The sequence below is a fragment of the Methylobacterium sp. E-045 genome (assembly GCF_022829685.1).
Taxonomy (GTDB): Bacteria; Pseudomonadota; Alphaproteobacteria; order Rhizobiales; family Beijerinckiaceae; genus Methylobacterium.
The window spans coordinates 55,210-103,358 of the sequence record NZ_JAKSYE010000027.1; the positions used below are offsets into that span (position 1 = coordinate 55,210).

Here is a 48,149-nt window from a genome sequence, read left to right on the forward strand (position 1 = left end):
CCAGTTCAACGAAGCGGCCTGCCGCGCCACCGCCGACCTCTACATGCTGGCGAGCCGCACGCCCGAGGGGATCTATCCCTTCGCCGGAATCCCCTGGTACTCCACCGTGTTCGGCCGCGACGGCATCATCACCGCGATGATGGCGCTGTGGATCGACCCCAACTTCGCCAAGGGCGTCCTGCGTTACCTCGCCTCGACTCAGGCCAAGGCGGTGGACCCCGCCGCCGACGCCCAGCCCGGCAAGGTTCTGCACGAGACCCGGCGCGGCGAGATGGCGATGCTCGGCGAAGTGCCGTTCCGCCACTATTACGGAACGATCGACGGCACGCCGCTCTTCGTCATGCTGGCCTACGAGTATTACGCCGTCACCGGCGACATCGAGACGATCAAGCGCATCTGGCCGGCCCTCGAACTCGCCCTTGCATGGATGAACGAGTACGGCGACCGGGACGGCGACGGCTTCGTCGAATATGCCCGCGACACCGACAAGGGCCTGGAGAACCAGGGCTGGAAGGACAGCCACGATTCGATCTTCCATACCGATGGACAGCTCGCCAAGGGGCCGATCGCCCTGTGCGAAGTCCAGGGCTACGTCTATGCCGCCAAGAACGGCATGGCCAAGCTCGCCACCCTGCTCGGCCACGGCGACCTCGCCGCCCGCCTCGGCGAGGAAGCGCTCGCCCTTCGCGAAAACTTCGACAAGGCGTTCTGGTGCGAGGCAATCGGCACCTACGCGCTGGCCCTCGACGGGGCGAAGAAGCAATGCGCCGTGCGCTCGTCCAATGCCGGCCATGCCCTCTTCACCGGCATCGCCCTGCCGGAGCGCGCGGCCAGCGTCGCCGCCAACCTGCTGTCCAAGGACGGGTTCAACGGCTGGGGCGTGCGCACGATCGCGCGTGGCGAGGCGCGCTACAACCCGATGTCGTACCATAACGGCTCGATCTGGCCGCACGACAACGCCTTGGTCGCCATGGGCCTCGCGCGCTACGACCTGAAGCCGGAAGCCTCGCGCATCTTCCAGGGCATGTTCGACACGGCCCTCTACCAGGACCAGAAGCGCCTGCCGGAGCTGTTCTGCGGCTTCATGCGCCGCAACCAGCGCGGGCCGGTCTCCTATCCGGTGGCCTGCTCGCCCCAGGCCTGGGCGGCGGCGGCCCCGTTCGCCTTCCTCTCGGCCTGTATCGGCATCGAGCTCCAGCACGACCGCAACCGCATCCGCCTGCGCAACCCGACCCTTCCGGACTTCCTCGAAGGCGTCTCGATCTTCAACCTGAAGCTCGGCGAGTCGCGGGTCGACCTGCGGGTGCAGCGCTACGGCAGCGACGTCACGGTGAACGTGCTGAGGCGGGTGGGCGACGCACAGGTATCCGTGGTGAAATAGACCTCGGGACTGGGGGGCGGCGCACACGCTGCCCCCTCCCCACGGCGGCAGGCATGAAACTGCCCCGAACCACGCGATATCCGGCCACGCGATATCCGAGACAGGCCGTAAGCCGACAAAAAAAGCCGCCTCCCCGTGGAAGCGGCTCTTTGATCGTCCGTGTCCCGTGACGGGACGACGAGTGCCTCAGCGCGGCGCCAGGATCATGATCATCTGGCGGCCTTCGAGCATCGGCTCGCTCTCCACCTTGGCGATTTCCTGGGTCTCGTTCTTCACCCGCTCGAGCAGGCGCAGGCCGATATCCTGGTGCGCCATCTCGCGGCCGCGGAAGCGCAGGGTGACCTTCACCTTGTCACCCTCTTCGAAGAACCGGATGACGGCCTTCATCTTGGTATCGTAGTCGTGCTTGTCGATACCGGGGCGGAGCTTGATCTCCTTGACCTCGACCGTCTTCTGCTTCTTGCGCGCCTCGTTCTGCTTCTTCTGCTCGTTGAAGCGGAAGCGGCCGTAATCGAGAAGCTTACAGACGGGAGGGACGGAGTTCGGCGCGATCTCCACGAGATCGAGGCCCGCCTCTTCGGCGAGGGCGAGCGCGTCGAAGAAGGCGACGACACCGCGGTTCTGCCCGGTATCATCGATGAGCTGCACTTCGCGGACGCCACGGATGTCCCGATTGGCGCGCGGCCCGTCCTTCTGCGGGGCCGGCATGGCTCTCATTGGTCTACGAATGGCTTCAATCTCCTAGTGAACGACGAAACGGCAGCCTGCGGACATCGCCCGGAGGGCTAGACCTGCCACCAATCGCTCCGGCAATCCGGTTGCGGACACCATGTCCGAACTGCGTCCCGTGTCAACAGGCAGGAACGGGTTTGGTTCACGAACCGGCTCATACCATCTCAGCGCGTGTGCCGGGCGAGGAGCTCGGCATAGACGGCGAGGGTGGCGCCCACCATGCCGTCGAGGGAGAAATGCGCCTCCACATGGGCGCGTCCCCTGCGGGTCATGGCGTCCCGCGCACTGGCTCCGAGAGTAAGGGCCTCGAGCAGGGCCTCGGCCAGGGCCGGCGCGTCGCCGGGCGGCACCCGCCAGCCGGTGCGCTGGGCCGCCGGCACTTCAGGCGGGGCGAGCACCGTCTCCGGCACCGCGCCGAGGTCCGAGACCACGACCGGGGTCCCGAGGGCCTGGGCTTCCACAGCCGAACGCCCGAACGCCTCGGGTTCGACGGAGGGGACCGCGACCACCGAGGCCGCCCGGAAGGCGGCCGGCATGTCGGTGCAATGGCCGACCCTCAGGACGACGCCGCGGAGCCCGCGGGCCTCGATCAGCGCGTCGAGCTCCCGCTCATAGGCGGAGCGGCCCTGCGGGTCTCCGGCCAGGACGAAGACGACATCGGTGACGCCGCGGTCACGCAGGACCGACGCCGCCTCGATCAGCACGCGCTGTCCCTTCCAGGCGGTGAGCCGGGCCGCGAGCAGGACGACGCGCTGGTGCGGCGCCACGTCCCAGGACCGGCGCAGGGCCTCGACCCGTGCCGGCGCCACGGCGCCGGGCGAGAACTGGGCGAGGTCGGTGCCGCGATGGACGACCCGGACACGGTCGCCGGCCTGATCGGGATGGAGCATCCGGATGAGGTCGGCGGTGTAGTGGGAATTGGCGATGACCACGTCGCCGCGCGCCATCACCGAATTGTAGAGCACCTTCACCCCGGTCCGACCGGAATAGCTGCCGTGATAGGTGGTCACATAGGGGATCTTCAGCCGCCGGGCGGCGCCCAGGGCCACCCAGGCGGGGGCTCGCGAGCGGGCGTGGATGATCTGGACCCCCTCGCGCCGGCACAGGCCGGAGAGGCGTCCCACATTCAGCGCCATGGCGAGGGGATTCTTGGAGGCCGCCGGGAACGGAAGCCAGGTTCCGCCCTTGGCCTGCATCTCGCCGACGAGGCGCCCGCCTTCCGTCGCCACGAGTGCCCGCGCGCCAACGGAGGCGAGGGCTGCGGCCACATCCACCGTGGTGCGCTCCGCCCCGCCCGCATCGAGGGCGGGGATGATCTGCAGGACCGTGGCGCCCGCCAGCGGTTGCGCCTCGCTGGGGAAGCCAGCGCCGAATCGCTCGTCGCCGCTCATCGAGCCCGGCCTTTCGGCGACGGCCGGTTCGATGAAAGGTAGCCTTTGAGGGGGCGACGGGACTCGTCTGGTGTCTCGATCATGGTCGCCAGCATCGGGGGCACGCTTTACGGCTCGGTAAACGAAATGCGACTGCAGCACGGTCAGATGTCGGTTTTACCGGATTAAAAGGACTTCGCATGGACTCAGCGCTCAGCCAGGCCCCGACGTTCATCACCGTCGGCGAGGGAGACGCCGCACGCCGCATCGCTGTGCGCACCCGCGCGGGAGACGGGCCCGCCCTGGTCTGGCTCGGGGGCTTCCGCTCCGATATGGGCGCCACCAAGGCCATGGTTCTCGACGCCTTCGCGCGGGACCATGGCCGCGCCCTCGTCCGGTTCGACTATACCGGGCACGGCGAATCGGAGGGAGAGTTCGCCGGATCGACGATCTCGACCTGGCTCGACGACGCCATGGCGGTCCTCGACGCCACGGTGACCGGGAGCGCCATCCTGGTCGGTTCGTCGATGGGAGGCTGGATCGCCTGCCTCGCGGCACGCGCACGGGCGCTCCGGGGCGATACCCCCCTCGCCGGCATGGTGCTGATCGCCCCCGCCCTCGATTTCACCGAGAGCCTGATGTGGGAGCGTTTCCCGCCGGAGATCCGCGCGACGATGGAGCGGGACGGGGTGTGGATGCGGCCCACGGAGTACGGACCGGACCCGGTCCCCACCACCATGGCGTTGATCGAGGACGGGCGCCGGCACCTCCTCCTCGGTGGCCCGATCGATCCGGGCTGTCCGGTGCATATCCTGCAGGGGATGCGGGATCCCGACGTGCCCTACACCCATGCCCTCGCGACGGTGGAACGGCTGCCGCCTCCCGGCACCGTCCTCACCCTCATCGCCGATGGCGACCACCGCCTGTCACGTCCGCAGGATCTGGCGCGGCTGCTGGCGGCGGTGGCGGACATCGCCTGAGCCGACCGGCGCCTCAATGAAGACTGACGGCGTGCAGATCGTTCGCCATGGCATTGGCGACGATCACGTCGCGGGAATCGGCCAGCAGGATCGGGCTGCCGCTCGCCGAGAGCAGCGCGAACAGGTCCATGCCGGGGGTCAGGTCCGGAGCCTGCGGAAACAGACGCTTCACCTCGTCGGAGCGGATCGGCCGGACATAGGCGATATGGCCCTCGCCGAGAGCCGCGAGGTCGGCGGCGTTGAACTCGGCGGGATCGAGATCGGCCGGGGTGATCGGGTTTGCGTTGAAATCGGTCATGGTAGGCCCTCCTTTCGAGGCAGAGCTTGTTCGAGGCAGAGCTTGGGTCCGGGACGGCGCCACCGGCGGCACGCTTCCGGATGACGGGATCGGATGCGTTCAGATGTCGTCGCGGGAGCCGATGGCGATCTTGCGGACGATGCGTTCCGGCTCGGGCCGGGTCAGGTCGATGGAGAGAAGCCCGTTCGAGAGGTCCGCTCCCATCACCTCCATGCCGTCCGCGAGCAGGAAGGCGCGCTGGAACTGGCGGGCGGCGATGCCGCGATGCAGGAACTGGCGCGCCTTGTCGTCGACCTGGCGGCCCCGCACCACGAGTTGGTTCTCTTCCAGCATCACGTCGAGCTGATCCCGCGTGAAGCCGGCCACCGCGAGGGTGATCCGCAGCCGCTCGGGCTCGTCGTCGGAGCGCTGCACGCGCTCGATGTTGTAGGGCGGGTACCCGTCGTTGGCCGCCTTCGACACCCGGTCGAGGGCCTGCTCGATCTCGTCAAAGCCGAGAAGAAACGGATGTCCGAACGGAGAAGGCCGTGTCGTCACGTGATCTTGTCCTTCGCGAAGCCCAGGGGTCGATAGAATAAGGCACTTCGATCTGTCGGAGCCCGCCTGCCGCAGCACTCCTCCCGGCGGTCGCCTGCCGGTCACCGCGATATGGAGATGTGGAAAAGCGGCATCAAGGGTTCGGCTCCAAGGGTCCCACTCACCGCCGGTCCTTCCCCCTGTCCGGAGGCCTGCAACGGCGGATGCCTCCTCGAACGCGTTCGCATCGGGCAGGGAGACGATCCCGTACCGGAGGGAGATGCAGGATGATCCGGCAAGTTTTTCGGGAGTTTTCGGAAATCGAAGGCGTGCAAGTCGAGCGTCGCAGTAACAGTTTGGAACTGCTCTGATTTTCAGCACAAAGCTTGATCTTGCAGGATCAATTCGGATACTCCGCGCCACGTCGAACGATGCGGCGGTGCGCAAGCCGGGCGCCACGGGTCAGGCTGGAGCGACACCGGAACGCGAGCGTCGCGCTCAATGCCCGAGGAACCGCCGAAGACGAGCCCCGCCGGGGGTCTCGGCGATTCCCGTTTGCCATGGCGTTTCGACGCAGGTGACCAGGGACTGCCGCAACCGAGGAGAACCGGACCGTTATGAAAGAGGCGCACCGCGTGATCGATTTCCCATCTCTTTCTCCCGTCCGGGCCGTCGGCGCCGCGCTGATGGCCGCCGCCCTCACGGTGGGATGGACCGTCTCCGCCCCCGCCCAGGATGCGAAGGCTCCCGTCCTGAAGCTCGAACTCAATCGTCTCGAGCCGGCGGGCGAGGCCTGCCGTACCTATCTCCTCGTGGACAACAGCCGCGGCACCGCCCTGAAATCCCTGAAGCTCGACCTGTTCGCCTTCGATACGGAAGGCGTCGCGCAGAAGCGCCTCGCCGTCGAACTCGGCCCCGTCCAGGACCGCAAGACCATGGTACGGCTGTTCGACTTCCCGGCGCTCGCCTGCCCGAAGATCGGCCGGGTCCTCCTCAACGACGTTCTCGCCTGCGAAGGCGGCGAGGCCAGCCGTGAGAGCTGCCTCGACCGGATCGAGACCGAGAGCAAGACGAGCGCGAGCTTCACGCGCTGACCCGACGGGCGGGCCGACGTCCCGTCCGAACGCCGATCCGGTCGCCCCTCGGCGATCGCCACCCAACGAACCCCGAGGAGCCCGCCATGGATCCGACTTCCGCGCCGGCCGCTGCCGCAGCCCACGACTTTTCCTTCATCGGCCTGTTTCTCCAGGCTGACCCGATCGTCAAAAGCGTGATGATCCTGCTGGTGGTCGCCTCGATCGCCTGTTGGACGGTGGTGTTCGAGAAACTCGTCCGCTTCGCCGCCGCCAAGCGTCAGGCCAAGGCCTTCGATACGCTGGTCCGCTCGGGCGGGTCCCTCGAAGCCACGGGCTCGGGGATCGATGCGGGCATCGTTCAGGCCGGTCTCGAAGCCTGGCGCGACCAGGATGCCACCGAGACCCGCGCGGAGCGCCGGGACCGCATCGAACGCGCCATGCGCGCCGCCCTCACCCTGCGGGTCAAGCGTCTTCAGAGCGGCCTGCCCCTCCTGGCGACCTCCGGTTCCACCGCCCCCTTCATCGGCCTCTTCGGCACGGTCTGGGGCATCATGAACTCGTTCTCGTCCATCGCCCAGAGCCAGGACACCTCGCTCGCCGTGGTGGCCCCCGGCATCGCCGAGGCCCTCTTCGCCACGGCCATCGGCCTCATCGTCGCGATCCCGGCGGTGATGGCCTACAACAAGCTGACCAACGATCTCGGCCGGGTGCAATCCGCCTTCGTGGCCAGCATCGGCACCCTCGGCAACCGCCTCGCGCGGGACCGCAAGAGCGTACCGCACGCCGCCGCCGCCGAGTAGCGCGGCTCTCTCGACGCTCTGAAGATTCCATGGCCGGCGCGGATGCGGCGGCCCGATGACGACATGCGGCGGGCCATCGAGCCGGCCGCCGATGCCCCGGAGGGCGAACGATGGGTATGGGTTCGGTCCGCGCCAGCGGCGGCGGCGACGACGACGATGACCTCGATTCCGCGCCGATGTCCGAGATCAACGTCACGCCGATGGTGGACGTGATGCTGGTGCTGCTGATCATCTTCATGGTCGCGGCGCCGCTGATGACGACGGGCGTGCCGGTGCAACTGCCCAAGACCACGGCCGCCAAGGTCGCCCAGGCGAAGAAACCCCTGGAAATCTCCATCGACAAGGAAGGCAAGCCGTTCCTGGCCAAGGACGAACTCACGGCGGAGACGATCATGCCGCGCCTGAAGGCGCTGGCGGCGGAAGACCCGACCCAGGTCATGCTGGTGCGCGGCGACAAGGACGTGCCCTACGGCAAGATCATGGAAGTGATGGGCCTCGTCGGCCAGGCCGGCTTCACCAAGGTGTCCCTGATCGCGCAATCCCCGGGCGGAGCGCCTTCGGCGCCCCCCGCGGCGAGCGGAGCACCGCGGTAGACTCGATGAGTGCCCTCGTTTCGACACGTGAACCCGGCCGGCAAGGTCCCACGGGCCTCGCTGCTGCCTTCCTTGTGGCCTTCGTCCTGCACCTGACGGTGCTGGCGGGCATGATGCTGTTCGGCCAGGCGCCCAAGGCGCCCCCCGGCGAGAACACGATCACCATCGATCTGGCGCCGCAATCGACGGAGGCCGAGGCCCCGTCGGCTCCCGCCATGACGGAGGCGGTGCCTCCACCGGCGGAAGAGGCCCCCGTCGAGACGCCGGACGTGGTGGAAGAGGTGCAGCCTCCGGAGATGGTGGCGGTGACGCCGCCCGAGACAACTGAGATCCCCCCCGACGAGACCCAGCCGGTGGTCACCCCCGACACGGTCACGGAGGTGCCGCCGGAGGAGCAGGTGGTCACCTCCACCGCCGAGGTGGCCGAGCCCTTGGTTCCGCCGCCGCCGGTCGTGGCCAAGCCGCCCGAGCCGGTGAAGCCGCCTAAGCCCGTCGAGATCGTCAAACCGAAGCCGAAGCCCGATCCGAGGATCGAGGCGAAGCGCCAGGAGGAACTGGAGGCCAAGCGCGAGGCCATTCGCGAGGCGAAGCTGAAGGCGGCCAAGGAAGCCAAGCTCAGGGCCGCGCGCGAGACCAGCCGACGCGCCGCTCAGGAGGGCGGGCCCGCCAGTTCGGCCTCCTCCGCGAGGCAGGCCAGCACCGGCTCGTCCGCCGCCGGCAATGACCCGAGCGCTCTGCGCCAATGGCAGGGAGCCCTGGCCTCGGCCATCAACGGCCGCATGAACCGCAACGCGGCGGCGGGGACGGCGGGCGGCACCGCCGTGGTGCGCTTCACCGTCTCGCGCTCGGGTCAGGTGCTCAGCGCCGGGCTCGCCAGCAGCAGCGGCATCAGCGTCATCGACGGTGCGGCGCTGGCCGCCGTGCGCGGTTCGCTGCCGGCGGCTCCTCCCGGCGTCTCCGTGAGCAGCCTCGCCGTTACGGTTCCCATGCGCTTCCGGCCGGGCGGCTGAGTCGGCCGGGTCGTGGCGGTCTGGTTCACCAGCGATACGCATTTCGGCGACCGGCGTGCGCTGAACATCGACCGGCGTCCCTATCCGGACCTCGCGGCCCACGATGCCGGCCTCATCGCCAACTGGAACGAGAGGGTCGCGCCCGACGACACCGTCTGGCATCTCGGCGACGTCGCCCTCGGCCCCTCCGACGCACGCATCGCCGGGATCGTCGGTGCCCTCAACGGCGTGAAGCACCTGATCGTCGGCAACAATGACGGTCCCGGCACCCTCGCCCTGCGGGACTGGGCCTCGGTGAACCACTATGCCGAGATCGACGTGGACGGACGCCGGCTCGTCCTCTGCCATTACGCGTTCCGGACCTGGAACGGCATCGGGCGCGGCGCCCTCAATCTCCACGGCCATTCCCACGGCAGGCTCGCGCCGGCCCCGCGGCAATACGATGTCGGGGTCGACGTCCATGCCTGTGCCCCGGTGCGCCTCGACCAGATCCTGGCCTCTCGCAGGCGCAAGAAACCTGCGGAACCTTCGCCGTGAGTTCGCCGTTTCAACCGCAGACCCGACGATGACGACCGTTTATTGGCACTGACCTTGATCCGGCATAGACCGGTCCAAGGTGACGATGTCGAGTGACGGACAGCCCTCTTTCAACGAGACGCACAATCGGATCCGCCCATGCGCTTCGCTCCTGCAACGCCCATCGCCGCTTTCGGCTTCGTGCTGTGCATGATCGCCCCGACCCTCGCGGCTCCCTCCTGCCTCAAGGGTGAACGCAAGATCCAGGAGGCCGCGGCCCTTCGCTACCAGGCCCGAGAGGAAGCAAGGCTCGGCAATCGCGACCGGGTCTGCGACACCCTCGATGAAGTCGGCGATCGTTACGAAGACGCTAAGGAAGCGTTCGAAGATTGCGGCGCGGAAATCGTCGCCATCGATCTTCGCAGCGAGACGCGAGCCCTGCGGGCTGCGAAATCGGTGAATCGCTGCGACTGAGCTGCCTGATCTGAACGCGGATACTTCGCTCAGATCGCCTTTGACTGAGATACTGAAACGAGAAGAAGCATTCGCTTTGTCGCGGATTTCCTCTGCATGCGCCGGTCGGGTGCGGCGACGCACAGCCGCACCATCATTCCCACGTCACATCTTCACGAACGACGGAAAGCTTGTCCGTCGGGAGACTTCCGTCATGAACGCGTCCGCCCAGCACAGCGATCTCACCCTGCTTTCGTCCCACGCCGCGCACGCGACGGCCACCGGTCCATCTTTCGCGGCGGCTCTGTGCGGGTTCCTCTCGACCACCGTGGCGACGACGATGGTCATGTTCTTGCTCAGCAGCCTCTGATCGGCGCCCTACTTAAGGGGCCACGAACCAGAATCGGCGCTTGGAAAACAACATGTCCGGGTGGCCGACGGTCTGGTCGCCCTCAGGTCGGGCGGGAACGAGACTGCAGGGCGGCTCGATGCGCGGCGGAGCCGCCGGGAGCAGCAGAGCCGACGAGACGGGATGAAGGCCGAGCCTGGCCTGGACCTCGGGCTGGCGGACGGCGACGATGGTGACCACACCGGCGATGAGCCCTCCGGCGAGCGTACCGAGCAGGAAGTTCATCATATCAGTGAAGAGTCATGCCCACCCGCCGCGCGGCTCTGCCCAGGCCCCGGCCCAGCATAGCCGCCAAACCTGACCGATGCGTTGCGCAAAGTCCGTGGGACCTCTTCCTTTGCTGCAGCGCAGGCCATCGTATCAGTCGATCCCGTCGGACGAGCGAGGTCATCCATCTCCCGCCCTGTCCTCCGCCAGCTTATCGGCATGATTGGGGCGAAAGCCGTCCGCTACCGGATTTTAACCTTACGCCGTCAAGGTCGGCTTCCAGCGGCCCGAATCAGCTCGGCCGCCTCGGGGGGAAGGATCGGCCATGTCCTACGGAGCCAGTGCCTATGCACGGGTCGCGCAGACCGCATTGACGCCGCGAGAGGCGGAAGCGGCCGTCCTGATCAAGGCGGCAGGACGGCTCCAAACGATTCAGGCCGATTGGCAGAATCAGTCAAGCGCTCTCAATGAAGCCCTGAACTTCAACCAGAAGGTCTGGACGATCATCGCCGGTGCCGCGACGGCACCCGAGAGCCAGCTGCCGATCGAGGTCAAGACCAGCATCGCCGAACTCTCGACCTTCGTCTTCAAACGGATGATCGACACGTTGATCGAACCGAAGGCGGAGAAGCTGTCGGCCCTCATCAACATCAACCACCAGATCGCCGCGGGTCTGCGCACCTGACGGGCGAGGGGCCGGTTCTCGAAGGGGCGCGCGGATCGAAACGCATCCCGGCACCGCGATACCGCCGCGTGGCCGGCGCCTGCGGGCGACGACGAACCGCCGACGGGTTCCCCGTCGCAACCCCGGACAGCGCGTATCCTCCGGGAAAACGGCGGGAACGCCGTAGCCTGCGCCGCGGCCTTCCTCTTCCACCCGCTCCCGGCCGTGGTGCCGGCCGCAGCTCGCGTCAGGCGGTCCGATCCACGGGCTGCTGATGTTCCTTCGCTCGCATCGCCGTCGCCTCCGCATAGGCGCGGGCTCGAAGGATCGTGGCCTCGGGCAGTTGCACGACGACGTCGCCGGAACTCGGGTCCACCACCTGATACACTAGGCTCTTGGTGTCCTGATCCACCGTGATGCGGCGCTCGTCCGCCGTCGGCACCGCCGCGTCGTCCCTTGTCGCCTTTTCGTCGGTCACGGGCGCATCGTCCAGCCGGACATCGAAGCGCACGGCCGGGTCCAGCGGCGTGCCGACCGTCGGCGCCGGGCCGACTTTCCGCACCGGAGCCGGGGCATCCACGGCCGGAGCGACCGGCGCGACGGGGGGCATCGCCATCGGAGAGATACTAAGGATCGTCATTGCACGCCCTTTCGAATGTGGTCGTGGCATGAAACCAAAAACGACAACGAGGGTGAACCAGTTCTTAAAACCCGCCCGTTACCCACCATTGGCCGTGAAGATGACAAAAGAATCGTCATAGAAATAGGTGGTTTTTTAAGAATTGAGCTGGTCCGCGCTCAGATCTCCACTGCCTCCGGCCTTGCCGTGCCTACGCCCTGGGGATCGAAGGCGACGCTTTTCACCACCGCGTAGACGATGCGGCCGGGCGCAAGAGCGAGATCGCGCACCGAGGCGCGGGTCAGTCGAGCGGCGAGCAGTGCGCCGTTGCAGTCGATCTCCACCATGGACGCCGCCTCGCCGAGCGCGTGGATCGAGACGACACGCCCTTCCAGAAGGTTGCGCGCGCTCAAGCCCACCGGCGGCTGCGTGGCGAGGAGGACGTCCCGCGCCGGCACGCGGATGCGCACGAGGGTGCCGACGCTTCTTGGCAATCGCGGAACGGACAGGATACCGGCGCGTCCGCTCAGCCGGGTCAGGCCGGTTTCGGAATCCGTCTCCCCCACGACCATGTCGAGGATCGCCCCGGCCTCGGTTTCCTGAACGGCGAGGAGGTCGGCCCGGCGAAGCACCGTATCGGCATCCCCAATGGCGGCGACACGACCACCGTCGAGCACGACGACGGTGCGCGCCAGGCGCGCAACCTCCGAGACCGCGTGGCTGACATAGACGATGGGCAATCCGGCCTCGTCGCGCAGGCGCTCGATATAGGGCAGGATCTCGGCCTTGCGGGCCTCGTCGAGGGCGGCGAGGGGCTCGTCCATGAGCAGGAGGCGGGGCCGGCTCAGCAGCGCCCGGCCGATCGCCACCCTCTGCGCCTCGCCGCCGGAGAGACCCGCCGGCCGGCGATCGAGGAGATGGCCGATCCCCAGCATGTCGACGACCCCGTCGAAGGCGATGCCGTCGCTGCGGGCGCGGGCGAAGGCCCGGCCGTAGGCGAGGTTCCGCCTCACCGAGAGATGGGGCATCAGCCGCGCCTGCTGGAACACCACGCCGATGCGCCGGCGATGGGCCGGGATGGCGATGCCCCGCTCCGTGTCGAGCAGCACCTCGCCGGAGACCGCGATGCGGCCCCGATCGGGCCGCGCCAGCCCGGCGACGAGATCGATCACCGTGGTCTTGCCCGAGCCCGAGCGGCCGAACAGGGCGGTCAGACCGGGGCCGGCGGTGAAGGCGACGTCGAGGTGGAAGCCCCCCCGCGTCAGCGAGACGTCGATGTCGATCGTGGGGCACACGGGACGCCTCACCCCGTTCCGAGGCGGCGCGCAAGGCGCCGGGCCAAAAGTTCAGAGATGAGGAGGGCCGCCATCGACAGGGCCACCGAAATCAGGGTGAGGCGTAAGGCGCCCGCCTCACCGCCGGGCACCTGGGTCAGGCTGTAGATGGCGGAGGGCAATGTCTGGGTCTCGCCGGGAATGTTGGAGACGAAGGTGATGGTGGCACCGAACTCGCCCATCGCCTTGGCGAAGGCCAGCACCCCGCCGGCGAGGATGCCGGGCATGGCGAGCGGCAGGGTGACGGTGAGGAAGACCGCGCTCGGCCCTGCTCCCAGGGTGGCGGCAGCCTGTTCGAGGCGCCGGTCCACCGCCTCGATGGACAGACGCATGGCCCGCACCATCAGCGGAAAGCCCATGATCGCGCAGGCCAGGGCCGCCCCGGTCCAGCGGAAGGAGAACACGATCCCGATCTCGGCCAGCGCCGCACCGAAGACGCCCCGCCGGCCGAACGACAGGAGCAACAGATATCCCGTCACCACGGGTGGCAGGATCAAGGGCAGGTGGACAAGGCCATCGATGAGCGCACGGCCGGGGAAACGTCCGCGCGCCAGGAGCATGGCGATGCCGAGGCCGGGAACGAGGCTCGCCAGCGTCGCCACGGCAGCGACCTTCAGGCTCAGACCGATGGCGGTCCATTCGTCGGGGGTGAGATCGAGCACAGGCAGCGGATCAGACGTCGTTCCCGGCGAACCGCATGCCGGACCCTCGGATACCGCCGCCCTGGATCATGGAGACGCGCATCCCTCTCGCCACCAGCCGATCGCCGCCAACCGCACCGGCCCATCGCGGATATCCTAGCACGGATCGCAGCCAGGGATGAGGGTGTTCGCTCAACCCTTCGGCGGATCGTCCTCCGGCTTGATCTGGCGTTCGGCACGATGGAGCCGGCTCAAGAGAACCAGCATCGAACCCGGGACCGGTTCGAAAGCCGGCTCGGAATCGAGCAGCCCCGAGCCTCCGGTCGCCCGGAGGCGTCTGGCGGTTCTCCTGCCCACGATGGCCACGGGGGCACGTCTGATGTTTTTCTTCTGGTTTGTACTCGACACCGCACCCTCGAACGCCACGGGGACGAAAGGAGAAGCGCAGGGGAACGCGAAGGTCCGGTCTTGGTTCCGCGACGGTGGCGGGGCTTCCTTGCGGATGCTAGAGCCCGTCTCATGCTCGAAGGCCTTCATCCCAACCGTCCGACCCACGTGCTGCGCCTCCTCACCGACGAGAGGTCGGCGCGCGCCATGACCGACATCCTCGGCGAGATGTTCGACCCGACGGAGACGGCGGTCGCCGCCTTCGAGGCGGAGGACGGCAAGACCTGGCGGCTGGAGGCCTATTTCGCCGACGCGCCGGACGAGGAGATGGTCCGCGACCTGATCCGCCCCCTGGTGGGCGAGCAGGCCGATGCGGCCGTGTTCGAGACCATCGACCAGCAGGATTGGGTCCGCGCCTCCCTGGAAGGGTTGAACCCGGTCCGCGCCGGGCGCTTCCTCGTCCACGGCGCGCATGACCGTCACACCATTCGGCCGAATGACCTCGCCATCGAGATCGAGGCGGCCCTGGCCTTCGGCACCGGCCACCACGGCACGACGCTGGGCTGCCTCAAGGCATTGGCCGGCATCCTGAAGCAGGGCCGTCCCGCGCATGTCCTCGACGTCGGCACCGGCACCGGCATCCTCGCCTTCGCGGCTGCCAAGGCCCTGCACCAGCCGGTCCATGCCGGCGACCTCGACCCCGAAGCAGTCTCCACCGCCAAGGGCAATGCCCGTTTGAACGGGCTCGGCGGCCTCGTCCGGCTCTATGTCGGACCCGGCGTGCGCCACGCGAGCGCCAACCGGAGCCGCCGCTTCGACGTGGTCTTCGCCAACATCCTCGCCCGGCCGCTGAAGCGCCTCGCGCCCTCGCTCACCGCGACGGTGGCCGACCACGGAGTGCTCATCCTCTCGGGACTGATCGAGCGCGATGTGCCCGGCGTCCTCTCCACCTATCGCCATCGCGGCTTCCACCTGGCCCGCCATGGCCTGATCGAGGGCTGGGCGACCCTGGTGCTCAAGCGCGGCGGAGCGGCACCGCGCCCTCTGTGAGAGCGGTTGCCGTCATTCCCGGCGGCGCGTAACTCTCGTCGCCATGACCCGTGCCCGCTTCCAGACCTTCGACGATCCGAGCCACCGGGAAGGCGCGACGCGCACCGCCGCCCTGAGGGAGGCGATGCGGCAGGCAGGACTCGACGGGTTCGTGGTGCCCCGCGCCGACGAGCATCAGTCGGAATACGTGCCCGCCAATGCCGAGCGCCTCGCCTGGCTCACGGGCTTCACCGGCTCGGCCGGCACCGCCGTGATTCTCGCCGACGAGGCGGCCCTGGTCGTCGACGGGCGCTACACGCTCCAGGCACCGGCACAGGTGGACACTGCGATCCTCACCCCGGTCCAACTCGCCGAGACCAGTGTCGAGGCCTGGATCGGCGAGCATCTGAGGCAGGGCGCCGTGCTCGGCTACGATCCCTGTCTCCACACCATCGAGGGCGTCGCCAAGCTGGAGAAGGCGGCGGCCAAGGCCGGGGCCCGCGTCACGCCGGTCACGCAGAACCTCGTCGATGCGGTCTGGGCCGACAGGCCCGCCGCCCCCGCAGGCGCGGTGGTGGCGCATCCCCTCGAACTCGCCGGGGATTCCGTCGAGGCCAAGCTTCGCCGTATCCGCGAGGCATTGGGGCGCGGCGGCTGTGACGCCCTGGTGATCTCCGATCCGCACAACCTCGCCTGGGCCTTCAACCTGCGCGGCGGCGACGTGGCGCATACGCCCCTGGCGCTGGGCTACGCCATCGTCCCCCGGACGGGACGGGCCGTCCTGTATCTCACCTCGTCGGCCATCGATCCCGCCCTGCGGCAGGCGCTCTCGCCCTCCGCGGACATCGCCGGGCGAGCAGACTTCGCCGTTGCCGTCGCCGCTCTTGCTGCCGGAGAAGGTAAGATCAGGCTCGATTCCGCCACCGGCGCGTCGGCGCTGGCGACACTGGTGGAACAGGCCGGGGGCCGGGTCGATCCCGGCCCCGATCCGATCACGCTGATGAAGGCGGTGAAGAACACGGGCGAGATCGCCGGATCGCGGGCGGCTCATCACCGTGACGGGCTCGCGGTCACGCGCTTCCTCGCCTGGCTGTCGCGACACGCACCGGGCGGCCGCCTCACCGAGATCGCCGCCGTGGAGGCGCTGGAGGATTTTCGCGGCGAGACCGGCTTGTTGCGGGACATCTCGTTCCCGACCATCTCGGGCAGCGGCCCCAACGGCGCCATCGTGCATTACCGCGTGACCCGCGAAACGGACCGGATCGTGGGCGAGGGCGAGCTGTTCCTCGTGGATTCCGGCGCGCAATACGCCGACGGGACCACCGACATCACCCGCACCGTCGCGATCGGCACGCCGACCGAGGAGATGCGCGACCGCTTCACGCGGGTGCTCAAGGGCCATGTGGCCATCGCGCGGGCCGTATTTCCGAAAGGCACCACGGGGGCGCAGATCGATTCCTTCGCCCGCGCGTCGCTCTGGCAGGCGGGCCTCGATTTCGATCACGGCACCGGCCACGGCGTCGGCGCCTTCCTCTCGGTGCATGAAGGCCCGCAGCGGATCGCCAAGACCGGCACCACCGCCCTCTCGCCCGGCATGATCCTGTCCAACGAGCCGGGCTATTACCGGACCGGCGCCTACGGCATCCGCATCGAGAACCTCGTCCTCGTGGAGGAGCGCGCGATCCTCGGCGGGGAGCGGCCGATGCTCGGCTTCGAGACCCTGACGCTGGCGCCTTACGACATCAGCCTCATCGACCCGTCCCTGCTCGACGAGGCCGAGATCGACTGGATCGATTCCTATCACGCGCGGGTAAGGGAGGCCCTGAGCGCCGATCTCGACGGGGAGACGCGGGCCTGGCTCGAGGCGGCGACACGGCCGCTCCATCGTGGGAAGGGTACGGACGCTTGAGCGGGAGGCCGGCCGTCATACCCAAGCAGGAACACACCTGATGACCGCGCAAACAGGTCTCCACGTGGTCGTCATCGGTTCCGGCGCGGTCGGGACGGTGAGCGCACTCGAATGCCTGCGTGCGGGCCATCGCGTAACCGTGGTCGATCCCGGCCCTCCGGGCGGCGAGCAGGCGTCGAGCTACGGCAATGCCGGCTGGCTCTCGTCGCACTCGGTCATCCCGCCGGCCGAGCCCGGCATGTGGAAGCGGGTGCCCTCCTTCCTTCTCGATCCGCTTGGGCCGCTCTCGATCCGCTGGGCCTACCTGCCGAAGGTGATGCCCTGGCTCACGCGGTTCCTCTTCGCCGCGCGGACCACCCCCCGGATCGAGCGCACCGCCCGCGCCATGAGGACCCTACTCGTCGATGCGCCGAAGCTCCACGCGACGCTCGCCGAGGAGGCCGGCGTCCCGCAGCTCGTCGAGCGGCGCGGCGTGCTGCACGTCTATCCCGACCGGGCGGCTTTTCTGCGCGAGGCGCGGTCCTGGGAGATCAGGCGCAAGGTCGGCGTCACCTGGCTCGAACTCTCCGCCGAGGAGCTGCGCCAGCGAGAACCCTCCCTGCATCGGCGCTACACGTTCGGCCTCGTGGTCGAGGAGGCCGGCCATTGCCGCGATCCCGGCGGCTACGTCGCCGCCCTGTCAGGGCTTGCGGAGGAGCGCGGCGCCACCCGGGTCGCCACCCGCGCGACGGGATTCCGGCTGGAAGCCGGACGCCTCGCCGCCGTCGCGACGGAACAGGGCGAGATCCCCTGCGACCGCGCCGTCGTCGCGGCCGGCGCCCGCTCGAAGCCCCTCGCCGCGTCCCTCGGCGACACGCTGCCCCTCGAGAGCGAGCGCGGCTACCACGTCATGGTGGCGGGCGCCGAGGCTGGGCCGCGCACGCCGGTCATGGCGTCGGATGCCAAGATGATCGTCAACTTCATGAATGGCGGCCTGCGCGCCGCCGGTCAGGTGGAGTTCGCGGGGCTGGCAGCGGCTCCCAACTGGAAGCGTGCCGAGATTCTGCGCGATCACCTGATCGCGATGTTTCCCGGATTGCCGAACCCGATCCCGGCAGACCGCGTGAAGGTCTGGCTCGGCCATCGCCCGAGCATGCCGGATGGGCGGCCCTGCATCGGTCCTGCGCGCAGGACCACGGATGTCGTCTACGCCTTCGGCCATGGCCATGTGGGCCTCGTCGGCTCCGCGAGGACCGGGCGCCTCGTCGCCCAACTCGTCGGCGGCGAAGCACCGGAAATCCCCCTCGGGCCCTTCGATCCCCGGCGCTTCCTGTGAGCCTTTCGGCCTCATGGCTCACGGCGAAGGCCCGATCGCGGCGATTCCGTCGCGGGCAATCTCGGGCCGTCGGTTTTGCCACGGCACCAAACGGCCATATCTAGGCGTCAGGGTATCGTATCGGGTGCCCCGCCCCTCCGCCTCAAGGTTTCGATGATCCGGCCCCTCGCCCTCCTGCTCCTCGCGCTGATCGGTGCCACGGGCGTATCGGCGCAGGGGCTCAAGCCGCCGGCCGATCTGGTCAAGGCGAGTCTCGTGGCCGAGCCGGCGGCGATCCGGGCCGGGGAACCCTTCACCATCGGCATCCGCATGGTGATGCGCCCGCACTGGCACGTGTACTGGCGCAACCCGGGCGATTCCGGCCTGTCGCCGGAGGTGGCATGGTCGCTGCCGCAGGGCTTCACGGCGGGCGCGATCCAATGGCCGACGCCGAGCCGGATCCCGGTGGCGCATCTGGTGAATTTCGGGTTCGAGGGCGAGACGGTACTGCTGACCGAGGTCACCCCGCCGGCGGTGCTGCCGACCGGCAAGGCAGTGACTCTGACGGCCAAGCTCACCTACCTCGTCTGCGAGCGCGAATGCATTCCGGGCTCCGCCGACCTGAAGCTGAGCCTGCCCGTGGCCGCCCAGGGCACCAGCACCGGACAATCTGCCGCCAACATCCTGCTGTTCGAGGATGCCCGCGCGGCGCTCCCCGTTCCCTCCCCCTGGCCGGTGAAACTCACGAGCGAAGGCGACAGGCTGGTCCTCACCGCCGACGCCCCCGGCCTGAAACCCGATGCGATCCGCGCTCCCGCCTTCTTCCCCTATTCCGAGACCGCGATCGAGAACGCCGCGCCCCAGTCCCTGGCCATCGACGACAGGGGGTTCAGCTTGAGCCTCGCGCGGGCGACGCCCGGCGAGCCCGCCCCCACGGAGCTTCCCGGCGTCCTGACCTTCGACGAACAGACCGCCGATGGCACGGTCCAGCGTTCCTATGCCATCGGCGATGCACCGGCCTCCGCTCCCATCGGCGCAATCCCCACGGCATCGGAATCCGCATCGCGAAGTTCTTCGCCGGAGGAGAGCCTGACCCTGTGGAGTGCCGCCGGCCTCGCCTTCCTCGGCGGGCTCCTCCTCAACCTGATGCCCTGCGTCTTCCCCGTTCTGTCGATCAAGGTGCTGAGCCTCGTGAAGCATTCGGGCGAACCGGCCGTCCGCGTGCGCCTGCACGGCCTCGCCTACACCGCCGGCGTCCTCGCCGCCTTCCTCTCCCTGGCGGGGCTGCTCATCGCCCTCAAGGGCGCGGGCGCCGGAATCGGCTGGGGCTTCCAGCTGCAATCGCCCCTCGTAGTGGCGGGTCTCGCCTACCTGCTCTTCGCCATGGCTCTCAGCCTTTCCGGCGTGGTCCATGTCGGGGCCGGGATCGCCGGGCTCGGCGATGGGCTGACCCGGCGGGCGGGGCTCGAAGGCTCGTTCTTCACCGGCATCCTGGCGACGGTGGTGGCCACCCCCTGCACCGCCCCGTTCATGGGCTCGGCGGTGGGATTCGCGTTGACGCAATCACCGCCGGTGAGCCTCGCAGTGTTCGCGAGCCTCGGCCTCGGCCTCGCCCTGCCCTTCCTCGTCCTCACCACGTGGCCGGCGGCCCTACGGCGCCTGCCGCGTCCGGGGGCCTGGATGGAAACCCTGAAAGGGGCCCTCGCCTTTCCGATCTACGCCACCGTGGCCTGGCTCGTCTGGGTCCTCTCGCAGCAGGTCGGCTCGGCCGGGCTCCTCGGCGCCCTGATCGGCCTCGTCCTCGTGGGCCTCGCGGCCTGGGCCTGGGAGCGGGCGCGCCACGCGGGCGGCATCGGCGCCGGGCTGGCCCGCCTGACCGCCGTCGCCGCCCTGGCGGCGACCCTCGCGCTGACCTTCGGCCTCGACCGGGACCGGGCCTCGGCGGATATGCGACATGCGACGGCTGAGGGCATCACACCCTTCACCCAGGCCCGCCTCGATTCCCTCGTAGCCGAGGGCAAGCCGGTCTTCGTCAACATGACGGCGGCGTGGTGCATCACCTGCCAGGTCAACGAACGCACGGCGCTCCGCACGCAAAGCGTCGAGGCCGCCTTCAAGGCGCGTGACGTGACCTATCTGAAGGGCGACTGGACCAACCAGAATCCCGAGATCACCGCCCTGCTGGAGAAGCATGGCCGCAGCGGCGTGCCGCTCTACCTGCTCTATACCGGCACGGGCGAGCCCATCGTGCTGCCGCAGATCCTGACATCGGGCATCGTCCTCGACGAACTCGCCCGGATTCCGGCAAATGCCGCCGATCGGCGCGCGGCCCTCGAGACGACGAAAAGGTGAGAGCCATGGTCCTGCCCCGCCGGATGATTCTCGCCACCGCGTTCGCCACCGGGCTCGTCGGGCTCTTGACCGTCGGCGAGGCGATGGCGGCGGGGCCGCAGGTGGGCAAGCCCGCTCCGCTCTTCACCGGCACGGATGCCGATGGCCGCACCGTCCGGCTGGAGGATTACAGGGGCAGAACCGTCGTCCTCGAATGGACCAACCACGATTGCCCCTTCGTGATGAAGCATTACGGTGGCCAGGCGATGCAGGCCCTGCAGAAGAAATGGACCGAGGCCGGCATCGTCTGGCTGTCGGTCGTCTCCTCCGCCCCCGGCGAGCAGGGCGCCGTGGACGGGCAGGCCGCCAACCGCCTGACCCAAACTCGCGGCGCCTCCCCCACCGCGGTGATCCTCGACCCCGCCGGCACGATCGGCCGCGCCTACGACGCCAAAACGACCCCTCACATGTTCATCGTCTCGGGCGACGGCACCCTGCTCTACCAGGGCGGCATCGACGACAAGCCCTCCGCCAATCTCGACGACCTCAAGACCGCGAAGAACTACGTGGACCTCGCCCTCACCGAGATCGCCGCCGGCAAGCCGGTAAGCGTCAGGACCGCGAAGCCCTACGGCTGCACGGTGAAATACGCCTCGTAACGACGCCGGGCCGTCACGAGAAATCCTCGGTGACGATGCGTGCCCAGGTTTCGCCGGCGAGCCCGCCGAGAAAGGCGTTGCCGCTGCGAAGCGCTGCCGCCACCTCCGGATCGCGCGTCCAGGCGATCGTACCCATGACGTGGTGATAGAAGAGCCCCTTCTGGCGGAAGAGCCCCTTCATCAGGTCGGGGGATGTCGCCCCGCGCACGGCCACCGCTCCGTGTGCGGCCACATCGGCGAACATCTGTCCGACCACGAGTTCCTCACGGTTGGGCAGGGCCAGAATCTGGAGCGCATAGGCGACGCCGTCCCGGCGCGCGTAGAGGAGATAGAGGCCGATCCGGCGGCCGATCCGGTCCACCACCTCGCGGATCTGGAGGGGGCCGTACTTGGTCTGGAGACCGGCCTGCTCCACGAACCATCCCAGTTCGGCCGAACTCGGCTTCAGGTCGTAGGGATCGAGGAAGGGTTGGGCGGCCACCGCGAAATCGGCGGCGGCGATGGGCCGCGAGACAAGGCCGTCGGGGCGCGGGGGGCCGGAGGGCAGGAATCGCCGGAGCACGCTATCGGCCGCGCGGGCGATCGGAACGATCCATCGCGCGAGCCGGGGCAGTCGCTTGCCGAGGAAATACGCCGCCGTCCCCGCGGGCCGGTGAATCTTCACCCATTCGAGGCTCTGCGCCGGCAGGATTACGAATCGGGTGGCGCGGGCGATATCGAGGGACGTCCGGTTGGCGGTGTCGGTGAAGAGGAGGTCGAAATCGCGGGCGGCGACACCCCGGACGAGACTGACGCCGATGCCGGGATTGTTGTCAGGATCGGCGGCCATGTAGGCGCTGAGGATGCCGGCGCGCAGGGTCCGTTCCCCGACGACCATGGTCATGGCGATGACGCCCATGAAGCCGTCCACCGCCCCGTTCCGGTCCAGATGGACGATGGAGCCGGTGCCCTCGGTATAGCCCGGCGAGTCGAAATACGTCGCTTCCAGGCAGGCTGCGAGCTTGCCCGCCTGATAGCTCTTGCCCAGGCGAAACGTCTGCGAAAACAAGCGGCAGACCTGCGGGATATCGCTCCTCTCAAGCGCCCTGATCGAACCGTGCGACGACGAAGCCACGATATTTTGAACCTCAGCCGGAAGATGATCTTGTCCTGCCGGGTTCTGCTCAAGGCTAGTTTGGTTCATACTGGCACAATCCGATGACACTCCGTCCTGAACCGTAACTATTCGGCCGAGGGATTAGCAATTCGACAAGGCAGCGTTTCGCATGCGGCATACCTGACGCATCACTGTCGCCTCCCTTTGCCGTGCGAAGACGATGCGAAGCGCTTCTCCCCTCACCCATTTGGCCGAACCCTCATGACACCATCCGCCGCGCCGCGCTGGTCGGTCTTTCGCAACGGCGATTTCCGGCTGTACGGCGCCGCGCGGTTCCTCACCGGCCTCGCCTACCAGATGCAGGCCGTGGCGGTGGGGTGGTTTGTCTACGACCTGACCCGCTCGGCCCTTGCCCTCGGCCTCGTGGGGCTCGCGAGCTTCCTCCCGGCGATGCTCTCCGCCCTGATCACCGGGCATGTGGCCGACACCTACGACCGGCGCCTGGTGACGGCGATCGCCTATGCGACCCTGGCCTTGGCCGATCTCGGCCTCCTCGGCCTTGCCTTGTCCGGCACCACCTCGATCTGGCCCGTCTACGCCCTTGTCGTCGTCATCGGCACGTCGCGCGCCTTCGCCAACCCCGCGTTGCAGGCGCTGCTCCCGACCCTGGTCCCGCGCCCCCTGTTCGGATCGGCCATCGCCTGGAACGCCTCCCTCTGGCAGAGCGCGTCGATCCTCGGCCCGGCCGCCGGCGGCTTCCTCTACCTGCTGGGGCCGGCCGCCGTGTTCGGAGCGGCGGCGGCAAGCTTCGCCCTGGCCAGCGCCCTCGTCGTCGCGATCCGCTTCCGCCCCGCTGCCGTCACGGAGCGGCCGCCCGTCACCTGGGCCACCCTCTCGGCCGGCCTGTCCTACATCCGCTCGCAGCCGGTGGTACTCGGCGCCATCAGCCTCGATCTCGTGGCCGTGCTGCTTGGGGGGGCCACCGCTCTGTTGCCGATCTTCGCTGCCGAGATCCTCCATGTCGGCCCCCTCGGCCTTGGCACCCTGCGCAGCATGCCTGCGGCGGGAGCCGTGGTCACCGCCATCGTCCTCGCCTATCGCCCCCTCGAACGCCATGCCGGCAAGAGGATGCTCCAGGCCGTGGCGGTGTTCGGCCTCGCCATCACGGCGTTCGGCCTATCGTCGTCCCTGCCCCTGTCCATGGCCTGCCTCTTCGTGACGGGGGCGGCCGACATGATCAGCGTCTACGTGCGCCAGACCTTCGTCCAGGGCGAGACGCCCGATGCCATGCGCGGACGGGTCTCGGCGGTGAACACGGTGTTCATCGGCGCCTCCAACGAGCTCGGCGAGTTCGAATCCGGCACGCTCGCCGCCCTCGTCGGCGCGGTGCCCGCCGTGGTGGCGGGCGGGCTCGCGACGATCCTCGTGGCGGTGCTCTGGGGACGCCTGTTCCCGGCGCTCAAGGCACGGGACAGGCTGCTGCCGGCGGAGTGATCGGAACGCCATAGCCCGGCGGTTCGCCCCCGCCAGTTCCTGTGGGGGCACCATTCCTTTCGTGTCATGCAGGCGCCGCGACGGGGATGAAGCCTGTCGGCAGAAGCACTTGCCCGGGCAGGAATGCCGTCCGGGATCGTCGCCGGCTTTTCCTCTACTTCCCCGCCAGCAGCGGCGACCAGGTCGGGTCGGAGGCATAGGACGGGGTCGGCACCGGCTGCTCCACCTTGCCGGTGATGTCGACCATGTAGAGCTTGCCGCCGCCCTGACCGCCCGGATCGCGGAAGAACAGGACGTACTGGCCGTTCGGCGCGAAGGTCGGTCCCTCGTTGTGGAAGCCTTCGGTGAGCACGCGCTCGCCCGAACCGTCCGGCTTCATCACGCAGATGGCGAAACCGCCCTTGCGCTGACGGGTGAAGGCGATGAGATCGCCCTTGGGCGACCAGGCCGGCTGGGAGGCCGAGCCCTCGCCGAAGGAGATGCGGGTCGGATTGGAGCCGTCGGCGCCCATCACGTAGATCTGCTGCGAGCCGCCGCGATCGGATTCGAAGACGATCTTGCTGCCGTCCGGCGAATAGGTCGGCGAGGTGTCGATGGCGTTGCCGCTGGTGATCGGCGTCTGCGCCTTCGAGCCGAGATCCATCTTGACGATGTCGGCGTTGCCGCCCTGCTGCACGCTCATGACCAGGTGGTGACCGTCGGGGGAGAAGCGCGGGCTGGTGCTCATGGAATCCATCCGGCCGATGGCCTGACGCGCGCCGGTCTCGAGGTTGATGACCTGGACGCGCGGCTGCTGGCCGCTGGCTTGGGTCATGAACGCGATGTCCTGCGTCGAGGGCGAGTAGCGCGGCGCCACCACGGCGGAGTCGCCGTTGGTCAGCGCACGGACATTGGCACCGTCCTGGTCCATCACCATCAGGCGCTTGCGGCGGTTCTCCTTCGAGCCGGATTCGTCGACGAAGGCGATGCGGCTGTCGAACCAGCCGCCGAGTCCGGTGATCTTTGTATAGACCACGTCGGAGATGAGGTGGCCGGTGCGGCGCGCATTGGCGACGTCCGCGCCGTATTGCTGGCCGGTGAGTTGCTGCCCGGAGGTGACGTCCCAGAGCCGGAACTCGACCTTGAGCTTGCCCGAGGGATCACGCCCGACCCGGCCGGTGATCAGAGCCTGGGCGCCGGCGGTACGCCACTTGTCGAAGCCCGGCACCGCGTCGAAGCCGGGGTTTTCCGGAAACTTTCCCTTCTCGAGGGGCACGAAATAGCCGGACCGGCGCAGGTTGTTGGTCACCACGCTCGACACCAGCAGGCCGAGGCTCGGATCGCCGGAAAAATCGGCCACCGCGATGGGCATCGGCTGGAACGAGCCGCCGCCGATCCGCAGGTTCAGCTGCGCCTGGGCAGGCGCCGCGACGGCGAGCACGAGGGCCAGGATCGCGAGGAGCGACGCCAGGGGCGAAAAGAGCCGCCGGTGGAGAGTGTCGGTCATGAAGAGATTCCGAGAGATTGGGATCAGATGGTCGATCGGCCGTCGCCAAGCTCAGCGCAGGTCCCTCCTCCCCTCGTGGGGAGGAGTTGGAGGTGGGGGTGGCCGGGTGCCCCGCCGATGAGCCCGGCGGAACCACCCCCACCCTCGATCCCTCCCCACAAGGGGGAGGGAGGTGCGGTCGACATAGAATGCGCCGCGGGATCGAGGAGCTTGCCCGTCACACCCGCGAGAACTCGAATTCCGCGTTGATCGCCTTCCAGTCGTCGTAATACGGCGCGAACTGGGGCGGGATCTTGTAGGGCGCACAGCGCTTCACCGCGCGGAGGGCCGCCTCGGCGAGGGAGCGATCCACCGCGTTGGCGCCGCCGCGCATGATCCGCGGCTCGGTGCTCAGCGCACCGTTGGCGGAGAGGCGGATGTCGAGCATCGGCAGCACGACGCCCTGCGACGCGCCGGGAGGCGCCGAGTAGCAGCGTTCGATCTGCTGGGTCAGCATCCCGATCAGCGAATCGCGCATGGAGGGCGAGAGGCGCTGCGAAGTGCCGCTCGCCGCCCCCAGCGAGGCCGTGCGCTGGACCTCGTGGCCGGTGGCCCCGGTGGATTGCGACGGCGCCCGCGAGGCGAGCAGCTGCTTGATGTCGCCGGAACTGAACTTGTCGGCGAGCTCGGCCTGCTTTTTCGCCTTGGCCTCCGCATCGGCCTTGGCACGCGCATCCGCCATGGCCTTCGCCTTGGCCTTGGCGGCGGCGTCCGCCCTGGCTTTCGCCTCGGCCTGGGCCTTGGCATCCGCCGCAGCCTTGGCCTCCGCGACCGCCTGCTGACGGTCGGCCTCGGCTTTCGCCTTCGCTTCGGCCCTGGCTTCCGCCTCGGCCTCGGCCTTCTCCGCCTTGGCGAGAGCTTCGGCCTTGGCCTTGGCGTCGGCCCGCGCCTTCGCTTCCGCCAGAGCTCTGGCCTCTGCCTGGGCCTTGGCGTCCGCCAGGGCCTTGGCCTTCTCGGCCTTAGCAGCCTCCGCCTTGGCGATGGCCTCGGCCTCCTGGCGCTCGATGAGTTCGGCCAGTTTCTCGCGCTTCTCGGCCTCGACCTTGGCGGCCTTCACCGCCTCGGCCTTGGCCTCCGCCTTGGCAGCCTCCGCCTTGGCGGCGGCCTTGGCCTCGGCTTTGGCCTCCGCCGCAGCCTTGGCTTCCGCCGCCTTCGCGGCTTCGGCCTTCGCAGCTTCCTTCGCAGCCTCCTTGGCGAGCTTCGCCGCTTCGGCCTTGGCGGCGGCTTCCGCCGCTTCCTTCTCGGAATCGTGGTCGGGCATGCGCAGGGGCATCTCCTCGGCGCTGGCGACCTTCATGTCGGCCGGGCGCTTCGGCGGCGCGGGTGCGTCGACCTTGGCGTTCTCGGGCTCGCGCTCCTCGGCCTTCTCCGCGACCTTGTCGGCGCGGGGCTTGGCGTCGGGCATCGGTTTGTCGGCGTTCTTCTCGCCCTTGGTCAGCTCCGAGAATTGCTGCTCCGTCATCACCTCCACCGGCACCCCCTCCTGCGCGTCGGGCAGGGCCGGGGCGGCCACGGACATCAGCGCCACGGTGAGCACGGCGACATGGACGCCGCTGGAGATCCAGACGCCCGGTTCGCGCAGTTTGGCGGGGAGCTTCACGGTGGCGGCGCCCGCTACTTCTGGTCCGGCTCGGTGACGAGGGCGACCTTCTTGAAGCCACCCCCGGTCACGATCGCCATCACCTGGGCCACGCGGCCGTAATCCACCCGCTTGTCGCCGCGCACGAAGACCCGCTCCTCGAAGCCGGACTTGGAGGTCTCCACCAGCTTGGGAACGATGGTGTCGTCGCTGAGCTCGGCCTCGCCGAGGAAGACCTGTCCGGTCTGGCGGATCGACAGGGTCACCGGCGTACTGTCGGAATTGAGCGGGCTCGCCTTGGATTGCGGCAGATCGAGGGGCACGCCCACCGTCATCATCGGCGCGGCCACCATGAACACGATCAGCAGCACGAGCACCACGTCGATGAACGGCGTCATGTTGATCTCGTTGATGGCGCCGCCGCGCCGCGCGCGCCGCCGCCTGCTGCCACCCTGCGCCGCTCCGTGGGCCATGCCCATGATCGTGCCTCGATATGTCTGGTGGTCGGGATCAGGCGGCGAGCGACAGGCGCTCGTCGATCTGACGCGAGAGGATGGCGGAGAACTCGTCGGCGAAGCCCTCGAGCCGCGACTGGGCCTTGGACACGTTCGACTGCAGCTTGTTGTAGGCCAGCACCGCCGGGATCGCCGCGAACAGGCCGATGGCGGTGGCGAACAGGGCCTCGGCGATGCCGGGCGCCACCACGGCCAGCGACGTGTTCTTCGAGGCGGCGATGGCGGTGAACGAGGTCATGATGCCCCAGACCGTGCCGAACAGCCCGACATAGGGGCCGGCCGAGCCGATCGAGGCGAGGAACAGCAGGCGCGATTCGAGACGCTCGACCTCACGCTGGATCGTCACGTCGAGCACCTTGTCGATGCGCTGGGACAGGCTCTGGATCTGGCGGCCGGACCCCTCGAACGAGCGCTTCCACTCCCGCATGGCGGCCACGAACAGGGCGCCGAGATTGGTGGCCGGCCGGTCGTTGAACGAGCGATAGAGCTCCTCCAGGGAGCGGCCGGACCAGAACGCCTCCTCGAACGCGTCCATCTCGGTCTTGGTGCGGCGGAACAGCAGGGTCTTGTCGACGATGATCGCCCAGCACCAGACGGAGCAGCCGAGCAGCCCCACCATCACCAGCTTCACGACGACATGGGCGTGCCAGAACAGGTTGAACAGGCTCATGTCCGGCGGCGGCAGCGCCTGCATGGCATCGGCGGGATTCATGCGTTCGTCCTCGTCCCGGGTCGACCGGGCGGCCGACTCCCGCGCTCCACCTGATCCGGGCGGTATGTTCCCCAGATCGCTGGTGAATCTGTCGAAAGTATGGGTGCGTCGCAAAACGACCCTCCGCATCTTCCTCGTCTGTCAAGGTTAATGAACCGTGAGGATGCGCCGGCCTCGTGAAGATCGGGACGGATGTCTTCTCTACGCGCCTTCGTCGAAACGCTGCGACAAGGCCCGGCGCAGCCCGTCCGGCAGGCGAACGGCCCGGCCATCCCGCACGGCGGCCACGGTGACCTCGGCCTTGAGCAGAACCTCGTCCCCCCGCCGGACCTCCTGGCTCATCGGCATCGACGCGCCCCGCAGTTCGAGGGGCGTCGTCACGATGGTGAGCATGTCGTCCATCCGCGCGGGCTTCAGGAAATCGAGCCCCATCCGCCGCACCACGAAGATCAGCCCGGCTTCGCGCGCCAGGTCGGCCTGCTCCATGGCCAGGGCGCGAAGCAACTCGGTGCGGCCACGCTCCATGTAGCGCAAGTAATTGGCGTGATAGACGAAGCCGGAGAAATCGGTGTCCTCGTAATAGACGCGGATGTCGATGTGATGGGAGGTCATGCCAGGGGCTCCGAGGACAGGTCGACCACCACGATCTCGGGGGGAACGCCGAGGCGCACCGGCAGGCCGCTCATGCCGAGCCCGCCGGACACGACGAGGTCGGTCTGCTCGCGTACATGGCCATAGGCGTAGCGCCGCCCATAGCGGGAGGGGACGACGGGGGCGTAGCCGAGGAGCCGGACCTGTCCGCCATGGGTGTGGCCCGACAGGGTCAGCGCCACATGGGCCGGAACCCGCGGGAAGATGTCCGGCTCGTGGGCGAGGAGGATGGAGGGCGCGCCGTCGGGGATCGCCGCGAGGGTGGCCGGCAGGTCGTCGCTCCCCTTGCGCTTGAAACCGTAGCGCCACCATGTGCCCTGGAAACTCAGCTGGTCGCCGAGGCCGGCGAGCCAGATCTCGTGTCCCCTCACCCGCAGGGGCAGGGCCTCGTTCTCGAGGACGCGGATGCCGGCGCGGGTCAGGGCCTCCCCGGCGAAGGTCGGGCCGTACCCGCGCTCGCAGGCGGCGCGATCGGCCCACCAATCGTGGTTGCCGAGGATGGCATAGGTACCGAGCGGCGCCTTCAACGCCCCGAGGACGGGCGCCCAATCGGCGGAGTCCACGATCCCGGTGAACCGGTGCATGCCCCTCACGTAATCGCCGAGCAGGACGATCACGTCGCCGCCGAGGCCGTTGGCCGCCTCGACGATCCGCCGGATGTGCTCGGGCGTCATGAAGGGATCGCAGGCATGGACGTCGGAGACGGCCACGATCCGCAGGGTCAGGCCCTCGGGCCAGGGTGCCATCGGCCTGATCCGGTAGCGCGTGATGGCGAGACGCATCGGCTCGATACCGATTCCATAGGCGGCCGTACCGCTGCCCGCGAGGGCCACGGCGCCGAGGCCGAGCACGATCGTGCGGCGGGTGATCCGGACCGGGGAGGATGCGGGTTCGGAGTTCATGGGACGGACGCCGCCTTTCGGCCAGGGCCATCGCATGGGATCCGCCGTTCGAACGGACGTGCCCGCCCGCCTCTCCCCGCACGCGGGGAGAGGATCGCGGACGCCGTGCCGTGTCCGAGACGAGCGAGAGGCGAAGCCGAAGCGAGGGCGAGGGGGCGCATCCGAAGGAGTCCCGTCCGGACGCCCCTCCTCAGCGTCGGCCGCCGCCTCGACGCAACGACGACGAGGTCGTCGCGCTCCTCCCCCCGCGTGCGGGGCGAGGGAATGCAGACACGTCGCCCTGCCTCTGCAAGGAGGAGAACGCAGACGCTACCGGCCGCTTCATTCATCGGGGTCCTCCGCCCCGAACAATCCGAACTGCGAGGCCGGATCGCGCCGGGGCACGGCGAAGCCCATATGCTTGTAGGCGTGCGGCGTCAGCATGCGTCCGCGCGGCGTGCGCTGGACGAAGCCCTTCTGGATCAGGAAGGGCTCGATGATGTCCTCGATGGCGTCGCGCGGCTCGGAGAGGGCCGCCGCGATGGTCTCGATCCCCACCGGACCCCCGCCGAACGAGGTGGCGATCATCGTCAGGTACTTGCGGTCCATCACGTCGAGGCCGGCCGGGTCCACGTCGAGGAGCTGGAGCGCCCGGTCCGCGATCGCCCGCGTGACGGTGGGGGCATCGGCCACGATGGCGAAGTCGCGCACCCGGCGCAGGAGGCGGCCGGCGATGCGCGGCGTGCCCCGCGCCCGTTTGGCGATCTCGTTGGCCCCCTCCGCCGACATGCCGATGCCGAGCACCCGCGCACCGCGCGAGACGATGAGCTCGAGCTCGTCGACATCGTAGAATTCGAGGCGGATCGGGATGCCGAACCGGTCGCGGAGCGGCGTGGTGAGCAGGCCGGCACGGGTGGTGGCGCCCACGAGGGTGAATTTCGGCAGCTCGATCTTCACCGAGCGCGCCGCCGGCCCCTCGCCGATGATGAGATCGAGCTGGTAATCCTCCATGGCCGGATAGAGGATCTCTTCCACCGCCGGGTTGAGGCGGTGGATCTCGTCGATGAAGAGCACGTCGCGCTCCTCGAGATTGGTGAGCTGCGCGGCGAGGTCGCCGGCCTTGGCGATGACCGGGCCGGAGGTGGAGCGGAAGTTCACCCCGAGTTCGCGCGCCACGATCTGCGCCAGGGTGGTCTTGCCGAGGCCCGGCGGCCCCACGAACAGGACGTGGTCGAGGGCGGACCCGGTCTTCTTCGCGGATTCGATGAAGATCTGCATGTTCGCCCGCGCCGCGCGCTGGCCGATGAACTCGGGAAGGCTCAGCGGGCGGATCGACTGCTCGACGTCGTCGGGGCGGCGCTCGGGCGTGAGGAGCGACTCCGGAAGCGGGTGCAGGGTCGGGGATTTCGGCGATTTGGGAAGCTTGCTCACACGGGCTCTCTGTCGGGGCCCGGCACGGGGCCTGCTCCGGTGGACGGGCGTTTGGCCCGATGTCGCACAACGCCGCCGCGCGCGCTACACTGCCCCATCGGCGGCAGGCGGCCGCGGCAGGGGGTTCGCGATGAGTGACGCCTCACAGCAATTCGAGAGGATGGCCCTCGACGATTTCGAGGAGTTGCTGGCCGACAAGCCGCGCAACGAGCGCTGGGAACTGATCGGCGGCCGCGTCGTGCGGATGATGGTCGGTGCCCGCTGGGAGCATGGGCGCATCGTCCAGAACATCGCGAGCCACCTTCATCAGGGTTTCCGCGCGAAAGGATCGTCCTGCCAGACCTTTGCCGAAACGTTCTACATGAAGAGCCGTCCCCTGGACGCGGCGATGCTGCCCGACGTCCTCGTCGTTTGCGGTGCCATCGAATCGGGGGCCACGTCGGTGGACAATCCCACCGTGGTGATCGAAGTGCTCTCGCCCGGCACGGAGGCGCGCGACCGCTTCGAGAAGTGGCTGATCTACCAGCAGTTGCCGGCCCTGCAGCACTACGTCCTCGTGGCGCGGGACCGACCGCATATGGAGGTCTATGACCGCGTGGACGGAAGCTGGAGCGGTTTTCGTCTCATCGAGGGGCTGGACGCGACACTCGAAATGTCCGCCATCCAGGCCTCCCTTCCCTTGAGCGAAGCGTACTGGGGCGTGTTCGAGGCGTGAAACGATCCCGCAGCGCTCGGCGCTGCGGGATCGTGAGCGGATCAGACTTCTTCGGGAGCGATCGGCTCCAGGCCGCCGATGTGCTTCTGCGCGTAGAGCGGGAGGCCGATCTGGGCGATCAGGGTCTGTTGCGTCTCGAGGAAGTCGATATGGCCTTCCTCGTCGGCGGCGAGGGCCTCGAACAGTTGTTTCGACACCCGGTCGTTGATCGAATCGCAGTACTTGGCGGCTTCGAGGTAGAGCGAGCGCGCCTCGTTCTCGGCGGCGAGATCCGAGGCGATGATTTCCTCGATGTTCTGACCGATCCGCAGCGGGTCGAGCTCCTGCAGGTTGGGGAAGCCGTCGAGGAACAGGATCCGATCGATGAAGCGATCGGCATGGTTCATCTCTTCGATGGATTCCTTACGCCAGAACTTGGCGAGCTCGATGTATCCCCAGTCGTTCAGCATGCGGAAGTGGAGCCAGTACTGGCTCACGGCCGTCAGCTCGCTGCGCAGACCTCTGTTGAGGTACTCAACGACCTTTGCATCACCCTTCATAAAACTCACTCCCGTTCGGCTAGTTCAAGCTCGAAGGGGAGCGTCGGGCCTTTCACTGGCCTTCAGGCGGCGATCCCCTCCCCCGCAGTTTGGAATTGAACCAAACTACAGCCGCTGGCGCAACCCGTTCCGCACGCATGGCCGGCCTCCGCCACCGCGTCTTGCAACGCACCCTGCAGGGCCGCCTGCATGATCGAACGGATCGTCCGGGCGCAGCGGCCGCATTTCGGGCTGCAGCCGAGACAGGCCTGGACCTGCGCCGGGGTACGCGGACAATCCGGCCCGTCCTTCAGGCAGGCGCGGACGGCACCGTCGGACAATACGTTACAGGAACAGACGATCATGGGAGCTCGCTGGACGGGACAGGAAGCGTCGATCGCGGACGAGACAATTGCGTCATCGGCAAATTCCCCTCCCCGATCATCTGCTTGCGCGCCTTTTTAGAACTTTTAAAATCTACTGATGTCTCAATAACTTAACTGCCATGGGACGAATGCGCAAGGCGCGCGGACACACGCGGCATCACCTCCGAACGTCGGCACACGACCGGGAACGTGCCGCGGCCACAGCTGCGTCGGTCCCCTGGGCAAACCGGCGACACACCCGGGAGCGGAGCCCCCGGATCCGTGGCATTTCGCCGGGTCACGGCGGCGCCATCCCGTTCTGGGAGGCGTGGAATGCGAGGGCCGGAGAGGAAGATCTTCCCTTCCGTTCGCTTGAGTGGCGCCGTCTCCCGGTTGCCGGATTCGTTCAACCAATGGCCGGACGGACGAAAGCCGATCCGCCGGGAACGAGGCGGCCCTATGCGGGATGACGCAGCGACACGGGCGGCGGCTTTGATGCGGCCCGTGCCGGAGAAGGCCGCTTTCAGCGCGCCAGTTCGCGAAGCCCGAGGCGAATCAGGGTCTTGGCCTCCGCCCCCTCCCCGGCGCCCTTCATCGCGGCGGCGATGGCGGCGGAGGCCTGGACAGGGGCATAGCCGAGATTGACCAGGGCGGAGATCGCATCGGCGGCCGGTTGCGGCGCGGTGCGGTCCTCCACCGCGCCTGACAGGGCGAGCACGGCGGGGTCGATGGGCGCGAAAGCCGGCGCCTTGTCCTTCAATTCGGCGGTGAGGCGGGCGGCCAGGCGCGGGCCGACGCCCGGAGCGCGGGCGATGGAGGTCTTGTCCCCCATGGCGATGGCGGTGGCGAGGGCCTCCGGCTCCAGCACCGAAAGCAGGCCGAGGGCCACCTTAGAGCCCACCCCCTGCACGGTCTGGAGCAGGCGGAACCACTCGCGCTCCGCATCCGACCGGAAGCCGTAGAGCCGGATCATGTCCTCGCGGACATGGGTCTCGATGGCCAGCGAGGCCGCCTCGCCGACGCCGGGCATCCGCTGCAGGGTGCGGGCCGAGCAATGCACCACGTAGCCGACGCCCTGCACGTCGAGGATCACGAAATCCTCGCCGTAGGAATCCACCACGCCCTTCAACTTGCCGATCATGCGTCATCCCGTCATCACGGACGGGTCTTTACCAGGGACAGGCCCGCCTGTCCGACCCGCCACCGAGAGAAAGTGACCGCCCGATGCGCACACCCCTCGCCGCCCTCCTCGTCGTGATGGCCGCCGCTGCCGCGAATGCCCAGAGCCCGGCCCAGGATACCGGCCCCACCACCGACCCGACCCAGGTCCGGGCCGGCAGCTACGTGCTCGACGCGGCCCACGGCAAGATCACTTGGTCGGTGAGCCACCTCGGCTACTCGACCTATTACGGTCAGATCACCGACGTGGCGGGACAGGCCGACCTCGACCCCAAGGATCCGGCCAAGAACCGGCTCACGGTGACCATCGGCATGGGGAGCATCAACGCCTTGAACGAGGCGCTCAACCGCCACCTCCAGGGGCCGGACTTCTTCGACACCCAGAAATTTCCCACCGCCACCTTCACCGCCACCCTGGTGGAGCCCACGAGCCCAACCACGGCCCGCGTCGCCGGCAGCCTCACCCTGAAGGGGGTGACGAAGCCCGTGGCCTTCGACGCCACCTTCAACCGGGCCGGCCTCAACCCCATCGACAAGCGTTACACCGTGGGCTTCGATGGCTGGGCCGTGATCAAGCGCTCCGATTTCGGCGTCAGCGCCTTCCTCCCCGCCATCGGCGACGACGTGTCCCTGCGGCTGGAGGGCGAGTTCAAGGCGCAGTGAGCGGGCGCCTCCTCCTCGCGGGGAGGCGTTTGTGGGTGGTACGGCCCCCGCCTCTCCCCGCAGGCGGGGCGGGAAGACATGCTCACCCTTTCGCCAGGGCTGCCGCGATCCGCGCGGCGGCGAGGCCGCTCACTCCGGCGACGGGGGCGTGGAGCTTCTTCAGGGCGTGAGCCCCACGATGGTTGGCATGGGTGACGGCGATGGCCAAGGCATCCGCCGCGTCCGCCGTCTTGAACTCGGCCTTGGGCATCAGGAACTTCACCATGGCCTGGATCTGCACCTTCTCGGCATGCCCAGAGCCGCAGACGGTCTTCTTCACCAGGTTGGCGGCGTATTCGGAGACGGGCAACCCGGCCAGGGCCGGCACCAGCAGGGCGATGGCGCGGGCGTGCCCGAGCTTCAGGGTCGCCTGCGCATCCTTGTTGACGAAGGTTTCTTCCACGGCGACCTCGTCGGGCGAGAATCCCGACACCACGCGGGTGATGCCCTCGTGCAATTCCCGCAGACGCAGGGCCAACGGCAGGTCCCCGTCCGAGGTCACGACCCCGCAATCGACGTAAGTCAGCTTGGTCCCGACGACGGAGATCAGCCCCCAGCCGGTGCGGCGCAGGCCGGGATCGATGCCGAGGATGCGGATGGGGGTCATGGGGGCCTGTATCGCGGTGACTGCCTGTGGCGCGCCGCTATCATAGGCCAGACAGGCGGCCGGGGATGCCCCCTCCCCGATTGCGCATGCGGGTGAAGGTGTTCGCATCCCCTCTCCCCGCGAGCGAGGAGAGGACGGCGTTCTCCTCCGTCAGAGGAAAAAGCCATGTGCGATGGCTCTTCCCTATCAGACTTCGAGCCTGCCCGACTCGACCAACCCGGAGGACGGATCGGGCAAGCCGCAGATCAGGACAAAGGAGAACGGTGGCCCCTCAGCCCTCCAACTTCGCCACCAGCGCGTCGGAGAGGGCGAAGTTGACGTAGACGTTCTGGACGTCGTCCTGGTCCTCGATGACCTCCACGAGGCGGATCAGCTTCTCGCCGGTCTCGTCGTCGACCTCGATGGTGTTCTGGGCCTTCCAGACCAGGGCCGTGCGGCGCGGCTCGCCGAAGCGGGCCTCCAGGGCCTTGGAGACCTCGCCGTAGGAATCCTGGGCGCAGGTGATCTCGTGGCCGTCCTCGGAGGAGCGCACGTCGTCGGCGCCCGCCTCGATGGCGGCCTCCAGCATCGTGTCGGCATCGGCCACCGATGCATCGAACTCCACCACGCCCACATGGTCGAACATGAAGGACACGGCGCCCGTCTCGGCGAGGCTGCCGCCGGACTTGGTGAAGGCCGAACGCACGTCGGAGGCGGTGCGGTTGCGGTTGTCGGTCTGGGCCTCGACGATGAGGGCCGCACCGCCGGGGCCGTAGCCCTCGTAGCGGATCTCGTCGTAGCTTTCGGCGTCCGCGCCCGAGGCCTTCTTGATGGCGCGCTCGATATTGTCCTTGGGCACGTTCTCCGCCCGGGCGGCGATGATGGCGGCGCGCAGGCGCGCGTTCATCGCCGGGTCGGGCATGCCGAGCTTGGCCGCCACCGTGATCTCGCGGGCGAGCTTGCCGAAGATCTTGGAGCGGACCGCATCGACGCGGCCCTTGCGGTGCATGATGTTCTTGAACTGGGAATGGCCGGCCATGGCGTGACCTTGGATCGTGTCAGAGGTGGAACGGAGGAGCGCGCATGCGTCGCCGCCGCGGCATTTGGCCGGGTTATAGGCCGGGTCCGCCCACGGAGGCAACGCGAGCGCACGCGCCGCGTTGGCGGAACAGGGCTTTTCCGGTCCCGGCGGATACGAACATGTCGACATTCCCCCGAGACGACGGGATCCGGCGGCCCTGGTGGCGCCTCGCGCTGACCGCCGGCCTCGGTCTCCTGGCCGGGGCGACGCTGTTCCCCCGGCAGGCCAAGGGGGTCAGCCCGCCCGATCGTGCCAGGCCGCCAGCCCCGCGAGGGTGACGACCCCTCCGGCCCATGGAACGCCCGCGAGGTGGGTATGGGGCGTACCCGGCTCGCCGAGATCCGACACCGCCGAGAAGGCGCCCTCCAGGCTGTGGCCGCCGGTGTAACGGCTGCGCGTCGCCACCACCGGCAGGCCCGCATCCAGCGCCGACCGGATGCCGGCCGCGGAATCCTCGAAGGCGATGGCCTCCCCCGCCGCCACGCCGAGGCGCGTCAGGGCGAGGACGAACACGTCCGGATGCGGTTTCTTGCGCTCCGCCTCGTCGCCGCAGGCCACCACGTCGAAGGGGCTGCCCTCGGGAAAGTTGACGGCGAGGAGCGCGTCCACGTTGGGTCGACTCGTGGTGCTGGCCACCGCAAGGAGCAGGCCCGCGCGCTTGGCTTCCCCCACGAGCCGCGCGATGCCGGGGCGCAGTTCGAGGGCTCCCTTCGTGACGAGGTCGCCGTAGATCCCGGTCTTGCGGTCGTGGATCTCGCTCATCTGGGTGCGGCGTTCCGCATCCGGCGCGCCGTGCTCGGTGGCCACGTAATGGGCGAGCCGCTCCTTGCCGCCCATGACGGTGAGGAGATCGGCATAGAGCTCCGGCGACCAATGCCAGTCGAGCCCCAGTTCGGAGAACGCGCGGTTGAAGGCCTGCCGGTGCAGATCCTCGGTCTCGGCCAGCGTCCCGTCGACGTCGAAGATCAGCGCCTTCAACATGCGACGGAGCCGCCGGCGCCCGCCCGGATCGCGGCGATGCGCTCGGCATATCCGGCCGGCCCGCCCTTGAACACGGCGCTGCCGGCGACGAAGGCGTTGGCTCCGGCAGCGGCGGCGAGGCCGACGGTCTCCGGCGTGATGCCGCCATCCACCTCGATGTCGATGTCGCGTCCGGCGGTCATGGCCTTGATCCGGGCGATGGTCTCCAGCGTCGAGGGGATGAAGTTCTGGCCGCCGAAGCCGGGATTCACCGTCATCATCAGGACGAGGTCGACCATGTCGATCAGGGGCTCGATGGCGCTCGCAGGGGTGCCGGGATTCAGCGCGATTCCGGCGCGTTTCCCGAGGGCCCGGATGGTCTGGAGCGAGCGGTGGATGTGTGGGCCGGCCTCCACATGGACGGAGATCGCATCCGCGCCGGCCGCGGCGAAGGCCGCGAGATAGGGGTCGGCGGGGGCGATCATCAGGTGGACGTCGAAGACCTTGGCGCTGTGCGGCCGGAGCGCCTTCACCACGTCGGGGCCGAAGGTGATGTTGGGCACGAAATGGCCGTCCATCACGTCGAGATGGATCCAGTCCGCCCCGGCCTCCGAGACCGCGCGGACCTCCTCGCCGAGGGCGGCGAAATCCGCCGATAGGATGGAGGGGGAGATGATGGGGCCGGCCGTGCGGGTCGTCATTCGGGCTATCTCGTCCACTTTGTCGGTCCGGCAAGAGCAAGAGCCCGGACGTTCGCTGGTCTCAGGCAAGCCGGCGCTTGCGCTCCACCAATTGCATGATGATCGGGGTCAGGATGAGCTGCATCGCGATGTCGAGCTTGCCACCCGGAATCACGATGGAATTGGCGCGGCTCATGAAGGAGCCCTGGATCATCGAGATCAGGTAGGAGAAGTCGATGCCCTTCGGATCCTTGAAGCGGATCACCACCATCGATTCGTCGGCGGTGGGAATCCAGCGGGCGATGAAGGGGTTGGAGGTGTCCACCGTGGGCACGCGCTGGAAGTTGATGTCCGTCCAGGTGAATTGCGGGCAGATCGTCTGCACGTAGTCCGGCATGCGCCGCAGGATCACGTCGGTGACGGCCTCGGTGGAATAGCCGCGGAACGAGCGGTCCCGGTGCAGCTTCTGGATCCATTCGAGGTTGATCACCGGCACCACGCCGATCTTGAGGTCGGCGTAGCGTGCCATGTCGACATTGTCGTCGACGACGCAGCCGTGGAGGCCCTCGTAGAACAGCAGGTCGGAGCCCGGCGGGAACTCCTCCCACGGCGTGAAGGTGCCAGGCTCCGCGCCGTAGGCCTGCGCGTCGGCGACGTCGTGGACGTAGTGGCGCGTGCGCCCGCCGCCGGATTCGCCGTAGCTGCGAAACACCTCCTCCAGTTCCAGGAGCAGATTGGCGCGTGGCGCGAAGTGGCTGAGGGTCGGCTCCTCGGCCATGGCCTTGCGCATGGCGTTGCGATCGAGGGCGTGGAACGCGTCCCCCTCGATGTAGACCGCGCTCACGTCCTCGCGGCGGAAGATCTGTTCGAACGTATTGCGCACGGAGGTCGTGCCGGCGCCCGACGATCCGGTGACCGAAATGATGGGATGACGCGCCGACATGAACGATGCCCGACCTGTTCCAGCCTGTGCCGGGTCAGCTGCGCATGAGGCCGCGCTGGCCGAATAGGGGCGAGCGACCGGCCGCGGCATTCCGGCCCCCGTAATACTTGGCGACGCAGGCCACGTCCTCGGTCGATCCGAACACCAGCGGCACGCGCTCGTGGATGCCGGTGGCGGAGATGTCGAGGATGCGGTTGGCGCCGTCGGTGGCCGCGGCACCGGCCTGCTCCATCAGCATCGCGATCGGCGCGGCCTCGTAGAGAAGGCGCAAACGACCCTGCGCGTAGCCCTTCCGGTTGTCGCCGGGATACAGGAACACGCCCCCACGCAGGAGCACCCGCTGCGCATCGGCCACGAGGGAGCCGAGCCAGCGCATGTTGAAGTTCTTGTCCAGCGGTCCATCGGAACCGGCCAGACAATCCTCGATATAGGCCTTCACCGGAGTGTCCCAATGGCGGGCGTTGGACGCGTTGATGGCGTATTCCTTGGCGGCGGCCACCACCTCGATCCGCGGGCTGGTGAGGCGGAACACACGCTCGGCCCGATCCAGGGTGAAGATCTGCGTGCCGAAGCCGAGGGTCAGCACCAGGGAGGTCGCCGGGCCGTAGGTGACGAAACCGGCGGCGAGCTGGGCGGTGCCGGGGCTGGTGAACGAGGCGAGCGGGTTCTGGGCCGTCGCGCCCACGGGCCGGATGCCGAAGATCGAGCCCACCGCCATGTTCACGCCGATGTTGGACGAGCCGTCCAGGGGATCGATGGCGACGGCGAGGGGGGCGCCGGGGTTGAGGAGCATGATGCCCTCGGCCTCCTCCGAGGCGACCTCCGCCACCGGCGCGCCGCGCAGGGCCTCGGTGAAGCGGTGATGCGCCAGCACGTCGAGGGCCTTCTGCACGTCGCCGTCGCTGTTCTGCTCGCCCTGCGCCGCGAGATCGCCGCCGCCCAGTGCGCCGCGGCCGATCACCTCGCTCACATCCACGGCCGCCTCAGCACAGGCCGCGATGACTGCGGCGACGTCGGCGAGGCCCTGATCGGCGGCGACCGCCTGGGCGAGGTACGCGTCGAGCCGCGACCCGATTTCCAGAGACCCCAACGACATCGGCTCACGTCCTCTTCCACAGACCCGCCGGAGACCATCCGGCCGCTCATCATCCGTCCCGGTTCCAGACCTTCGAAAGGCTGGAGCCCCGCCCTTTGCACGATAGCGCCGGGTTCAACCAGAGCACCAGACGGGCATTCCCCGTGCAAAGAAGGAATTCTGAAAAAACTTGCGGGCGGTTCCAAAAAAACTAAAAACGCCGGATGCGCAACCTTTCGCTCAAGCAACTCCAGGCCGTCGCAGCGGTCGCCCGCCTCGGAACGATGACCCGCGCGGCCCAGGAACTCAACGTCACCTCGGCGGCGCTCTACGCGCGCATCCGCCAGTTGGAGGAGGAGGCGGGACTGCTGCTGTTCGACCGGACCCCCACGGGCCTGAAGCCCACCGATGCCGGGCGCGAGATGCTGTGGGCGATCGACAGCATCAACACGGTGCTGGAGACCTGCGCCGACCGGCTCCAGACCCTCAAGGGCGGCAGTGGCGGCCGGGTCGCCATGGGGGTGGTGTCCACCGCCAAGTATTTCACGCCCCAGATCATCGCCGGCTTCGTCGACCGGTATCCCGCGGTGGAGATCAACCTCGTCGTCGGCAATCGTGGCGCCATGGTCGAGGCCCTGCGCAACTACGAGATCGACTTTGCCATCATGGGTCGTCCGCCGCGCGACTTCGCCATCGAAGCCGAGATGTTCGGCGCGCACCCGCTGGTGATCATCGCGGCGCCGGACCATCGCCTCAGCGCGCGGACCAACCTCACGCGGGCGGATCTGTCCGAGGAATCCTTCCTGGTGCGCGAGGAAGGGTCCGGCACCCGCACGGTTTTCGAGGAGTTCATGTCGGGCATCATGATCCAGCGCGCGAAGCTCGGGATCGATTCGGGTTCGAACGAAACCATCAAGCAGGCGGTGATGGCCGGGCTCGGGATCGCCCTCATCTCCGGCCACACGGTGGCGGCCGAGGTGGAGAGCGGGCGCATCATCCTGCTCGACGTGCAGGGATTGCCGATCCGTCGCGACTGGTACGTGGTCCGCCGCGCCGACAAGGTGCTCGGGCCGGCGGCGGCGGCATTCTGGGATTACACGGTGAAGGAAGGCGGGCGGAAGCTGCCGCGTCTGGCCCTGTCACCGGCTGTCAGTTCGGTCACCGCGGAGTTCGAGGCGTGAGCGAGAACGGGATCGTCGTCGTCGGCGCCGGTCAGGCCGGTTTGCAGGCTGCGGCTTCCCTGCGCGAGGCCGGCTATGCCGGTTCGGTGACGATGATCGGCGACGAGGCAAGTTTTCCCTATCAGCGTCCGCCGCTCTCGAAGGCCTATCTCGCCGGCAAGGTCGATGCCGCCGGCCTGTTCCTGCGGGCGCCGGGTTTCTATGCGGACCACCGCATCACCTGCGAGACCTCGGTCGAGGCCGTCGCGATCGACCGGGAAGCCCGCAAAGTCCGCCTCAGCGATGGACGCGACCTCGGCTACGATCACCTCGTCCTCGCCACGGGATCGCGCAACCGGCCTCTGCCAGTGCCCGGAGCGGAGCTGGCGGGCGTGTACCAGCTACGCTCGATCGGGGATGCCGATCGGATCAAGGCGGCCATCGCCGAAGCGCGCAGCATCGCCATTGTCGGCGCGGGGTTCATCGGGCTCGAATTCGCGAGCATCTGCGCCGCGCGTGGCCTGTCCGTGACCGTCATCGAGGCTGCCGACCGCCCGATGGCGAGGGCGGTGTCCGAACCCATCGCCATCTTCTTCCGAGAGGTGCATGAGAGCGCCGGCATCCGCTTCCTGTTCGGCGGCGGCGTGCAAGCCATCGAGGGGTATGCCGGTCGGGCCACGTCGATTGTCCTGTCAGACGGAACGACGTGCCCGGCGGACCTCGTCCTAATCGGGATCGGTGTCCTTCCGAACCAGGACCTTGCGGTGGAGGCCGGCCTTCACGTGGAGGACGGCATCGTCGTCGACTCCGTTCTTCTCACCGGCGATCCGGCGATCTCGGCCATCGGCGATTGCGCCCGGTTTCCCACGCGCTTCGCAGCCCATGGCACGGCACGGGTGGAATCCGTTCAGAACGCCATCGACCAGGGCCGCTGCCTCGCCGCCCGCATGACCGGACGCCCTGCCCCTTACGATGCCGTTCCCTGGTTCTGGAGCGATCAGGGCGGGCACAAGTTGCAGATGGTGGGATTGCCGCTCGCGAGCGACGTCTCGGTGCGACGCGCCACGGCCGGGGGTTTTGCGGTGTTCCGCTATCGCGGTCCGCAGCTCACCGGGATCGAGACGGTGGATTCGGCGGCCGAGCATATGGCCGCCCGCCGGATCATCGCGCGCGGCCTGTCGCCGACCCAGGACGAGGCCGCGGATCCGGCCTTCGATCTCAAGGCTCTTGCCATGGGACGCAACGGACCCTAGTCGCCTCTCGCTATAACGTCAGTGATCGTTTTCCGTGGTCAACGAGCCGAGCCGCGTGCCTTCGTCTCCGCCCGTCGCGCGCAGGCCCACACCGCTCTCGCTGCCTTCGTGAAAGATGATGCCGGCGTTCATGAGGACGCTTCTCAGCGCTTCGATCCGGCCCGAGGCCGGATCGCCGGTGCCATTCTCGAAAGCCTTCACGTCCTGCTCGGCCAGACCGACCTTGGCCGCGAGATCTGCCTCCGACCAGCCCAGCATGCCGCGGGCGGCACGCGATTGCGCCGGGCTCATCGTGTTCGGCCCCGCCCCGCCGCGTCCGCTTTCGTCCAGTCCCGACACAGGAAGCTCTCCGTCATGCAATGGCGCTCGACACGCGCCGGTTTCTAAGCTGCTTTAACGAGGTTGGCCGCGGGATTGTTCACGTAGAGTGGGCATGAAGCGGCGTTTGGAAGGGGATGACAAGGAAAACTCACGCCGGACAGTCTTGACCATATTTGTGCTGGAATTTTATCCGAAGGGCGTCGGTACGCTGTCCACGCAAGCCTCGTCCGACGCGGAGCTTCGCGCGGTACGAGCTACCCGGACGATCGCGCCTCGCAACCGGGACGCGGTGCGCGACGATGCGAGGTCGATTGATGATCACGAAGGAGGGCCTCACGATGAGAGCGATGCTGTTCGCCGCGATGGCTTGTGCCGCGACGGCGGGAATGGTGACGACGGGCGCAATGGCGCAGGGAGCCAACGTCACCGGATTCGGCAAGGACAACCGCGAGAAGCCCGAGAAGAAGCAGTACGTTCCGGCGGCCAAGGCCCAGGAGAAGATGTTTCCGCTCGATGCGACCTGGACCGCCGTGAGCCTGAACGGCAAGCCCTTCAACGGCACCGACCGGCCGAGCTTCATCATCGACAAGCAGTACCGCGCCCGTGGCTACGGCGGCTGCAACACGTTCGCCGCCACGGCTTTCCCCCTGCGCGAGCAGCACCTCGCCGTCGGCCCCCTCGCTCTGACGAAGAAGCCCTGCGACAAGGGTACCGGCGCCAGCGAGCAGGACTTCTTCATCGCCCTGCGCACCGCCGCCCAGTGGGACCTCGTCGGGTCGCAGCTGGTAATCAAGAGCCAAAAGGGCGAGCTGAAGTTCGATCGCGCGCTCTAGATTTCGCCGCGACACGGCCCGTCACCGGCCGCCATTCCGTGGGCGGAGACGCGCGGCGATGGACGTCTTGCGAGAGACGGTCGATACGGCGACGGAACCGGGGCCGGAAGGGCGCGCGTCCACACGACATTCGGACAGTTGTCACGGCACAGACGGAGGGGTCCGACGCCCGCCCCCTCGGTGCCGATCCGTCGGGCACCCCGACGCCGGTTCCCTTACGAAGGTCGGCTTCGCTTTAAGACCGCGTTGACGACGATCCGAGGTCTGCTGCCCGGCTTTACCCCGCGTTCAATGCCCCCGTCGCCTTCTGCCGATCGCGGTTGGAGCGGGGAAAGCGAGATGGTGAAGCGACTGGAATGGGCGACGGGGAGCGTCGTCCGCAGCGGCGCTCGCGAAGAGGCGGTCTATACCTGCCCGCCGAGCCTGCATCCGGGGGCCTTCCGGATCGCGCTGTCGACACCGCTCTGCGCGACGCTCCTTGTGCTTTCGGCAATGGTCCTGTTCTCGTGAACACCGCCGGATCCCGGCATCGACCAGGGCGAGACCGCGCGGAAGATCCGGGACGACGGGCCGCGCAAGACACGAGGAGAACAAGTTTCTCTCGACGGACGACCAAGCAAATCAATACTTCTACTGACGAGTCGGAGCGTTGAAGACAGAGAAGATTTGTCTTTGGCCCGCGGCCATTGCCGATTGCCTCACATAGATCGACGCGATATCCCGGCGCACACCGAGCGCAGGGCCCGTCGAGGCCTTCGCGATGCGTAAGAGCCGATCAGGAGATCTCGTCATGGCCGACACCAGCCCCTCGCAGACCCGCAAACCCGGCCACGGCCATATCTACGGCTCGATCACGGAAACGATCGGCAACACGCCCCTGGTCCGGCTGAACCGCATCACCAAGGAACGCGGCGTCGATGCCGAGATCCTGCTCAAGCTCGAGTTCTTCAACCCGATCGCGAGCGTGAAGGATCGTATCGGCGTCAACATGATCGACGCCCTCGAGGCCTCCGGCCAGTTGAAGCCGGGCGGCACGCTGGTGGAGCCCACCTCCGGCAACACCGGCATCGCTCTGGCCTTCGTAGCGGCGGCACGCGGCTACCGCTTGATCCTCGTCATGCCCGAGACCATGTCCCTCGAACGCCGCAAGATGCTGGCTTTCCTCGGCGCGGAACTGGCCCTCACCCCCGGCCCGCAGGGTATGAAGGGCGCGATCAGCAAGGCCGAGGAACTTCTGAACGAGATTCCCGGCTCGATCATGCCGCAGCAGTTCTCGAACCCGGCCAACCCCGAAATCCACCGCAAGACCACGGCCGAGGAGATCTGGAACGACACCCAGGGCCAGCTCGACGCCTTCGTCGCCGGTGTCGGCACGGGCGGGACGATCACGGGAGTCGGCAGCGTGCTGAAGCCGCGCCTGCCGAACCTCAAGGTCATTGCCGTCGAGCCGACCGATTCGCCCGTCATCTCCGGCGGCCAGCCCGGCCCGCATAAGATCCAGGGCATCGGCGCCGGTTTCATCCCGGGCAACCTCGACCGCGAGATCATCGACGAGGTGATCACCGTCTCGAACCAGGAAGCCTTCGACACCGCCCGGCTTCTCGCCAAGCTCGAAGGCATCCCCGGCGGCATTTCCACCGGCGGCAACGTCGCCGCAGCGTTGAAGCTGGCGTCACGGCCCGAGTTCCAGGGCAAGCGCATCGTCACGGTGGCCTGCTCCTTCGCCGAGCGCTACATTTCCTCGGCGCTCTTCGAGGGGATCTGACGATCGCGGGGCGGCGTCCGCGCCGCCCTCGTTCCTTGCTAAGGCGTCCCGGTGCTCCCGCATCGAGGAAGCCTTTTTCGTGGTCCCGTCCCCTCGGCCGGACTTTCCGGACGAAGCAACCTCCCCCCGCATCGAAGGGTTGAGTCCTCAAGATTGGGAGGACTTCATGACCACCGCCTCACGCCCTTCGCTCAAAGACTTCGACGCCTATGCCGATCGCAACGGACAGGATCTCGGCCAGGACGACGCCCGCGATATCGGCCTGCCGGCCCGGACGCAGCACGATCTGAAGAGCGACCCGTCCGGCGAGGCGGAGACCGCACGGATCGCCTCCGGCACCCCCGGTTCGGACGCGACGGACGAGACCGAGGCCGAGGTGCCGGAGGAGAACATCCGTGCCATCAGCGATGCCTCACAGAAGGTCCCCGCCCCACGCGGGGCCACCAAGGACGCCCTCGACCGCGCAACGGCGGCGGTCGGCACGGACGAGGAGGGTTAGATGTCGGATTTCGACAAGCAGCCCACCGATGCCGCCACCCGCAAACCCGATGATGTCGGGAGCCAAGGTCAGCCTGCCGTGGGAGGTGGTCACCAGACCGCCGAGCAGGCGGACATCACCGGCATCGATCCGGGCGGCCTCAGCGACGCCGACCGGAAGGCGAGCTGGGACGCGGACGCTGACAAGGCCGGGCGCAACCCGACGCCCGTGGGCGGTTCATCGGATGGTCAATCCGACCGCAAGCGGTGAGACACCCCGGCAGGGGCCAACGTGACGCTTCGACCGAGGAGAGGAACGCCCATGGCGGACGATACGGACAAGAACGAGAAACCACCGCAGGGAAAACCGGCCAACTCGGCGCCCGATGCCGTGATGGATCCCAGCGAAAAAACCGACGGCAAGCCGGGACAAGGGCCGCAAGGCGACAAGACGCCCGATGACGAGACCGATCCCGGCGGCGGCTGAGGGGTCGCGACGATGAAGGGCGTGGTCGTTAATCGAAACACGCCCTTCGTCCATGAATAGCGCAGCCCATTGAGCACACCGGAGAGGCGGGTACTGTATTCCAAAGGGAGACAGATGCCATGAATGCCCCCGATTCGGTCCTCAGAGACGCAACGACGATCTACGACCGGGACCTCGACCGGAACCCGGCCAATCACCAGCCGCTGACACCGCTGAGTTACCTCGACCGGGCGGCCCGGGTGTTTCCGGACCATGTGGCGGTGATCCACGGTGAGCTGCGCCGAACCTATGGAGAGCTCTACGAGCGCAGCCGGCGTCTGGCGGCGGCTCTCACAACGCGCGGCATCGGTCGGGGCGACACGGTGGCGGTGATGCTCGCCAACACCCCCGAAATGATCGAGTGTCATTACGGAGTGCCGATGACCGGCGCGGTGCTCAACACCCTGAACACCCGTCTCGACGCAGCCGGCCTCGCCTTCTGCCTCGACCATGGCGAGGCGAAGGTGCTCATCACCGACCGGGAGTTTTCCAGGGTGGTCGGCCCCGCCCTGGATCAGGCGCGGCACAAGCCCCTCGTCATCGATGTGGACGATCCGGTCTTTACCGGCGCGGGCACGGCGATCGGTGGCCTCGGTTACGAGGCCCTGCTGGCCGAGGGCGATCCGGCGTCCGACTGGGCGATGCCGGCGGACGAATGGGACGCGATCTCGCTCAACTACACCTCGGGCACCACCGGCGACCCGAAGGGGGTGGTCTATCATCACCGCGGCGCGGCGCTCCTGTCCCTCGGCAACGTCATCACCGGCCAACTCGGGCAGCACCCGGTCTATCTCTGGACACTGCCGATGTTTCATTGCAACGGCTGGTGCTTCCCCTGGACCCTGTCGGTCGTCGCCGGCACCCATGTCTGCCTGCGGCAGGTGCGGGCCGGGGCGCTCTATGCGGCCATCGCCGAGCACGGCGTCACCCATCTCTGCGGCGCGCCGATCGTGATGCAACTTCTGCTCGGCGCCTCAGACGCCGAGCGCCGCCCCCTCCCCCACCGGGTCGCCTTCCTCACGGCCGCCGCGCCCCCGCCTCAGGCGGTGCTCGCGGCCATGGGCAGCGCCGGCTTCGATGTCACGCATCTCTACGGCCTCACCGAGACCTACGGACCGGCCGTCGTGAATGCCTGGCACCGGGACTGGGACGCGCTGGATGCGGACGCGCGTGCGGAAAAAATGGCGCGTCAGGGCGTGCGCTACCCCGTGCTGGAGGGCTTCGACATTCGCGATCCCGAGACCTGCGAATCGGTGCCTGCCGACGGCGAGACCATGGGTGAGGCGATGTTCCGCGGCAACGTGGTGATGCGCGGCTACCTCAAGAACCCGAAGGCCACGCGGGCCGCCTTCGCGGGCGGCTGGTTCCGCTCCGGCGATCTCGGGGTGAAGCACCCTGATGGCTATATCCAGCTGAAAGACCGCTCCAAGGACATCATCATCTCGGGCGGCGAGAATATTTCGTCCATCGAAGTCGAGGACGCCCTGTTCCGCCATCCCGCCGTCTCAGCCGCCGCCGTGGTGGCCCGGCCGGACGAGAAATGGGGCGAGACCCCGATGGCCTTCGTGGAGCTGAAGGCGGGCGCCAGCGTGGAAGCCGACGCCCTCATCGCCTGGTGCCGCGAGCGTCTGGCCGGCTACAAACTCCCCCGTCACGTGGTCTTTGGCGAGCTGCCCAAGACCTCCACGGGCAAGGTGCAGAAGTACCTGCTGCGGGAGCGGGCGAAGACCGAGTGAGGGCGCCGATTTCTTTGGAAAAAGAAAAGGCCCAGCGTCTCCAGGCTGTGTGGGAACTGATTGGAGGCTCCGGTTTGACCGGGGCCTCTTTTGGTATCAGGCGGCCTTGGCCTTGAGGTTGATGGTGCGGAGCAGGTTGTAGGCGAGGACGGAGAGAGCGATCTCGGTGCGGGTGCCCTTGA

General features: G+C 68.2%; 54 protein-coding genes (1 of these 54 running past the window's edge). 26 read left to right on the forward strand and 28 right to left on the reverse strand.

The annotated features are described in order from the left end of the window. On the forward strand, positions 1-1,381 hold the 3' portion of the coding sequence (locus MKK51_RS02590; RefSeq protein ID WP_243974784.1) for a glycogen debranching N-terminal domain-containing protein. It extends 953 nt beyond the left edge of the window; only the last 1,381 of its 2,334 coding nucleotides appear in the window; its start codon lies off the left edge, out of view; it ends in the stop codon at positions 1,379-1,381. A 186-nt stretch (positions 1,382-1,567) separates the two neighbouring features. On the opposite strand, the gene infC is transcribed toward MKK51_RS02590, so the two are convergent. Together infC and MKK51_RS02600 are read right to left on the reverse strand one after the other, a co-directional pair. After that, positions 1,568-2,089 (reverse strand): translation initiation factor IF-3, encoded by a 522-nt coding sequence (gene infC / locus MKK51_RS02595; RefSeq protein ID WP_018042013.1) that lies wholly within the window; start codon positions 2,087-2,089, stop codon positions 1,568-1,570. Positions 2,090-2,277: 188 nt separating this feature from the next. After that, positions 2,278-3,504, reverse strand: a complete 1,227-nt coding sequence (locus MKK51_RS02600) for a glycosyltransferase family 4 protein (protein WP_243974785.1) — start codon at positions 3,502-3,504, stop codon at positions 2,278-2,280. Positions 3,505-3,683: 179 nt separating this feature from the next. On the opposite strand from MKK51_RS02600, the gene MKK51_RS02605 reads away from it, so the two are divergent. Next, positions 3,684-4,463: an alpha/beta hydrolase gene (locus MKK51_RS02605; protein ID WP_243974786.1), complete on the forward strand. Its 780-nt coding sequence runs from the start codon at positions 3,684-3,686 to the stop codon at positions 4,461-4,463. Between the two features lie 13 nt (positions 4,464-4,476). Here MKK51_RS02605 and MKK51_RS02610 read toward each other — a convergent pair whose 3' ends face one another. Next, the gene (locus tag MKK51_RS02610; RefSeq protein ID WP_243974787.1) at positions 4,477-4,761 is read right to left on the reverse strand and encodes a DUF1150 family protein; all 285 of its coding nucleotides are present in this window, start codon (positions 4,759-4,761) and stop codon (positions 4,477-4,479) included. A gap of 99 nt (positions 4,762-4,860) precedes the next feature. Then, entirely contained in the window at positions 4,861-5,298 is a 438-nt protein-coding gene (locus tag MKK51_RS02615; protein WP_243974789.1) for an Hsp20 family protein, read from the reverse strand. A 596-nt stretch (positions 5,299-5,894) separates the two neighbouring features. On the opposite strand from MKK51_RS02615, the gene MKK51_RS02620 reads away from it, so the two are divergent. From MKK51_RS02620 to MKK51_RS02645, 6 genes are all read left to right on the forward strand, one after another. Then, on the forward strand, positions 5,895-6,371 hold the full coding sequence (locus MKK51_RS02620) for a Tat pathway signal protein (protein WP_409565596.1): 477 nt from the start codon (positions 5,895-5,897) through the stop codon (positions 6,369-6,371). A gap of 86 nt (positions 6,372-6,457) precedes the next feature. After that, positions 6,458-7,153 carry a MotA/TolQ/ExbB proton channel family protein gene (locus tag MKK51_RS02625; protein ID WP_243974791.1) on the forward strand — a complete coding sequence of 232 codons (696 nt, stop codon included), beginning with the start codon at positions 6,458-6,460 and terminating at the stop codon, positions 7,151-7,153. 110 nt (positions 7,154-7,263) lie between these two features. Further along, complete coding sequence (gene tolR, locus MKK51_RS02630) at positions 7,264-7,746, forward strand: protein TolR (protein ID WP_243974792.1); 483 nt, start codon at positions 7,264-7,266, stop codon at positions 7,744-7,746. A gap of 5 nt (positions 7,747-7,751) precedes the next feature. Beyond that, a complete protein-coding gene (locus MKK51_RS02635) occupies positions 7,752-8,756 on the forward strand; it encodes an energy transducer TonB (protein ID WP_243974793.1) in 1,005 nt (334 codons plus the stop codon). Positions 8,757-8,768: 12 nt separating this feature from the next. Continuing rightward, complete coding sequence (locus MKK51_RS02640; RefSeq protein ID WP_243974795.1) at positions 8,769-9,293, forward strand: metallophosphoesterase; 525 nt, start codon at positions 8,769-8,771, stop codon at positions 9,291-9,293. Between the two features lie 138 nt (positions 9,294-9,431). After that, a complete protein-coding gene (locus MKK51_RS02645) occupies positions 9,432-9,746 on the forward strand; it encodes a hypothetical protein (protein WP_409565597.1) in 315 nt (104 codons plus the stop codon). 144 nt (positions 9,747-9,890) lie between these two features. Here MKK51_RS02645 and MKK51_RS02650 read toward each other — a convergent pair whose 3' ends face one another. Next, complete coding sequence (locus tag MKK51_RS02650; protein ID WP_243974847.1) at positions 9,891-10,073, reverse strand: hypothetical protein; 183 nt, start codon at positions 10,071-10,073, stop codon at positions 9,891-9,893. A 34-nt stretch (positions 10,074-10,107) separates the two neighbouring features. Beyond that, positions 10,108-10,362 carry a hypothetical protein gene (locus MKK51_RS02655; RefSeq protein WP_243974796.1) on the reverse strand — a complete coding sequence of 85 codons (255 nt, stop codon included), beginning with the start codon at positions 10,360-10,362 and terminating at the stop codon, positions 10,108-10,110. A 304-nt stretch (positions 10,363-10,666) separates the two neighbouring features. Between MKK51_RS02655 and flaF the strand changes: the two genes are divergently transcribed. Then, positions 10,667-11,026 (forward strand): flagellar biosynthesis regulator FlaF, encoded by a 360-nt coding sequence (flaF, locus tag MKK51_RS02660; protein ID WP_243974797.1) that lies wholly within the window; start codon positions 10,667-10,669, stop codon positions 11,024-11,026. A 226-nt stretch (positions 11,027-11,252) separates the two neighbouring features. Here flaF and MKK51_RS02665 read toward each other — a convergent pair whose 3' ends face one another. The 4 genes from MKK51_RS02665 to MKK51_RS02680 all read right to left on the reverse strand — a co-directional run bounded on the left by MKK51_RS02665 (position 11,253) and on the right by MKK51_RS02680 (position 14,136). Next, positions 11,253-11,645, reverse strand: a complete 393-nt coding sequence (locus tag MKK51_RS02665) for a hypothetical protein (RefSeq protein WP_243974798.1) — start codon at positions 11,643-11,645, stop codon at positions 11,253-11,255. Positions 11,646-11,803: 158 nt separating this feature from the next. Continuing rightward, positions 11,804-12,919, reverse strand: a complete 1,116-nt coding sequence (modC, locus tag MKK51_RS02670) for a molybdenum ABC transporter ATP-binding protein (RefSeq protein WP_243974799.1) — start codon at positions 12,917-12,919, stop codon at positions 11,804-11,806. A gap of 8 nt (positions 12,920-12,927) precedes the next feature. Next, positions 12,928-13,620 (reverse strand): molybdate ABC transporter permease subunit, encoded by a 693-nt coding sequence (modB, locus tag MKK51_RS02675; protein WP_243974800.1) that lies wholly within the window; start codon positions 13,618-13,620, stop codon positions 12,928-12,930. A 171-nt stretch (positions 13,621-13,791) separates the two neighbouring features. After that, entirely contained in the window at positions 13,792-14,136 is a 345-nt protein-coding gene (locus MKK51_RS02680; protein WP_243974801.1) for a hypothetical protein, read from the reverse strand. Here MKK51_RS02680 and MKK51_RS02685 point away from each other — a divergent pair. From MKK51_RS02685 to MKK51_RS02705, 5 genes are all read left to right on the forward strand, one after another. After that, entirely contained in the window at positions 14,119-15,036 is a 918-nt protein-coding gene (locus MKK51_RS02685; protein WP_243974802.1) for a 50S ribosomal protein L11 methyltransferase, read from the forward strand. The two genes, MKK51_RS02680 and MKK51_RS02685, sit on opposite strands and share 18 nt — an antisense overlap. Before the next feature lie 43 nt (positions 15,037-15,079). After that, complete coding sequence (locus tag MKK51_RS02690) at positions 15,080-16,924, forward strand: aminopeptidase P family protein (RefSeq protein WP_243974803.1); 1,845 nt, start codon at positions 15,080-15,082, stop codon at positions 16,922-16,924. 40 nt (positions 16,925-16,964) lie between these two features. Next, positions 16,965-18,239 (forward strand): NAD(P)/FAD-dependent oxidoreductase, encoded by a 1,275-nt coding sequence (locus MKK51_RS02695; protein WP_243974804.1) that lies wholly within the window; start codon positions 16,965-16,967, stop codon positions 18,237-18,239. A gap of 153 nt (positions 18,240-18,392) precedes the next feature. Next, complete coding sequence (locus tag MKK51_RS02700; protein WP_243974805.1) at positions 18,393-20,570, forward strand: protein-disulfide reductase DsbD family protein; 2,178 nt, start codon at positions 18,393-18,395, stop codon at positions 20,568-20,570. Positions 20,571-20,575: 5 nt separating this feature from the next. Further along, positions 20,576-21,208, forward strand: coding sequence for a redoxin domain-containing protein (locus MKK51_RS02705; protein ID WP_243974806.1), 633 nt, complete (start codon positions 20,576-20,578; stop codon positions 21,206-21,208). A 13-nt stretch (positions 21,209-21,221) separates the two neighbouring features. Here the strand turns inward: MKK51_RS02705 and MKK51_RS02710 are convergent, their stop codons facing one another. Further along, positions 21,222-22,256: a hypothetical protein gene (locus MKK51_RS02710; RefSeq protein ID WP_243974807.1), complete on the reverse strand. Its 1,035-nt coding sequence runs from the start codon at positions 22,254-22,256 to the stop codon at positions 21,222-21,224. Positions 22,257-22,565: 309 nt separating this feature from the next. Between MKK51_RS02710 and MKK51_RS02715 the strand changes: the two genes are divergently transcribed. After that, positions 22,566-23,798, forward strand: coding sequence for an MFS transporter (locus MKK51_RS02715; RefSeq protein ID WP_243974808.1), 1,233 nt, complete (start codon positions 22,566-22,568; stop codon positions 23,796-23,798). 154 nt (positions 23,799-23,952) lie between these two features. Here MKK51_RS02715 and tolB read toward each other — a convergent pair whose 3' ends face one another. The 7 genes from tolB to ruvB form a co-directional block, all read right to left on the reverse strand. Next, positions 23,953-25,284, reverse strand: coding sequence for a Tol-Pal system beta propeller repeat protein TolB (gene tolB / locus MKK51_RS02720; protein WP_243974809.1), 1,332 nt, complete (start codon positions 25,282-25,284; stop codon positions 23,953-23,955). A gap of 217 nt (positions 25,285-25,501) precedes the next feature. Then, complete coding sequence (tolA, locus tag MKK51_RS02725; RefSeq protein ID WP_243974811.1) at positions 25,502-26,923, reverse strand: cell envelope integrity protein TolA; 1,422 nt, start codon at positions 26,921-26,923, stop codon at positions 25,502-25,504. Positions 26,924-26,937: 14 nt separating this feature from the next. Further along, a complete protein-coding gene (locus MKK51_RS02730; protein ID WP_243974813.1) occupies positions 26,938-27,381 on the reverse strand; it encodes an ExbD/TolR family protein in 444 nt (147 codons plus the stop codon). A 31-nt stretch (positions 27,382-27,412) separates the two neighbouring features. Then, positions 27,413-28,129 (reverse strand): protein TolQ, encoded by a 717-nt coding sequence (gene tolQ / locus MKK51_RS02735; protein WP_243974815.1) that lies wholly within the window; start codon positions 28,127-28,129, stop codon positions 27,413-27,415. Positions 28,130-28,330: 201 nt separating this feature from the next. Further along, positions 28,331-28,741, reverse strand: coding sequence for a tol-pal system-associated acyl-CoA thioesterase (gene ybgC, locus MKK51_RS02740; RefSeq protein WP_243974816.1), 411 nt, complete (start codon positions 28,739-28,741; stop codon positions 28,331-28,333). Continuing rightward, a complete protein-coding gene (locus MKK51_RS02745; RefSeq protein ID WP_243974817.1) occupies positions 28,738-29,682 on the reverse strand; it encodes a metallophosphoesterase in 945 nt (314 codons plus the stop codon). The genes ybgC and MKK51_RS02745 overlap by 4 nt, the downstream gene beginning before the upstream one ends. Before the next feature lie 321 nt (positions 29,683-30,003). Then, positions 30,004-31,092: a Holliday junction branch migration DNA helicase RuvB gene (ruvB, locus tag MKK51_RS02750; RefSeq protein ID WP_243974818.1), complete on the reverse strand. Its 1,089-nt coding sequence runs from the start codon at positions 31,090-31,092 to the stop codon at positions 30,004-30,006. Between the two features lie 130 nt (positions 31,093-31,222). On the opposite strand from ruvB, the gene MKK51_RS02755 reads away from it, so the two are divergent. Beyond that, positions 31,223-31,807, forward strand: a complete 585-nt coding sequence (locus MKK51_RS02755) for a Uma2 family endonuclease (RefSeq protein ID WP_243974819.1) — start codon at positions 31,223-31,225, stop codon at positions 31,805-31,807. A gap of 41 nt (positions 31,808-31,848) precedes the next feature. Here the strand turns inward: MKK51_RS02755 and bfr are convergent, their stop codons facing one another. From bfr to ruvA, 3 genes are all read right to left on the reverse strand, one after another. Continuing rightward, positions 31,849-32,346 carry a bacterioferritin gene (gene bfr / locus MKK51_RS02760; RefSeq protein ID WP_243974820.1) on the reverse strand — a complete coding sequence of 166 codons (498 nt, stop codon included), beginning with the start codon at positions 32,344-32,346 and terminating at the stop codon, positions 31,849-31,851. 62 nt (positions 32,347-32,408) lie between these two features. Continuing rightward, the gene (locus MKK51_RS02765) at positions 32,409-32,690 is read right to left on the reverse strand and encodes a bacterioferritin-associated ferredoxin (protein ID WP_036265891.1); all 282 of its coding nucleotides are present in this window, start codon (positions 32,688-32,690) and stop codon (positions 32,409-32,411) included. Positions 32,691-33,213: 523 nt separating this feature from the next. Then, positions 33,214-33,831 (reverse strand): Holliday junction branch migration protein RuvA, encoded by a 618-nt coding sequence (gene ruvA, locus MKK51_RS02770; protein WP_243974821.1) that lies wholly within the window; start codon positions 33,829-33,831, stop codon positions 33,214-33,216. An 83-nt stretch (positions 33,832-33,914) separates the two neighbouring features. Here ruvA and MKK51_RS02775 point away from each other — a divergent pair, with 83 nt between their 5' ends. Then, positions 33,915-34,532, forward strand: coding sequence for a YceI family protein (locus MKK51_RS02775; protein WP_243974822.1), 618 nt, complete (start codon positions 33,915-33,917; stop codon positions 34,530-34,532). Between the two features lie 82 nt (positions 34,533-34,614). Here MKK51_RS02775 and ruvC read toward each other — a convergent pair whose 3' ends face one another. From ruvC to MKK51_RS02805, 6 genes are all read right to left on the reverse strand, one after another. Then, positions 34,615-35,178 carry a crossover junction endodeoxyribonuclease RuvC gene (gene ruvC / locus MKK51_RS02780; protein WP_243974823.1) on the reverse strand — a complete coding sequence of 188 codons (564 nt, stop codon included), beginning with the start codon at positions 35,176-35,178 and terminating at the stop codon, positions 34,615-34,617. 271 nt (positions 35,179-35,449) lie between these two features. After that, complete coding sequence (locus MKK51_RS02785; protein ID WP_018041971.1) at positions 35,450-36,196, reverse strand: YebC/PmpR family DNA-binding transcriptional regulator; 747 nt, start codon at positions 36,194-36,196, stop codon at positions 35,450-35,452. 276 nt (positions 36,197-36,472) lie between these two features. Further along, a complete protein-coding gene (locus tag MKK51_RS02790; RefSeq protein ID WP_243974825.1) occupies positions 36,473-37,219 on the reverse strand; it encodes an HAD-IA family hydrolase in 747 nt (248 codons plus the stop codon). Beyond that, positions 37,213-37,899: a ribulose-phosphate 3-epimerase gene (gene rpe, locus MKK51_RS02795; RefSeq protein ID WP_243974826.1), complete on the reverse strand. Its 687-nt coding sequence runs from the start codon at positions 37,897-37,899 to the stop codon at positions 37,213-37,215. Before rpe ends, MKK51_RS02790 begins: the two co-directional genes overlap by 7 nt. Positions 37,900-37,960: 61 nt before the next feature. Beyond that, entirely contained in the window at positions 37,961-38,821 is an 861-nt protein-coding gene (locus MKK51_RS02800) for a phosphoribulokinase (protein ID WP_243974828.1), read from the reverse strand. 34 nt (positions 38,822-38,855) lie between these two features. Then, positions 38,856-39,917: a class 1 fructose-bisphosphatase gene (locus MKK51_RS02805; RefSeq protein WP_243974829.1), complete on the reverse strand. Its 1,062-nt coding sequence runs from the start codon at positions 39,915-39,917 to the stop codon at positions 38,856-38,858. A gap of 203 nt (positions 39,918-40,120) precedes the next feature. Here MKK51_RS02805 and MKK51_RS02810 point away from each other — a divergent pair, with 203 nt between their 5' ends. Continuing rightward, entirely contained in the window at positions 40,121-41,077 is a 957-nt protein-coding gene (locus MKK51_RS02810) for a LysR family transcriptional regulator (protein ID WP_243974830.1), read from the forward strand. After that, positions 41,074-42,309 carry an NAD(P)/FAD-dependent oxidoreductase gene (locus tag MKK51_RS02815; protein ID WP_243974831.1) on the forward strand — a complete coding sequence of 412 codons (1,236 nt, stop codon included), beginning with the start codon at positions 41,074-41,076 and terminating at the stop codon, positions 42,307-42,309. The genes MKK51_RS02810 and MKK51_RS02815 overlap by 4 nt, the downstream gene beginning before the upstream one ends. Before the next feature lie 18 nt (positions 42,310-42,327). Here the strand turns inward: MKK51_RS02815 and MKK51_RS02820 are convergent, their stop codons facing one another. Beyond that, the gene (locus tag MKK51_RS02820; protein ID WP_243974832.1) at positions 42,328-42,648 is read right to left on the reverse strand and encodes a multiprotein-bridging factor 1 family protein; all 321 of its coding nucleotides are present in this window, start codon (positions 42,646-42,648) and stop codon (positions 42,328-42,330) included. Positions 42,649-42,968: 320 nt separating this feature from the next. Between MKK51_RS02820 and MKK51_RS02825 the strand changes: the two genes are divergently transcribed. The 7 genes from MKK51_RS02825 (at position 42,969) to MKK51_RS02855 (ending at position 47,967) form a co-directional block, all read left to right on the forward strand. Further along, positions 42,969-43,463 (forward strand): META domain-containing protein, encoded by a 495-nt coding sequence (locus MKK51_RS02825; protein ID WP_243974845.1) that lies wholly within the window; start codon positions 42,969-42,971, stop codon positions 43,461-43,463. Between the two features lie 339 nt (positions 43,464-43,802). Continuing rightward, entirely contained in the window at positions 43,803-43,973 is a 171-nt protein-coding gene (locus MKK51_RS02830) for a hypothetical protein (protein WP_243974833.1), read from the forward strand. Positions 43,974-44,253: 280 nt separating this feature from the next. Beyond that, positions 44,254-45,228, forward strand: coding sequence for a cysteine synthase A (gene cysK, locus MKK51_RS02835; RefSeq protein ID WP_243974834.1), 975 nt, complete (start codon positions 44,254-44,256; stop codon positions 45,226-45,228). 166 nt (positions 45,229-45,394) lie between these two features. Next, complete coding sequence (locus MKK51_RS02840; RefSeq protein WP_243974835.1) at positions 45,395-45,727, forward strand: hypothetical protein; 333 nt, start codon at positions 45,395-45,397, stop codon at positions 45,725-45,727. Beyond that, positions 45,728-45,976 (forward strand): hypothetical protein, encoded by a 249-nt coding sequence (locus tag MKK51_RS02845; RefSeq protein ID WP_243974836.1) that lies wholly within the window; start codon positions 45,728-45,730, stop codon positions 45,974-45,976. It abuts the gene before it with no gap. 51 nt (positions 45,977-46,027) lie between these two features. After that, positions 46,028-46,192: a hypothetical protein gene (locus MKK51_RS02850; RefSeq protein WP_243974837.1), complete on the forward strand. Its 165-nt coding sequence runs from the start codon at positions 46,028-46,030 to the stop codon at positions 46,190-46,192. A gap of 119 nt (positions 46,193-46,311) precedes the next feature. Next, entirely contained in the window at positions 46,312-47,967 is a 1,656-nt protein-coding gene (locus MKK51_RS02855; RefSeq protein WP_243974838.1) for an acyl-CoA synthetase, read from the forward strand. Positions 47,968-48,149: the final 182 nt, after the last annotated feature.

Bases quoted from the DNA above. Each gene is read 5' to 3' on its own strand.
- infC (WP_018042013.1), bottom strand. From the start codon at position 2,089: ATGCCGGCCCCGCAGAAGGACGGGCCGCGCGCCAATCGGGACATCCGT.
- MKK51_RS02600 (WP_243974785.1), bottom strand. From the start codon at position 3,504: ATGAGCGGCGACGAGCGATTCGGCGCTGGCTTCCCCAGCGAGGCGCAA.
- MKK51_RS02605 (WP_243974786.1), top strand. From the start codon at position 3,684: ATGGACTCAGCGCTCAGCCAGGCCCCGACGTTCATCACCGTCGGCGAG.
- MKK51_RS02610 (WP_243974787.1), bottom strand. From the start codon at position 4,761: ATGACCGATTTCAACGCAAACCCGATCACCCCGGCCGATCTCGATCCC.
- MKK51_RS02620 (WP_409565596.1), top strand. From the start codon at position 5,895: ATGAAAGAGGCGCACCGCGTGATCGATTTCCCATCTCTTTCTCCCGTC.
- MKK51_RS02625 (WP_243974791.1), top strand. From the start codon at position 6,458: ATGGATCCGACTTCCGCGCCGGCCGCTGCCGCAGCCCACGACTTTTCC.
- tolR (WP_243974792.1), top strand. From the start codon at position 7,264: ATGGGTATGGGTTCGGTCCGCGCCAGCGGCGGCGGCGACGACGACGAT.
- MKK51_RS02635 (WP_243974793.1), top strand. From the start codon at position 7,752: ATGAGTGCCCTCGTTTCGACACGTGAACCCGGCCGGCAAGGTCCCACG.
- MKK51_RS02645 (WP_409565597.1), top strand. From the start codon at position 9,432: ATGCGCTTCGCTCCTGCAACGCCCATCGCCGCTTTCGGCTTCGTGCTG.
- MKK51_RS02650 (WP_243974847.1), bottom strand. From the start codon at position 10,073: ATGACCATCGTCGTCGCCACGGTGGTCGAGAGGAACCCGCACAGAGCC.
- MKK51_RS02655 (WP_243974796.1), bottom strand. From the start codon at position 10,362: ATGATGAACTTCCTGCTCGGTACGCTCGCCGGAGGGCTCATCGCCGGT.
- flaF (WP_243974797.1), top strand. From the start codon at position 10,667: ATGTCCTACGGAGCCAGTGCCTATGCACGGGTCGCGCAGACCGCATTG.
- MKK51_RS02665 (WP_243974798.1), bottom strand. From the start codon at position 11,645: ATGACGATCCTTAGTATCTCTCCGATGGCGATGCCCCCCGTCGCGCCG.
- MKK51_RS02685 (WP_243974802.1), top strand. From the start codon at position 14,119: ATGCTCGAAGGCCTTCATCCCAACCGTCCGACCCACGTGCTGCGCCTC.
- MKK51_RS02680 (WP_243974801.1), bottom strand. From the start codon at position 14,136: ATGAAGGCCTTCGAGCATGAGACGGGCTCTAGCATCCGCAAGGAAGCC.
- MKK51_RS02690 (WP_243974803.1), top strand. From the start codon at position 15,080: ATGACCCGTGCCCGCTTCCAGACCTTCGACGATCCGAGCCACCGGGAA.
- MKK51_RS02695 (WP_243974804.1), top strand. From the start codon at position 16,965: ATGACCGCGCAAACAGGTCTCCACGTGGTCGTCATCGGTTCCGGCGCG.
- MKK51_RS02700 (WP_243974805.1), top strand. From the start codon at position 18,393: ATGATCCGGCCCCTCGCCCTCCTGCTCCTCGCGCTGATCGGTGCCACG.
- MKK51_RS02705 (WP_243974806.1), top strand. From the start codon at position 20,576: ATGGTCCTGCCCCGCCGGATGATTCTCGCCACCGCGTTCGCCACCGGG.
- MKK51_RS02715 (WP_243974808.1), top strand. From the start codon at position 22,566: ATGACACCATCCGCCGCGCCGCGCTGGTCGGTCTTTCGCAACGGCGAT.
- tolB (WP_243974809.1), bottom strand. From the start codon at position 25,284: ATGACCGACACTCTCCACCGGCGGCTCTTTTCGCCCCTGGCGTCGCTC.
- MKK51_RS02730 (WP_243974813.1), bottom strand. From the start codon at position 27,381: ATGGGCATGGCCCACGGAGCGGCGCAGGGTGGCAGCAGGCGGCGGCGC.
- tolQ (WP_243974815.1), bottom strand. From the start codon at position 28,129: ATGAATCCCGCCGATGCCATGCAGGCGCTGCCGCCGCCGGACATGAGC.
- ybgC (WP_243974816.1), bottom strand. From the start codon at position 28,741: ATGACCTCCCATCACATCGACATCCGCGTCTATTACGAGGACACCGAT.
- MKK51_RS02745 (WP_243974817.1), bottom strand. From the start codon at position 29,682: ATGAACTCCGAACCCGCATCCTCCCCGGTCCGGATCACCCGCCGCACG.
- MKK51_RS02755 (WP_243974819.1), top strand. From the start codon at position 31,223: ATGAGTGACGCCTCACAGCAATTCGAGAGGATGGCCCTCGACGATTTC.
- bfr (WP_243974820.1), bottom strand. From the start codon at position 32,346: ATGAAGGGTGATGCAAAGGTCGTTGAGTACCTCAACAGAGGTCTGCGC.
- MKK51_RS02765 (WP_036265891.1), bottom strand. From the start codon at position 32,690: ATGATCGTCTGTTCCTGTAACGTATTGTCCGACGGTGCCGTCCGCGCC.
- ruvA (WP_243974821.1), bottom strand. From the start codon at position 33,831: ATGATCGGCAAGTTGAAGGGCGTGGTGGATTCCTACGGCGAGGATTTC.
- MKK51_RS02775 (WP_243974822.1), top strand. From the start codon at position 33,915: ATGCGCACACCCCTCGCCGCCCTCCTCGTCGTGATGGCCGCCGCTGCC.
- ruvC (WP_243974823.1), bottom strand. From the start codon at position 35,178: ATGACCCCCATCCGCATCCTCGGCATCGATCCCGGCCTGCGCCGCACC.
- MKK51_RS02785 (WP_018041971.1), bottom strand. From the start codon at position 36,196: ATGGCCGGCCATTCCCAGTTCAAGAACATCATGCACCGCAAGGGCCGC.
- MKK51_RS02790 (WP_243974825.1), bottom strand. From the start codon at position 37,219: ATGTTGAAGGCGCTGATCTTCGACGTCGACGGGACGCTGGCCGAGACC.
- rpe (WP_243974826.1), bottom strand. From the start codon at position 37,899: ATGACGACCCGCACGGCCGGCCCCATCATCTCCCCCTCCATCCTATCG.
- MKK51_RS02800 (WP_243974828.1), bottom strand. From the start codon at position 38,821: ATGTCGGCGCGTCATCCCATCATTTCGGTCACCGGATCGTCGGGCGCC.
- MKK51_RS02805 (WP_243974829.1), bottom strand. From the start codon at position 39,917: ATGTCGTTGGGGTCTCTGGAAATCGGGTCGCGGCTCGACGCGTACCTC.
- MKK51_RS02810 (WP_243974830.1), top strand. From the start codon at position 40,121: ATGCGCAACCTTTCGCTCAAGCAACTCCAGGCCGTCGCAGCGGTCGCC.
- MKK51_RS02825 (WP_243974845.1), top strand. From the start codon at position 42,969: ATGAGAGCGATGCTGTTCGCCGCGATGGCTTGTGCCGCGACGGCGGGA.
- MKK51_RS02830 (WP_243974833.1), top strand. From the start codon at position 43,803: ATGGTGAAGCGACTGGAATGGGCGACGGGGAGCGTCGTCCGCAGCGGC.
- cysK (WP_243974834.1), top strand. From the start codon at position 44,254: ATGGCCGACACCAGCCCCTCGCAGACCCGCAAACCCGGCCACGGCCAT.
- MKK51_RS02840 (WP_243974835.1), top strand. From the start codon at position 45,395: ATGACCACCGCCTCACGCCCTTCGCTCAAAGACTTCGACGCCTATGCC.
- MKK51_RS02845 (WP_243974836.1), top strand. From the start codon at position 45,728: ATGTCGGATTTCGACAAGCAGCCCACCGATGCCGCCACCCGCAAACCC.
- MKK51_RS02850 (WP_243974837.1), top strand. From the start codon at position 46,028: ATGGCGGACGATACGGACAAGAACGAGAAACCACCGCAGGGAAAACCG.
- MKK51_RS02855 (WP_243974838.1), top strand. From the start codon at position 46,312: ATGAATGCCCCCGATTCGGTCCTCAGAGACGCAACGACGATCTACGAC.